Annotated in this window: 53 protein-coding genes (2 of these 53 running past the window's edge); 29 read left to right on the top strand and 24 right to left on the bottom strand. The window is 59.0% G+C overall.

Features of this window, described 5'->3' with window-relative positions:
- The 3 genes in view from LN244_RS00785 to tkt are tightly spaced (at most 54 nt apart) and all read right to left on the bottom strand, a layout consistent with a single transcriptional unit that may run on beyond the window.
- A protein-coding gene (locus tag LN244_RS00785; protein WP_239040962.1) for a phosphoglycerate kinase crosses the window boundary here: on the bottom strand, positions 1–968 show its 5' portion. 199 nt of this gene lie to the left of the window's left edge; only the first 968 of its 1,167 coding nucleotides appear in the window; it begins with the start codon at positions 966–968; the stop codon falls past the left edge of the window.
- Positions 969–1,003: 35 nt separating this feature from the next.
- Complete coding sequence (locus LN244_RS00780; RefSeq protein ID WP_239040961.1) at positions 1,004–2,023, bottom strand: type I glyceraldehyde-3-phosphate dehydrogenase; 1,020 nt, start codon at positions 2,021–2,023, stop codon at positions 1,004–1,006.
- Positions 2,024–2,077: 54 nt separating this feature from the next.
- Positions 2,078–4,072, bottom strand: coding sequence for a transketolase (gene tkt, locus LN244_RS00775; RefSeq protein WP_239040960.1), 1,995 nt, complete (start codon positions 4,070–4,072; stop codon positions 2,078–2,080).
- Between the two features lie 273 nt (positions 4,073–4,345).
- Here tkt and metK point away from each other — a divergent pair, with 273 nt between their 5' ends.
- The 9 genes from metK (at position 4,346) to LN244_RS00730 (ending at position 12,199) form a co-directional block, all read left to right on the top strand.
- The gene (gene metK / locus LN244_RS00770; RefSeq protein ID WP_239040959.1) at positions 4,346–5,536 is read left to right on the top strand and encodes a methionine adenosyltransferase; all 1,191 of its coding nucleotides are present in this window, start codon (positions 4,346–4,348) and stop codon (positions 5,534–5,536) included.
- Between the two features lie 124 nt (positions 5,537–5,660).
- Positions 5,661–6,389, top strand: coding sequence for a 16S rRNA (uracil(1498)-N(3))-methyltransferase (locus LN244_RS00765; RefSeq protein ID WP_239040958.1), 729 nt, complete (start codon positions 5,661–5,663; stop codon positions 6,387–6,389).
- A 30-nt stretch (positions 6,390–6,419) separates the two neighbouring features.
- Positions 6,420–7,373 carry a glutathione synthase gene (gene gshB, locus LN244_RS00760; RefSeq protein ID WP_239040957.1) on the top strand — a complete coding sequence of 318 codons (954 nt, stop codon included), beginning with the start codon at positions 6,420–6,422 and terminating at the stop codon, positions 7,371–7,373.
- Positions 7,370–8,317: an energy transducer TonB gene (locus LN244_RS00755; RefSeq protein ID WP_239040956.1), complete on the top strand. Its 948-nt coding sequence runs from the start codon at positions 7,370–7,372 to the stop codon at positions 8,315–8,317. The genes gshB and LN244_RS00755 overlap by 4 nt, the downstream gene beginning before the upstream one ends.
- A gap of 30 nt (positions 8,318–8,347) precedes the next feature.
- Entirely contained in the window at positions 8,348–8,920 is a 573-nt protein-coding gene (locus LN244_RS00750; protein ID WP_408904460.1) for a YqgE/AlgH family protein, read from the top strand.
- Between the two features lie 13 nt (positions 8,921–8,933).
- Positions 8,934–9,416: a Holliday junction resolvase RuvX gene (ruvX, locus tag LN244_RS00745; RefSeq protein ID WP_239040954.1), complete on the top strand. Its 483-nt coding sequence runs from the start codon at positions 8,934–8,936 to the stop codon at positions 9,414–9,416.
- Positions 9,391–9,900, top strand: a complete 510-nt coding sequence (gene pyrR, locus LN244_RS00740) for a bifunctional pyr operon transcriptional regulator/uracil phosphoribosyltransferase PyrR (RefSeq protein ID WP_239040953.1) — start codon at positions 9,391–9,393, stop codon at positions 9,898–9,900. The genes ruvX and pyrR overlap by 26 nt, the downstream gene beginning before the upstream one ends.
- A 20-nt stretch (positions 9,901–9,920) precedes the next feature.
- Entirely contained in the window at positions 9,921–10,928 is a 1,008-nt protein-coding gene (locus tag LN244_RS00735) for an aspartate carbamoyltransferase catalytic subunit (protein WP_239040952.1), read from the top strand.
- Entirely contained in the window at positions 10,925–12,199 is a 1,275-nt protein-coding gene (locus LN244_RS00730) for a dihydroorotase (protein ID WP_239040951.1), read from the top strand. Before LN244_RS00735 ends, LN244_RS00730 begins: the two co-directional genes overlap by 4 nt.
- A 119-nt stretch (positions 12,200–12,318) precedes the next feature.
- Here LN244_RS00730 and LN244_RS00725 read toward each other — a convergent pair whose 3' ends face one another.
- The 4 genes from LN244_RS00725 to trxA form a co-directional block, all read right to left on the bottom strand.
- Entirely contained in the window at positions 12,319–13,083 is a 765-nt protein-coding gene (locus LN244_RS00725) for an NAD(P)H-flavin reductase (protein WP_239040950.1), read from the bottom strand.
- Between the two features lie 46 nt (positions 13,084–13,129).
- Positions 13,130–14,605: a 4-hydroxy-3-polyprenylbenzoate decarboxylase gene (gene ubiD, locus LN244_RS00720; RefSeq protein WP_239040949.1), complete on the bottom strand. Its 1,476-nt coding sequence runs from the start codon at positions 14,603–14,605 to the stop codon at positions 13,130–13,132.
- A 148-nt stretch (positions 14,606–14,753) separates the two neighbouring features.
- Positions 14,754–16,013 carry a transcription termination factor Rho gene (rho, locus tag LN244_RS00715; RefSeq protein WP_239040948.1) on the bottom strand — a complete coding sequence of 420 codons (1,260 nt, stop codon included), beginning with the start codon at positions 16,011–16,013 and terminating at the stop codon, positions 14,754–14,756.
- Positions 16,014–16,216: 203 nt separating this feature from the next.
- Complete coding sequence (gene trxA / locus LN244_RS00710) at positions 16,217–16,543, bottom strand: thioredoxin TrxA (protein WP_106591462.1); 327 nt, start codon at positions 16,541–16,543, stop codon at positions 16,217–16,219.
- A gap of 183 nt (positions 16,544–16,726) precedes the next feature.
- Here trxA and ppx point away from each other — a divergent pair, with 183 nt between their 5' ends.
- Together ppx and LN244_RS00700 are read left to right on the top strand one after the other, a co-directional pair.
- A complete protein-coding gene (ppx, locus tag LN244_RS00705; RefSeq protein WP_239040947.1) occupies positions 16,727–18,247 on the top strand; it encodes an exopolyphosphatase in 1,521 nt (506 codons plus the stop codon).
- Positions 18,247–19,230: a nucleoside recognition domain-containing protein gene (locus LN244_RS00700; RefSeq protein WP_239040946.1), complete on the top strand. Its 984-nt coding sequence runs from the start codon at positions 18,247–18,249 to the stop codon at positions 19,228–19,230. The genes ppx and LN244_RS00700 overlap by 1 nt, the downstream gene beginning before the upstream one ends.
- A gap of 63 nt (positions 19,231–19,293) precedes the next feature.
- On the opposite strand, the gene LN244_RS00695 is transcribed toward LN244_RS00700, so the two are convergent.
- Together LN244_RS00695 and hslO are read right to left on the bottom strand one after the other, a co-directional pair.
- Positions 19,294–20,841 (bottom strand): phosphoenolpyruvate carboxykinase, encoded by a 1,548-nt coding sequence (locus LN244_RS00695; protein WP_239040945.1) that lies wholly within the window; start codon positions 20,839–20,841, stop codon positions 19,294–19,296.
- Positions 20,842–21,035: 194 nt separating this feature from the next.
- A complete protein-coding gene (gene hslO, locus LN244_RS00690) occupies positions 21,036–21,911 on the bottom strand; it encodes an Hsp33 family molecular chaperone HslO (RefSeq protein WP_239040944.1) in 876 nt (291 codons plus the stop codon).
- A 110-nt stretch (positions 21,912–22,021) separates the two neighbouring features.
- Between hslO and LN244_RS00685 the strand changes: the two genes are divergently transcribed.
- Positions 22,022–22,807, top strand: a complete 786-nt coding sequence (locus LN244_RS00685) for a phosphatase PAP2 family protein (RefSeq protein WP_239040943.1) — start codon at positions 22,022–22,024, stop codon at positions 22,805–22,807.
- Between the two features lie 12 nt (positions 22,808–22,819).
- Here LN244_RS00685 and hslR read toward each other — a convergent pair whose 3' ends face one another.
- Entirely contained in the window at positions 22,820–23,245 is a 426-nt protein-coding gene (gene hslR / locus LN244_RS00680) for a ribosome-associated heat shock protein Hsp15 (protein WP_239040942.1), read from the bottom strand.
- A complete protein-coding gene (gene yrfG, locus LN244_RS00675) occupies positions 23,242–23,898 on the bottom strand; it encodes a GMP/IMP nucleotidase (protein WP_239040941.1) in 657 nt (218 codons plus the stop codon). The genes hslR and yrfG overlap by 4 nt, the downstream gene beginning before the upstream one ends.
- 48 nt (positions 23,899–23,946) lie before the next feature.
- Here yrfG and nudE point away from each other — a divergent pair, with 48 nt between their 5' ends.
- The 3 genes from nudE to LN244_RS00660 all read left to right on the top strand — a co-directional run bounded on the left by nudE (position 23,947) and on the right by LN244_RS00660 (position 27,130).
- Complete coding sequence (gene nudE / locus LN244_RS00670; RefSeq protein WP_239040940.1) at positions 23,947–24,495, top strand: ADP compounds hydrolase NudE; 549 nt, start codon at positions 23,947–23,949, stop codon at positions 24,493–24,495.
- Positions 24,496–24,682: 187 nt separating this feature from the next.
- Positions 24,683–25,267, top strand: coding sequence for a superoxide dismutase (locus LN244_RS00665; RefSeq protein WP_239040939.1), 585 nt, complete (start codon positions 24,683–24,685; stop codon positions 25,265–25,267).
- Between the two features lie 84 nt (positions 25,268–25,351).
- Positions 25,352–27,130 (top strand): ATP-binding protein, encoded by a 1,779-nt coding sequence (locus LN244_RS00660; RefSeq protein ID WP_239040938.1) that lies wholly within the window; start codon positions 25,352–25,354, stop codon positions 27,128–27,130.
- Here LN244_RS00660 and LN244_RS00655 read toward each other — a convergent pair.
- Positions 27,015–27,632, bottom strand: coding sequence for an arylesterase (locus tag LN244_RS00655; protein ID WP_239040937.1), 618 nt, complete (start codon positions 27,630–27,632; stop codon positions 27,015–27,017). The genes LN244_RS00660 and LN244_RS00655 overlap by 116 nt on opposite strands.
- Between LN244_RS00655 and LN244_RS00650 the strand changes: the two genes are divergently transcribed.
- The 4 genes from LN244_RS00650 (at position 27,631) to LN244_RS00640 (ending at position 31,511) form a co-directional block, all read left to right on the top strand.
- Complete coding sequence (locus tag LN244_RS00650; RefSeq protein ID WP_239040936.1) at positions 27,631–28,326, top strand: ABC transporter ATP-binding protein; 696 nt, start codon at positions 27,631–27,633, stop codon at positions 28,324–28,326. The two genes, LN244_RS00655 and LN244_RS00650, sit on opposite strands and share 2 nt — an antisense overlap.
- Positions 28,323–30,785, top strand: coding sequence for an ABC transporter permease (locus tag LN244_RS00645; RefSeq protein ID WP_239040935.1), 2,463 nt, complete (start codon positions 28,323–28,325; stop codon positions 30,783–30,785). The genes LN244_RS00650 and LN244_RS00645 overlap by 4 nt, the downstream gene beginning before the upstream one ends.
- Positions 30,786–30,918: 133 nt before the next feature.
- Positions 30,919–31,044 (top strand): hypothetical protein, encoded by a 126-nt coding sequence (locus LN244_RS16400; protein ID WP_275424700.1) that lies wholly within the window; start codon positions 30,919–30,921, stop codon positions 31,042–31,044.
- Between the two features lie 23 nt (positions 31,045–31,067).
- Complete coding sequence (locus tag LN244_RS00640; protein ID WP_239040934.1) at positions 31,068–31,511, top strand: heavy metal-responsive transcriptional regulator; 444 nt, start codon at positions 31,068–31,070, stop codon at positions 31,509–31,511.
- A gap of 3 nt (positions 31,512–31,514) precedes the next feature.
- Here the strand turns inward: LN244_RS00640 and rpiA are convergent, their stop codons facing one another.
- Positions 31,515–32,189, bottom strand: coding sequence for a ribose-5-phosphate isomerase RpiA (gene rpiA / locus LN244_RS00635; RefSeq protein ID WP_239042344.1), 675 nt, complete (start codon positions 32,187–32,189; stop codon positions 31,515–31,517).
- Positions 32,190–32,348: 159 nt separating this feature from the next.
- Here rpiA and ilvA point away from each other — a divergent pair, with 159 nt between their 5' ends.
- Positions 32,349–33,866: a threonine ammonia-lyase, biosynthetic gene (gene ilvA, locus LN244_RS00630; protein ID WP_239040933.1), complete on the top strand. Its 1,518-nt coding sequence runs from the start codon at positions 32,349–32,351 to the stop codon at positions 33,864–33,866.
- A 42-nt stretch (positions 33,867–33,908) separates the two neighbouring features.
- Here ilvA and LN244_RS00625 read toward each other — a convergent pair whose 3' ends face one another.
- The 4 genes from LN244_RS00625 to LN244_RS00610 all read right to left on the bottom strand — a co-directional run bounded on the left by LN244_RS00625 (position 33,909) and on the right by LN244_RS00610 (position 37,583).
- Complete coding sequence (locus LN244_RS00625) at positions 33,909–34,421, bottom strand: hypothetical protein (protein ID WP_239040932.1); 513 nt, start codon at positions 34,419–34,421, stop codon at positions 33,909–33,911.
- Between the two features lie 137 nt (positions 34,422–34,558).
- Positions 34,559–35,956: a TRAP transporter large permease gene (locus tag LN244_RS00620; RefSeq protein WP_239040931.1), complete on the bottom strand. Its 1,398-nt coding sequence runs from the start codon at positions 35,954–35,956 to the stop codon at positions 34,559–34,561.
- Positions 35,953–36,507: a TRAP transporter small permease gene (locus LN244_RS00615; protein WP_239040930.1), complete on the bottom strand. Its 555-nt coding sequence runs from the start codon at positions 36,505–36,507 to the stop codon at positions 35,953–35,955. Before LN244_RS00615 ends, LN244_RS00620 begins: the two co-directional genes overlap by 4 nt.
- Positions 36,508–36,599: 92 nt before the next feature.
- Positions 36,600–37,583, bottom strand: coding sequence for a TRAP transporter substrate-binding protein (locus tag LN244_RS00610; protein ID WP_239040929.1), 984 nt, complete (start codon positions 37,581–37,583; stop codon positions 36,600–36,602).
- 382 nt (positions 37,584–37,965) lie between these two features.
- Between LN244_RS00610 and LN244_RS00605 the strand changes: the two genes are divergently transcribed.
- Positions 37,966–39,573, top strand: coding sequence for a methyl-accepting chemotaxis protein (locus LN244_RS00605; RefSeq protein WP_239040928.1), 1,608 nt, complete (start codon positions 37,966–37,968; stop codon positions 39,571–39,573).
- A gap of 59 nt (positions 39,574–39,632) precedes the next feature.
- Here LN244_RS00605 and LN244_RS00600 read toward each other — a convergent pair whose 3' ends face one another.
- On the bottom strand, positions 39,633–41,000 hold the full coding sequence (locus LN244_RS00600) for a sigma-54-dependent transcriptional regulator (protein WP_239040927.1): 1,368 nt from the start codon (positions 40,998–41,000) through the stop codon (positions 39,633–39,635).
- A complete protein-coding gene (locus tag LN244_RS00595) occupies positions 40,997–43,264 on the bottom strand; it encodes an ATP-binding protein (RefSeq protein ID WP_239040926.1) in 2,268 nt (755 codons plus the stop codon). The genes LN244_RS00600 and LN244_RS00595 overlap by 4 nt, the downstream gene beginning before the upstream one ends.
- Positions 43,265–43,384: 120 nt before the next feature.
- Here LN244_RS00595 and pyk point away from each other — a divergent pair, with 120 nt between their 5' ends.
- From pyk to gshA, 3 genes are all read left to right on the top strand, one after another.
- A complete protein-coding gene (pyk, locus tag LN244_RS00590) occupies positions 43,385–44,821 on the top strand; it encodes a pyruvate kinase (protein ID WP_239040925.1) in 1,437 nt (478 codons plus the stop codon).
- 18 nt (positions 44,822–44,839) lie between these two features.
- A complete protein-coding gene (locus LN244_RS00585; RefSeq protein WP_239040924.1) occupies positions 44,840–47,110 on the top strand; it encodes a Tex family protein in 2,271 nt (756 codons plus the stop codon).
- A gap of 78 nt (positions 47,111–47,188) precedes the next feature.
- Entirely contained in the window at positions 47,189–48,751 is a 1,563-nt protein-coding gene (gshA, locus tag LN244_RS00580; RefSeq protein WP_239040923.1) for a glutamate--cysteine ligase, read from the top strand.
- Between the two features lie 11 nt (positions 48,752–48,762).
- Here gshA and LN244_RS00575 read toward each other — a convergent pair whose 3' ends face one another.
- Entirely contained in the window at positions 48,763–49,161 is a 399-nt protein-coding gene (locus tag LN244_RS00575; protein WP_239040922.1) for a flagellar basal body-associated FliL family protein, read from the bottom strand.
- A gap of 135 nt (positions 49,162–49,296) precedes the next feature.
- On the opposite strand from LN244_RS00575, the gene rsd reads away from it, so the two are divergent.
- Positions 49,297–49,770, top strand: coding sequence for a sigma D regulator (gene rsd, locus LN244_RS00570; RefSeq protein WP_239040921.1), 474 nt, complete (start codon positions 49,297–49,299; stop codon positions 49,768–49,770).
- Positions 49,771–49,811: 41 nt separating this feature from the next.
- On the top strand, positions 49,812–50,753 hold the full coding sequence (locus LN244_RS00565; RefSeq protein WP_239040920.1) for a WD40 repeat domain-containing protein: 942 nt from the start codon (positions 49,812–49,814) through the stop codon (positions 50,751–50,753).
- A gap of 36 nt (positions 50,754–50,789) precedes the next feature.
- Here the strand turns inward: LN244_RS00565 and LN244_RS00560 are convergent, their stop codons facing one another.
- Both LN244_RS00560 and LN244_RS00555 read right to left on the bottom strand, forming a co-directional pair.
- On the bottom strand, positions 50,790–51,494 hold the full coding sequence (locus LN244_RS00560) for an FKBP-type peptidyl-prolyl cis-trans isomerase (protein ID WP_239040919.1): 705 nt from the start codon (positions 51,492–51,494) through the stop codon (positions 50,790–50,792).
- A 47-nt stretch (positions 51,495–51,541) separates the two neighbouring features.
- Complete coding sequence (locus LN244_RS00555) at positions 51,542–52,057, bottom strand: TIGR02444 family protein (protein ID WP_239040918.1); 516 nt, start codon at positions 52,055–52,057, stop codon at positions 51,542–51,544.
- 20 nt (positions 52,058–52,077) lie between these two features.
- Here LN244_RS00555 and LN244_RS00550 point away from each other — a divergent pair, with 20 nt between their 5' ends.
- On the top strand, positions 52,078–54,012 hold the full coding sequence (locus LN244_RS00550) for an ATP-binding cassette domain-containing protein (protein ID WP_239040917.1): 1,935 nt from the start codon (positions 52,078–52,080) through the stop codon (positions 54,010–54,012).
- On the opposite strand, the gene LN244_RS00545 is transcribed toward LN244_RS00550, so the two are convergent.
- Entirely contained in the window at positions 54,013–55,323 is a 1,311-nt protein-coding gene (locus LN244_RS00545) for an aminoacyl-tRNA deacylase and HDOD domain-containing protein (protein WP_239040916.1), read from the bottom strand.
- Positions 55,324–55,421: 98 nt separating this feature from the next.
- On the opposite strand from LN244_RS00545, the gene LN244_RS00540 reads away from it, so the two are divergent.
- Together LN244_RS00540 and ggt are read left to right on the top strand one after the other, a co-directional pair.
- The gene (locus LN244_RS00540; RefSeq protein WP_239040915.1) at positions 55,422–55,907 is read left to right on the top strand and encodes an asparaginase domain-containing protein; all 486 of its coding nucleotides are present in this window, start codon (positions 55,422–55,424) and stop codon (positions 55,905–55,907) included.
- Entirely contained in the window at positions 55,904–57,640 is a 1,737-nt protein-coding gene (ggt, locus tag LN244_RS00535) for a gamma-glutamyltransferase (protein WP_239040914.1), read from the top strand. Before LN244_RS00540 ends, ggt begins: the two co-directional genes overlap by 4 nt.
- Positions 57,641–57,659: 19 nt before the next feature.
- Here the strand turns inward: ggt and spoT are convergent, their stop codons facing one another.
- Positions 57,660–57,671, bottom strand: the 3' end of a protein-coding gene (gene spoT / locus LN244_RS00530) for a bifunctional GTP diphosphokinase/guanosine-3',5'-bis pyrophosphate 3'-pyrophosphohydrolase (protein WP_239040913.1). The gene runs 2,112 nt beyond the window's last position; only the last 12 of its 2,124 coding nucleotides appear in the window; the start codon falls outside the window, past its right edge — the gene reads right to left on this strand; its stop codon occupies positions 57,660–57,662.

Here is a 57,671-nt window from a genome sequence, read left to right as displayed (position 1 = left end):
GTGCCTTCACCAAACTGATCGAACTCGAATACGCCAACCGGACCATTCCAGATGATGGTACCGGCGCTGGTCAGCAGACCTGCCAGGTTCTTGGCAGATTCGGGACCGATATCCAGGATCATTTCATCTTCGGCCACATCATCGGCGGACTTGATCACGGCCTCGGCAGACTCGGCGAACTCCTTGGCCACGACCACATCCACCGGCAGCGGGATGTTGACCTTTTCCATCAGCGCCTTGGCCGCCGGAATCAGGTCATGCTCGCACAGGGACTTGCCCACCGGCTTGCCGGCGGCGGCCAGGAAGGTGTTGGCGATACCGCCACCCACGATCAGCTGGTCACACTTCTCGGACAGGGCGTTCAGCACTTCCAGTTTGGTTGACACCTTGGAACCGCCGACGATCGCCGCCATCGGACGTGCCGGGTTATCCAGCGCCTTGGCCAGTGCGTCCAGTTCGTTGGCCAGCAGCGGACCCGCGCAGGCGATCGGGGCGAATTTGGCCACGCCGTGAGTCGAAGCCTGAGCGCGGTGAGCCGTGCCGAAGGCATCCATCACGTAGACGTCGCACAGTGCAGCCATCTTTCTGGACAGCTCTTCGTTGTCCTTTTTCTCGCCCGGGTTGAAGCGGACGTTTTCCAGCAGGACCAGTTCGCCCTCTTCCACCTCGAAATCGCCATCCAGCCAGTCCTTGACCAACGGCACCGGACGCTGCAACAGCTTGCCGATGTATTCGGCAACCGGTGCCAGCGAGTATTTCTCTTCGTATTCGCCTTCAGTCGGACGTCCCAGGTGAGACATCACCATCACCTTGGCGCCGGCTTTCAGTGCCACTTCGATCGTCGGCAGGGAAGCACGGATACGGGCGTCGGAGGTCACCTGACCATCCTTGACCGGAACATTGAGATCTTCACGGATCAGCACGCGCTTGCCGGCCAGATCCAGATCAGTCATCTTCAAAACGCTCATCAGAGGGATTCCTGTTTCTTGTTTGATTCAGTCATTCAGTCCTTGAGCTGCAGCCAGTACCGGGAGATATCCAGCATCCGGTTGGCAAACGCCCATTCGTTATCGAACCAGCACAGCAACTTCAACAACCGCCCGCGGGATACCCGAGTCTGGGTTCCGTCCACCACGGCAGAGCGAGGATCGGTATTGAAGTCCATGGAGGCATGGGGTTCTTCGGTATAGCCCAACAGACCGGCCAGTTCATTGTCGGCAGCCGCACGCAGCATGGCATTGACCTCATGCGGGTCGGTATCCTGCTGCAGGTTGATCGACAGGTCCATTAGCGAAACGTTGATAGTCGGCACTCGCACATGCAGGCACTCGAATCGTCCCGCCAGGTGCGGCAAAAGGCGATCAAGGCCGCGATTCAGCCCGGTATCCACCGGAATGATCGACTGCATGGCACTGCGCGCCAGGCGCAGGTCACTGCGATGATAGCTGTCGATCACCGGCTGGTCGTTCATCGCCGAGTGAATCGTGGTGGTCACTCCGCTGTCGATGCCAAAATGTCGATCCAGCAGATGCAGTACCGGCACCACACAGTTGGTGGTACAGGAGGCCGCCGAGGCAATGCGGTGCTCAGCCTTCAAGGTGTGCTCGTTGTAGCCGAACACCAGCGTCGCATCAATATCAGGCTGTGCCGGGTGCGAGTACAGCAAGCGCTTGGCGCCACTGGCCAGATGCCGCTCAGCGTCGGCACGGGTCTTGAACGCACCGGAACACTCCAGTACCAGATCCACATCCATATCGCCCCAGGGGATCTGTTCTGGCTCGGCCTGACTGAACACACGGATTCGGTCACCGTTGATCAACAGCGCGTCACCGTCATTGCCCACCGGGCACGGAAAGCGACCATGGGTGGTATCGTAACGGGTCAGATAGGTGAGGGTGTCCAGGTCGGACAACTCATTGATCGCCACCACCTGCAGCGTTCGCTGCAGGCCGCGCTGGTAGATCGCCCTCAGGACACCCTGACCGATACGGCCATAACCGTTGATCGCGATTCTGTAACTCATGCCGACGCTCATGCAGAAAGCATAACCGGGCGCACAGGGCGCCCGGGCAACTGCTTAAAGCAGGCTTTCAACAGTGCTGACAACGTTGTCGACAGTGAAGCCAAAGTGCTTGAACAGCTCACCGGCCGGAGCCGATTCACCAAAGCTGCGCATGCCGATGATCGCACCGTTGAGGCCAACGTACTTGTACCAGAAGTCGGCATGAGCCGCTTCTACGGCAACACGAGCAGTAACGGCTGCCGGCAGAACCTGCTCCTTGTAGACAGCGTCCTGCTTGTCGAAACGTTCGGTACAGGGCATGGACACGACGCGGATCTGCTTGCCCTGTGCGGTCAACGCTTCGGCTGCATCCATTGCCAGTGACACTTCGGAGCCGGTGGCGATCAGGATCGCATCCGGAGTACCGGCGCAGTCACGCAGGATGTAGGCACCGCGCTCAATGGCCGCAATCTGGCCGGCATCACGGTTCTGATGCGGCAGATTCTGACGGGAGAAGATCAGTGAGCTCGGACCATCGTTGCGCTGTACGGCTGATTTCCAGGCGACACCGGATTCCACGGCATCGCAGGGACGCCAGGTTTCCATGTTCGGTGTCAGACGCAGGTTAGCGATCTGCTCGATCGGCTGGTGGGTCGGGCCGTCTTCGCCAAGACCGATGGAATCGTGGGTGTAGACGAACAGCGCGCGCTGCTTCATCAGTGCCGCCATACGCACCGCATTACGGGCGTATTCCATGAAGACCAGGAAGGTGGCGCCGTACGGAATGAAACCGCCATGCAGGGCGATACCGTTCATGATGGCGCTCATGCCGAACTCACGGACACCGTAGTGAATGTAGTTGCCGCTGGCGTCGTCGCGGGTCAGGCCCTTGGAGCCGGACCACAGAGTCAGGTTGGAACCGGCCAGGTCGGCAGAACCGCCCATGAATTCCGGCAACATCGGGCCAAAGGCTTCGATGGCGTTCTGGGAGGCCTTGCGAGAGGCGATGGTGTCGCCCTTCTCGGCCACCTGCGCGATCCAGGCATCGGCTTTCTCGACGAAGTCCGCCGGCAGATCACCGGACAGGCGACGCAGCAGCTCGTCGGCCAGTTCCGGGTACGCCGCCTTGTAGGCGTTCAGACGCTCGTTCCACTCGTTTTCGGCACGGGTACCGGCATCACGGGCGTCCCAGTCAGCGTACAGCTCTTCAGGAATTTCGAACTCCGGGTGAGGCCACTGCAGTGCATCACGGGCCAGCATGATCTCGTCATGCCCCAGGGGAGCACCGTGGCACTCTTCCTTGCCCTGCTTGTTCGGAGAGCCGAAACCGATGATGGTTTTGCAGCAGATCAGCGTCGGCCGTTCAGTGTTCTCGCGTGCCTGTTCGATGGCGGCACGGATCTGGTCGCTGTCGTGACCGTCGACGCCACGGATCACCTGCCAGCCGTACGCTTCGAAGCGAGCCGGGGTATCATCGGTGAACCAGCCTTCAACTTCACCGTCGATGGAAATGCCGTTGTCATCCCAGAACGCGATCAGCTTGCCCAGACCCAGGGTACCTGCCAGCGCACAGGCTTCGTGTGACACGCCTTCCATCAGGCAGCCGTCGCCCATGAAGGCATAGGTGTAGTGATCGATGATCTCGTGGCCGTCACGGTTGAACTGTGCAGCCAGCGCCTTCTCGGCAACCGCCATGCCCACCGCATTGGTGATGCCCTGACCCAAGGGGCCCGTGGTGGTTTCAACACCCGGACAGTAGCCGTATTCGGGATGACCCGCCGTCTTGCTGTGCAGCTGACGGAAGTTCTTCAGATCGTCAATGCTGACATCGTAGCCGGTCAGGTGCAGCAGTGAGTAGATCAGCATTGATCCATGGCCGTTGGACAGCACGAAGCGGTCACGGTCGTACCAGTGCGGATTGCCGGGATTGTGCTTCATGAAATCGTTCCACAGCACTTCGGCGATATCCGCCATGCCCATCGGGGCACCCGGGTGACCGGATTTGGCTTTCTGTACGGCGTCCATGCTCAATGCGCGGATGGCATTGGCAAGTTCTCGGCGAGAGGACATTCATCTACTCCTGGGGCTGGACCCAACCTGAGGTTTACGGATTCGGGAAATTAAAGGCGCAATTTTCACCCAGAAGGCGACCGGCTTCAAATCCAAATACGCAAATAGAGCGTTTTTCATGTGCAATGCGCAAAATTTTCAAGCAAAAACCGGTTCGAGGTTATGCAAGCACGCAAGGCTGACGTTAAAATAACCGGTTTTAGACAACACTATCTCAATTATCAGCCGGCCTCCTCTGGCCGAGACTGACCCTGTGTGAGGATTTTTCCCGGAATGAGCGAATACAGCCTGTTCACCTCCGAGTCCGTGTCCGAGGGACACCCGGACAAGATTGCCGACCAGATCTCCGATGCCGTGCTGGACGCGATCATCGCAGAAGACAAGTATGCCCGTGTTGCCTGTGAAACCATGGTCAAGACCGGCGTGGCGATCGTCTCCGGCGAAATCAGCACCTCGGCCTGGATCGACCTGGAAGAACTGGTTCGTGGCGTGATCTGCGACATCGGCTACACCTCTTCCGACGTGGGCTACGACGGCGAAACCTGTGGCGTCATCAACATCATCGGCAAACAGTCCGTGGACATCGCCCAGGGCGTTGACCGCAGCAAGCCGGAAGACCAGGGCGCGGGCGACCAGGGTCTGATGTTCGGCTACGCATCCAACGAAACCGACGTTCTGATGCCGGCACCGATCACCTTCTCTCACCGTCTGGTTGAACGCCAGGCTGAAGCACGCAAGTCCGGCCTGCTGCCCTGGCTGCGTCCGGATGCAAAGTCACAGGTGACCTGCCGCTATGAGAACGGCAAGCCGGTTGCGATCGACGCGGTCGTACTGTCTACCCAGCACAACCCGGACGTTTCCCAGGCTGACCTTCAGGAAGCGGTACAGGAGCTGATCATCAAGCACGTACTGCCGGCTGAACTGCTGCACAAGGGCACCCAGTACCACATCAACCCGACCGGCAAGTTCGTCATCGGCGGCCCGGTGGGTGACTGTGGCCTGACCGGCCGCAAGATCATCGTTGACACCTACGGCGGCATGGCCCGTCACGGTGGCGGCGCATTCTCCGGCAAGGACCCGTCCAAGGTTGACCGCTCGGCCGCTTACGCCGGTCGCTACGTGGCCAAGAACATCGTCGCTGCCGGCCTGGCCGACCGCGTCGAGATTCAGGTGTCCTACGCCATCGGCGTCGCCGAGCCGACATCCGTATCGATCAACACCTTCGGCACCGGCAAGATCAGCGACGACAAGATCATCGAACTGGTCCGCGAGCATTTCGATCTGCGTCCGTACGCGATCACGCGCATGCTCGACCTGCTGCACCCGATGTACCGCCAAACTGCCGCTTACGGCCACTTCGGACGCTCTCCGTTCGAGATGACCGTGGGTGACGACACCTTCATGGCGTTCCCCTGGGAGATGACCGACAAGGCTGACGCCCTGCGCGACGCTGCCGGCCTCTGATACCGACCAGCGACACTCCTGCACTGTCTGTTCTTCAAACGGGCAGACAGTGCCCTCTCCACTGGCATCACTCGCATTCGATGCGACATAATAGCGGCTTGTTTATCCAAACAGCAGGACGCTCATGCGCATACCCCGCGTCTATGAACCCCAGCCGCTCTCTGCCGGCAACCTGATCGAACTGTCTGACACCAGCGTGCAGCATCTGGTGCGTGCCTTGCGCCTGCGCGACGGTGATTCTATTCGCCTGTTCAACGGCGATGGCGCCGAATATGTCGCCACCCTGACCGGCGTTGACAAGCGCCGCGCCAGCGCGCAGATCACCGAGGCAACCCATCCCGCTGTCGAATCAGGCCTGCCCATCCATGTCGGCCAGACGCTGTCGCGTGGCGAGCGCATGGATTATGCCGTACAGAAAGCCACCGAAATGGGCGTTACCCAGATCACTCCCCTGACCAGCGAACGCTGCGAAGTCCGCCTCAAGGCCGACCGCGAAGACAAGCGCCTGCGTCACTGGCAGCAGGTCGCCATCAGCGCCTGTGAGCAGAGCCAGCGCACCCGGGTGCCCGAGATTCTGGAGGTCAGCTCACTGGAGGAGTGGATCAGGAACGTCGACGCTGAACTCAAGCTGGTGCTGCACCACCATACGGCGCAGCCGCTGCAATCGATGTCTGCACCCGCTTCGGTCGCCCTGTTGATCGGCCCCGAAGGCGGTCTGACCGAAGCCGAGGTCGACGCGGCCCTGGCCGCCGGCTTCCAGCCCGTTGCCTTTGGCCCGCGGGTGATGCGCACCGAAACCGCACCGATCACGGCCTGCGCCATCCTGCAATACCTCTGGGGCGACCTGGGGTAATCTCATCCATTTCAGCACAGGACACAGATGATGACAGTCAAAGTCGGCATCGTGATGGACCCCATCGAGGCCATCAGCTACAAGAAAGACAGCTCTCTGGCCATGCTCTGGGCCGCACAGCGCAAGGGCTGGGAACTGCACTACATGGAGCAGCAGCACCTGTTCCTGCGTGATGGCAAGGTCAAGGCACAGATGGCGCCGCTGAAAGTCGCCATGGATCCGGAAAACTGGTTCGAACGTGGCGACTATGCCATTCGCGATCTGGCTGACCTGGACGTGATCCTGATGCGCAAGGACCCGCCGTTCGACAACGAGTTCATCTACAGCACTCACCTGCTGGCCATGGCCGAAGCCGAAGGGACCCTGATCGTAAACCGTACCGGCAGCCTGCGCGATTTCAACGAGAAACTGTTCGCCACGCACTTTCCGCAATGCTGTCCGCCGGTACTGGTCACCCGTCGTGAAGACCTGCTGCGCCAGTTTCATGCCGAGCACAAGAACGTCATTTTCAAGCCGCTGGACGGCATGGGCGGCTCTTCGATTTTCCACATCCGCGAAGATGGCACCAATCTGGGCGTGATCATTGAGACACTGACCGCGCACGGCACCCAGACCATCATGGCGCAGAAGTACATCCCCGAGATCAAGGATGGCGACAAGCGCATTCTGATGATCGATGGCGAGCCCGTGCCCTATGCTCTGGCACGCATCCCCATGGCGGGCGAGACACGCGGCAACCTGGCGGCCGGAGGGCGCGGTGAAGGCCGCCCGCTGAGCGATCGGGATCGCTGGATCGCCGAGCAGGTGGGACCAACACTGAAAGAGAAGGGGCTGCTGTTCGTCGGCCTGGATGTGATCGGCGATTACCTGACCGAAATCAACGTCACCAGCCCGACCTGTATCCGTGAGCTGGACAGCCAGTTTAATCTCGATATCGGCATGCAACTGATGGACTGCATAGAAGGGAAGCTGGCAGCACGATGAGCACCATGGACGACCATTTGCCACTCTGGCATCACCTGAACAGAGACAGCTTCGGCTTCATGCTGTTCATGGCCACGCTGGCACATGGCGTCCTTCTGCTTGCCCTCAGCTTCACGCTGCCGGAGGTCGAGCCGCCGCAACAAACACTGGATGTCACCCTGGCGCAGTATCCACAAAAGGAAGAACCCGAAAAGGCGGACTTCATCGCCCAGCACAATCAGCGCGGCAGTGGCAGCGCCGATCAGGCAGCCACGCCCTCGACCACCGAGATCGCCCCTCTGGCGAGCACCGAATCAAGGCTGCAGGCAGCCCAACAGCCACCCGCCCCGGAACCGGCCAAGCCCACCCCTGTCACTGAGCCCAGCGCAGGCCAGGAGTCGGAACGGCAAGGCCAGGACAGCCGTGCGCAGCGCCCCCAGATCAGCCGTCAGACAGAGGACGCCACGCAGAACACCCAAGCCAAACCTGACAAACAGGCTGCAGTTCCCGCTGCCCAACCCAGCAGCTCAACATCGCTGATGGCGCGCAGTCTCGAGATGGCCAGTCTGCAGGCCAAACTCGATCTGATCCGCGAGGAGCGCGCGAAAAAGCCCCGGGTGCTGCGACTGACTTCGGCGGCAACACGCGCCCACAAGTACGCTGCCTACCTGGACAACTGGCGCCGCCGCGTCGAGACCGTGGGCAACCTGAACTACCCCGAACAGGCCCGCCGCCAGGGGCTTCAAGGCACCCTGCGACTGCTGGTTGCGCTGAACCCCGACGGACAGGTGGTCAATATCGAGATCCTTTCTTCATCCGGCTATCGAATTCTGGATGATGCCGCCATCCGCATCGTGCAGCAGGCGTCCCCCTTCCAGAGTTTCCCGGTGGAAATGCGCAAGCACGTGGATCGTCTTGAAATCATTCGCACCTGGAAATTTGAGAAACAGGCCCGGGTGTACTAAGCCTAAACTAACATTACCGGCGAAGAGATCCTGACCATGCCTTTCACCTCGCTTCGTGACCACTTCCTGATCTCAATGCCGCACCTGCTCGATGACACCTTCGCTCAAACCGTGATTTACATCTGTGATCATAATGAGTATGGCGCCATGGGTATCGTCGTCAATCGTCCCAGCGGTATTCGCATGTGTGACCTGCTCAATCATCTGGAGCTGGAAAACCAGACCGGCCTTGAATCCGAGCGCCCCATTTTCAACGGCGGCCCGGTACGTGATGATCGCGGCTTCGTGCTGCACACTCGCGCACCGCATCAGGAATGGCTCTCCACCCATGCCATCAATGACGATATCTGCCTGACGACTTCGCTGGATATTCTCGAAGCCATCGCCCGTGGAGAAGGCCCCGACACCTTTCTGGTGGCACTGGGTTACGCCGGCTGGGGTCCCGAGCAGCTGGAACAGGAACTGCGTGAAAACCTCTGGTTAAGCTGTCCGGCAAATTCAGATATACTTTTCCACCTGCCACTGGAGGACCGGCTGCACGCCGCCGCCGCCACCCTGGGCATCAATCTGAACCTGCTGACGGCCCACGCCGGACACGCCTGACTGAAGCGACTGGATGAGCAGCGACACCCAACTGGTGCTGGGATTCGATTTCGGCACGACACGCATCGGCCTGGCGATCGGCCAGAGCCTGACCGCCAGCGCCAGCCCGATCGATCCGATCCGGGCCCGTGACGGCATTCCGGACTGGGATGCTCTGGATACTCTTGTCAAACAATGGCAACCCGACACTCTGGTCGTGGGCATTCCGCTCAATATGGACGGCACCATCTCGGAGATGGCCCGCCGCGCACGCAAGTTTGCCAACCGCATTCAGGACCGCTATCAACTCCCCTGCTTCCTCTGTGACGAACGCCTGACAACGGCGGAAGCCAAGCGCATTCATCTGGACGCGGGTGGCGGTACCAACTTCAAACAGGAGTCGGTGGACGGCATTGCCGCGCAACTGATTCTGGAGGACTGGTTCAACAGTCCCGAACGTATCCCTAGCCACACCCGACTGGAGGACATTTATGGTCTCGGGAACCCTGAGCGTTGATGCACTGCTCGATAAGATGACCGGTGAAACCCGCGCCCTGATCGCCCAGCGCCACCTCAATGATCCGCTGATGATCGGTATTCGCACTGGCGGCGTCTGGCTCGCGGAACGCCTGCACCAGCAGCTGGAGCTGACCAGCCCGCTGGGCATTCTGGATATCAGCTTCTACCGTGATGACTTCTCCCAGGTGGGCATGAACCCCAAGGTTCAGCCGACCCAGCTGCCCTGTGCCACCGAAGGCCGCGACATTCTGCTGGTCGACGATGTCATCATGAGCGGTCGCACCATTCGAGCTGCCATGAATGAGCTGTTCGACTACGGCCGCCCCGCCTCGATCAGCCTGATCACCCTGCTGGACCTGCAGCGCCGAGAGTTGCCGATCCAGGCCGACGTCATCGGCGGTACTCTGGCGTTGGGTCCCGACCAGCTGGTCAAACTCAATGGCCCCGATCCCTTGACGCTGACCATCCGTCAGCGTGACTGAAACGACAAGAGCACACCACCATGTTTGAGGCTAACGACCCGAACGCGATACAGCTGACCGCAGACGGCCAGCTGCGCCACTTTCTGACTACCGAAGGTTTGCCGCGCGAGCTGCTGACCGAGATCCTCGATACCGCCGATTCCTTCGTCGACATGAGCCAGCAGCAGGTCAAGAAGATCCCCTTGCTGCGCGGCAAGACCGTGGCCAACCTGTTCTTCGAGAACAGCACCCGCACCCTGTCCACGTTCGAGCTGGCGGCCAAGCGCCTGTCCGCGGATGTGTTGAACCTGAATATCAACACCTCTTCGACCAAAAAGGGCGAGACCCTGAAGGACACGCTGATGACCCTGGAAGCGATGCACTCCGACATGTTCGTGGTGCGCCATTCTGACAGCGGCGCGGCCCACTTCATCGCCCAGCACGTCACACCCAATGTCGCCGTGATCAACGCCGGTGATGGCCGCCATGCCCACCCGACGCAGGCGATGCTGGACATGCTGACCATCCGCCGCCACAAGGGTGACTTTGCGCCGCTGAAAGTAGCCATCGTGGGTGACATTCTGCACTCCCGCGTGGCCCGCTCCCAGATCCACGCCCTGCGCACTCTCGGCGTCGACGAGATCCGCGTCATCGCCCCCAAGACCCTGCTGCCGCGCCATATCGAAGCACTGGGCGTGAAGGTTTTCACCGAGATGGCCCCCGGTTTGCGCGACGTGGATGTCATCATGATGCTGCGTCTGCAGAAGGAGCGCATGCAGAGCGCGCTGCTGCCGAGCGAGTCCGAGTTCTACAAGCTCTATGGCCTCAACCGCGACAAACTGGCATATGCCAAGCCGGATGCCGTGGTGATGCACCCGGGCCCCATCAACCGTGGTGTCGAAATCGAGTCGGAAGTGGCTGATGGCCCACGCTCCCTGATTCTGGATCAGGTGACCAACGGTATCGCCGTGCGTATGGCGGTGATGTCCAAGGCGATGAGCGGACAGCTGTCACAGCGAGGTGAAACGGGCCAGGAGGAGCAGGCATGAACATTTTGATCCAGGGCGGCCGCGTGATCGATCCGACCCAGCAGTGGGATGAAGTGGCCGACCTCTACATCCAGAACGGCGCCATCACCGCACTTGGGCAGGCACCCGACGGCTTTGCGGCCGACGAGGTGATCGACGCCGTCGGCCAGGTGGTTTGCCCAGGCCTGATCGACCTGTGTACCAACCTGCGCGAGCCCGGCTATACCCAGAAGGGCACCATCGCCAGCGAAACCGCAGCAGCTGCCGCAGGGGGCATCACGACACTGGTGGTCACCCCCGATACCCAGCCGATTGTGGAAACCGCGGCCGTGGCCGAGCTCATTCAGGATAGGGCGGCAGACCTGGGCTTTGCCCGCGTACTGCCGATGGGCGCGCTGACCCGGGGCCTTGAAGGCGAACAACTGGCTCCCCTGCACGGGCTGGCCAGCTCAGGCTGTATCGCCTTCACCAACATGCGTAACGCCATTGCCAGTAGCCAGACGCTGATGCGCTGTCTGGAATACGCCGCGACTCACGACTTGCTGGTGGTGTTTCAGGCACAGGACAACGCCCTGGCCGCCAACGGCTGCATGCATGATGACACCACCTCCACCCGACTGGGTCTTAATGGCATTCCCGAAGCGGCAGAAACCATCGAAGTGTCCCGCTGCCTGTTGCTGGTGGAACAGACTGGTGTGCGCGCCCACTTCGGCCAGCTTTCCTGCGAACGTTCGGTACGCATGATCGAGGCCGCTCGTGAACGCGGCCTGGATGTCACAGCTGATGTCGCCATCCAGCATCTGCTGCTGACCGACGAGAGTGTCAACGGCTTCAACGCCGCCTACCATCTCCAGCCACCGTTGCGCAGCCAGCTGGACCGTGCCGGCCTGCGCCAGGGTCTGGTCACCGGCACCATCGCTGCCATCTGTTCGGACCACCAGCCACACGACCCGATCGCCAAGCAGGCGCCGTTTGCTGCAACCGAACCGGGCATGACCGGACTGGAAACCCTGCTGCCGCTGAGCCTGTCACTGGTGGAGCAGCAACTGCTGGAGCTGCCACAGCTGATCGAAACCCTGACTGCAGCACCCGCTCGCATCCTGGGGATAGACGCCGGTACCCTGGCCATCGGCTCCCAGGCCGACATCTGCATCTTCGACCCTCAGGCCGAATGGGTTGTCAGCGAGGAGAGTCTGAGATCAGCAGGCAAGAATACGCCGTTCCTTGGTCAGACACTCAAGGGCCGCGTCAATGCGACACTGATGGACGGCCGGATCGTATTCCGACGCTGAGCCACAGCGTTGGCACCCAAAAAAGGGGCGACTCCTGCAGGAGCCGCCCCTTTTCTGTTTTGTTCCTGAGCTGGACCCAGATGCCAGCCTATTTCAGGACCGGGCACTCGCCGTGCACATCAGGCCAGTGCGGTCTTCTCCGGACGCGGAGCCCAGGCAAACACATCCGAATGGATCTGCTCTTCAGCAACCCCTTTAGCCTCCAGACGGTCGACCAGTGCGTGCACCATGCCGGGAGAGCCACAGGCATAAACTGCCAGATCGGCATCGACAGCCGTCAGATCATCCGCGAGGGCATCCGGCATCAAACCGGTACGTCCCTGCCAACCCGGGCTGTTTTCCGGCTCGCTGACCACCGGGATGAAGCTCACGTTCGCATGCTCGGCCGCCCACTGTTGCGGCAGCTTTTCAAGATACATATCCGCTTCAACGCGCGCACCCCAGTAGATCTCAATCGGGTTGCCCGCCTGATTGGCCAGCAGATGCTCCACCATGCTCTTGATCTGGGCAAACCCGGTGCTGGCAGCCGCAAAAATGAAACGGGTTTCAGGCTTCACCTCTGACTGACTCAGGTAAACCGTGCCTTTGGGCAGTTCGACATCAATCTCGCTCTGGGTACGCAGCGTCTCCAGAATCATCGCGTTAAACTCGCTGCCCGGCACCTGACGGATATGCAGCTCAAGATCACGCCCCTGATCCGGCGCTGAAGCGATGGAGAACGAAGCTTTCTTGCCTTCAGGCAGGCAAAGATCCAGATACTGGCCGGCATGGTAATGCATGTTCTCCGGATCCTGAGTTTCGAGGCGCAGGCGCACCCGGAACACATCATGATTGAGCGCTTCAAAGCCGGTGATGTTGCAATGTTTTTTCTCTACGGGAAACACGTGTTCACTCCCTGGCCGGACAGGCTAACCATCCGGTCGGTTCGGTTTAACAAATATCCAGTTGGTCCCAGATCTCATCGACCCGAGCCTTGGTCGCCGAATCCATCTGGATCGGTTCCCCCCACTCACGGTCGGTCTCGCCATGCCACTTGTTGGTGGCATCAAGCCCCATTTTCGAGCCCAGTCCCGATACCGGTGAGGCGAAGTCGAGGTAGTCGATAGGCGTATTATCGATCATCAGCGTATCGCGCTGAGGATCCATCCGGGTCGTAATCGCCCATATAACATCCTGCCAATCGCGGGCATTTACATCGTCATCACAGACGATGACGAACTTGGTGTACATGAACTGCCGCAGGAAAGACCAGACACCGAGCATAATCCGCTTGGCATGGCCGGGGTACTGCTTCTTGATGGTCACGACGGCCATGCGATAGGAGCACCCTTCCGGCGGCAGATAGAAGTCGACGATTTCGGGGAACTGCTTCTGCAGGATCGGCACAAAGACTTCGTTCAGAGCCACACCGAGCACCGCCGGCTCATCAGGCGGACGACCGGTATAGGTGCTGTGGTAGATGGCATCCTTGCGTCGAGTGATCCGCTCCACGGTGAACACCGGAAAACGATCCACTTCGTTGTAGTAGCCGGTATGGTCACCAAAGGGACCTTCATCGGCCATCTCGTCAGGATCGATGTAGCCTTCAAGGATGATCTCGGCACTGGCCGGCACCTGAAGGTCACTCCCCAGACATTTGACCACCTCGGTCTTGCCACCCCGCAGCAGACCGGCAAAGGCATACTCGGACAGGGTATCGGGGACCGGGGTCACGGCACCGAGAATCGTGGCGGGATCAGCCCCCAGAGCCACAGCAACCGGAAACCGTTCGCCCGGATGGGCCTGCTTCCATTCACGAAAATCCAGCGCGCCGCCACGATGCGCCAGCCAGCGCATGATCAGCTTGTTCCGACCGATCAACTGCTGACGATAGATCCCCAGGTTCTGTCGCGGCTTTTCAGGACCACGCGTCACCACCAGCGGCCAGGTCACCAGCGGGCCGGCATCACCGGGCCAGCAGGTCTGGATCGGTATCCGGTAGAGATCGACGGCATCGCCCTCCAATACGACTTCCTGGCAGGGCGCCTTGCGCACCTGCTTGGGTCCCATATTGAGGACCTGCTTGTACAACGGCAGTTTTTCCCAGGCATCCTTCATGCCGCGGGGCGGCTCCGGCTCCTTCAGTTGTGCCAGCAGCTTGCCCACCTCCCGCAGCGCGGTCACCGATTCTTCGCCCATACCCAAAGCGACCCGCTCCGGAGTCCCGAACAGGTTGCCCAGCACCGGCATGTCATAGCCTTTGGGATTCTCGAACAGCAGCGCTGGGCCACCGGCTCTGAGTGTGCGGTCACAGATTTCGGTCATTTCCAGCACCGGGTCCACCGGCATGCTGATACGCTTGAGCTCACCACGCGCTTCCAGCATCTTGATGAAGTCGCGCAGATCCTTGTATTTGGGTGTAGACATGAGATCGCCTGTGCAAAGAGTACGACTGAGTATAATGCCGCTCCTGCGCCTCACTGCACCTGCGGCATGACGTACGTCCTGTACATAAAAAAAGGGTAAGTTGTTACGCTTACCCTGTCTTTACCGGTTCACCGGTCATTACTGTCGCTTACTTGCGTTTCATCGACAGGAAGAACTCGTCATTGGTCTTGAAGTCCTTCAGCTTGTCGATAACAAACTCGGTAGCCGCCGCATCTTCCATCGGGTCCAGCAGTTTGCGCAGGATCCACATCCGCTGCAGCTCTTCCTCGGACGTCAGCAGGTCTTCACGGCGGGTACCGGAACGACGGATGTTGATCGCCGGGAACACGCGCTTTTCGGCTACTTTGCGGTCCAGGTGTACTTCGGAGTTACCGGTACCCTTGAACTCTTCGAAGATCACTTCATCCATCTTGGAGCCGGTGTCGACCAGCGCCGTGGCGATGATAGTCAGGCTGCCGCCTTCCTCGATGTTACGGGCCGCACCGAAGAAGCGCTTCGGACGCTCCAGCGCGTGAGCATCCACACCACCGGTCAGTACCTTGCCGGAAGACGGAATGACGGTGTTGTAGGCACGGGCCAGACGGGTGATGGAGTCGAGCAGAATTACCACATCCTTCTTGTGCTCGGTCAGACGCTTGGCTTTTTCCAGCACCATCTCGGCAACCTGAACGTGACGTGCCGGAGGTTCATCGAAGGTAGAGGCAACCACTTCGCCGCGCACGGTGCGCTGCATCTCGGTCACTTCCTCTGGGCGTTCGTCGATCAGCAGTACGATCAGGTAGCACTCAGGGTTGTTACGGGTGATGCTGTTGGCAATATTCTGCAGCATTAGCGTCTTACCCGCCTTCGGCGGTGACACGATCAATGCACGCTGCCCCTTGCCCATCGGACAAACCAGGTCGATCACACGCGCCGTCAGATCTTCGGTACTGCCGTTACCGATCTCCATGCGCAGACGTTCCTGCGCAAACAGCGGTGTCAGGTTCTCGAACAGGATCTTGTTCTTCGCGTTTTCCGGACGGTCATAGTTGATCTCGTTGACCTTCAGCAGTGCGAAGTAGCGTTCGCCGTCCTTCGGCGGGCGAATCTTACCTGCAATGGTATCACCGGTACGCAGGTTGAAGCGGCGGATCTGACTGGGCGATACATAGATGTCATCAGGGCCGGCCAGGTAGGAAGAGTCGGCAGAGCGCAGAAAGCCGAAGCCATCCTGGAGAATCTCCAGTACACCGTTGCCATAGATATCTTCACCGCTTTTGGCGTGTCGCTTCAGAATTGCGAAGATGACATCCTGCTTGCGGGAGCGGGCCATGTTTTCGAGGCCCATTTCGGTAGCAATTTCCAGAAGTTCCGGAACGCTTTTAAGTTTGAGTTCGGTAAGATTCATAGTTTTCAGGAAGCAGCCGCTATCGACTGGTTACGGATGGAAACCGGAAGGTTAGTCAGAAGAACAAGGTTAAGATACAGCTATTGAAGCCCACGCAATGGATCGCCGGGCCGATAAGTCAAACTACTATAAAAGGTAACCTGGACAGTGTCCAGCCGGGATCAAGAAAAACGCAGCCACGGAGGCTGCGTTTTTCAAACATCTTACAGGTTGGCGTCGATGAAGGCCGCCAGCTGCGATTTGGACAGGGCGCCGACCTTGGTCGCTTCAACATTGCCACCCTTGAACAGCATCAGGGTCGGAATTCCGCGAATACCAAACTTGGGCGGAGTTTCGTTGTTCTCGTCGATGTTCAGCTTGCAGACCTTCAGCTTGCCCGCATACTCCTTGGCAATCTCTTCCAGAACCGGGGCGATCATTTTGCAAGGTCCGCACCATTCAGCCCAGTAGTCTACCAGTACAGCGCCGTCCGCCTTGAGGACATCTTCTTCGAAGGAGGCGTCAGTTACATTGACGATATTTTCACTCATGGATGGATTCTCCAGTGCACCTGGTGCGTTAGAAACATTGGTTTTGATGATAACACCTGCCACCGATTCCCGCCAGATTCCCCCTCTGTGCTGACGGGTGTCATCAAATTAGGGTAGCGCGTCAGGCCGCATAACCGGTATTTTTGAAGGCTTGTACGCGCTTGATACAGAGGACAACGCTCAATGCACACTCAGGATCCATCGCAGGCCCCTGCCTCCGACAGCTCGCTGCTGGCCGCTATCGATCTCGGTTCGAACAGCTTTCACATCATCGTATCTCAGCTGTTCGCCGGCGAATTGAAGACGCTGGACGTGCTGTCGGAAAAGGTTCAACTGGCCGCCGGTCTGGATACCGATGACTGCCTGACCGAAGAAGCCATGGCCCGAGGACTGGAGTGCCTGAGCCGATTTGCGCAGCGCGTCAGCGACCTGCAGCGCCAGTCGATTCGGGTGGTCGGCACCAATGCCTTGCGTCAGGCGCGCAATAGTGAGGCTTTTATTGAACGCGCACAGGCCCTGCTGGGCACCCCGGTGGAAGTCATTGCCGGCCGTGAAGAAGCCCGCCTGATCTATCTTGGCGTTGCCCATACGCTGGCCGATGATACCGGCCGCCGACTGGTCGTGGATATCGGTGGCGGCAGCACAGAGTTCATCATTGGCGAGCGCTTTGAGCCGCGCGTCTGCGAAAGCCTGCACATGGGGTGTGTCAGCTATACCGACCTGTTTTTTGCCGATGGCCGGATCACGGCACAGGCCATGCAGGCCGCCCGCACCGCTGCCATGCAGGAGCTGCTGTCGATCCGGCGCGATTATCGGCGTCTGGGCTGGAACAGCAGTGTCGGAGCCTCAGGCACCGTCAAGGCGGCTCATCAGGCATGCCTGTCACTGGGTTTCAGTACTGAACAGATCACACGTGAAGCACTGAGTCGGCTTTGCCAGTATCTGATTGATCAGGGCAATGTGGACAACCTCGACATTGATGGCATCAAGCCGGAACGCCGCGCTGTTTTGCCCGCCGGTGTCGCTATCCTGAGCGCCGTCTTCGAGTCCCTCGACGTCCAGCAGATGAGCTTTTCCGAAGGTGCTCTGCGGGAGGGGGTCCTCTATGACATGGCAGGGCGCCTGCGCCACGAAGACGTGCGCGAGCGAACCATCAACGCACTGGGCCGCCGTTACCATGTAGACCGGAAACAGGCGGCACGTGTCGAGGCCACCGCCCTGATTGCACTGGCACAGGTCAAGGAAAGCTGGAGCCTGGAAGCCGGCAAGTATCACGAAATGCTGAGCTGGGCCGCCCGCAGCCACGAGATTGGTCTGGCGGTCGCCCATAGCCAGTTTCACAAGCACAGTGCCTACCTGCTGCAACACTCCGATCTCCCCGGTTTCACTCGTCTGGAGCAGCAGCTGCTGGCATTTCTGGTTCGCGGCCACCGGCGTAAATTTCCCAAGGAGGAGTACCGCCAGCTGCCTGACAAACTGCGACAGCCATACCGTTACCTCTGCCTGCTGCTTCGCTTGTCGGTCATCATGCATCGCAGCCGCAGCAAGGCCCGACTGCCAGCCTTTATGCTGAAAGTCGACGACCAGAAGATCGAGCTGAACTTTCCCCCCGGTTGGCTTAATCACCACCCTCTGACCCGAGCCGACCTGGAACAGGAAGCAGGATACCTGCGCAACATTGATTTCAAACTGAAAGTCAGCTGATGCTCAAACGCCTCCTGCAAGGCTGTCGTGAAGTTGTCAGCGACAGTCTTAAAGTCATTACCACACTGTTCAAGATCATGATCCCGGCCATTCTGGTGGTAAAGCTGCTGACCGAGCTCGGCGCCACCGAATGGCTGGGTCAGTTGCTCACTCCGATCATGGGGTGGATGGGCTTGCCCCCGGAAGCCGGCCTAATCTGGGCAACCAGCCTGCTGACCAACATCTACACCGGGGTCGTGATCTTCTTTTCCACACAGGGCACCGCTGACTGGACCCTGGCTCAAGTTACGGTACTGGGCGTACTGTTGCTCAGCGCCCATAACCTGCCCGTGGAGATACGGGTTGCCCAGAAAGCCGGCTGCCGCGTTTTGCCACAATTGCTGTTGCGAATCGGCGGCGGCATCCTGCTCGGCACTATTCTGCACCATGGCTACCGTCTCAGTGACAGCCTGCAGACAACTCAGGAACTGCCATGGCAGCCGCAGCCTGCCGGGGGCGGCTGGCTGGAATGGGGGCTGAGCCAGCTGCAGACATTGTTCTGGACCGCACTGATGATCCTGCTGCTGATGACATCGCTGCGCCTGCTGAGACTGCTGGGGATCGAGCGACTGATTGAGTGGGCACTTCGGCCGTTGTTGAAACTGATCGGCATTGCTCCGAACGCCCTGTCGATCACCCTGATCGGCATGACGCTGGGATTGGCCTATGGTGGAGGCCTGTTGATCAGAGAAGCAGAAAAGGGTGACATCGAGCCTGCCGATGTTTTCTGCGCCATCAGCCTGCTCGGTCTCTGTCACAGCTTGATTGAGGACACTCTGCTGGTACTGGTGATGGGTGCCGACCTCTCGGGCATTTTATGGGCACGACTGGCCTTTGCCCTCATTACGATCGCCATCATCAGCCGCCTGCTGCCCCGGCTGCCTCAACAGCACTGGCTGTATCGCTCGGTCCACTCCCCCCGAACTGAGCCCGCCAGCCACTGAAGCGCGCAAACAAAAACGCCCTGCAGAAGCAGGGCGTTTATCCGGTTTGCTTTCAGGTCAGGCTCAGGCCTTGGGACCTGCAGCGATGATCTCTTCGGATACACCGGCAAACTTGGTGAAGTTGTTGACGAACTGCTGTGCCAGATCGGCAGCGGCAGCGTCGTAGGCCGACTTGTCAGCCCAGGTGTCACGCGGGTTCAGCAGGTTGGTGTCAACACCCGGAACCGCGGTCGGTACTGCCAGGTTGATGCCGTCCAGCTGCACGGTTTCACAATCTTTCAGCGCACCACTCTGGATGGCACTGATGATGGCACGCGTTGTCGGAATGCTGAAACGCTCACCCACACCGTAGGAACCGCCGGTCCAGCCGGTGTTCACCAGGTAGACGCGAGAGCCGTATTCTTCGATGCGCTTCATCAACAGCTCGGCGTACACGTGAGCCGGGCGCGGGAAGAAAGGCGCACCAAAGCAGGTAGAGAAAGTGGACTTGATGCCGCCACCTGAACCCATTTCGGTAGAACCGACCAGTGCGGTGTAACCGGACAGGAAGTGGTATGCAGCCGCTTCTTTGGTCAGCACGGAAACCGGCGGCAGTACGCCCGTCAGGTCGCAGGTCAGGAAGACGATGGAATCCGGCTCGTCACCCATGTTGGTGGCAGAACGCTTGTCCACGTGATCCAGCGGGTAGGCACAACGGCCGTTTTCGGTCAGGCTGGTATCGTTGTAGTCAGCCTTGCGGTTGTCATCCAGCTTGACGTTCTCAACGATGGCGCCGAAACGGATGGCATCCCAGATGATCGGCTCGTTCTTCTTGCTCAGGTTGATGGTCTTGGCGTAGCAGCCACCTTCCAGGTTGAAGACCACACCCTTGCCCCAGCCGTGCTCGTCGTCACCAATCAGGTAACGTTCCGGGTCTGCAGACAGGGTGGTCTTGCCGGTACCGGACAGACCGAAGAACAGAGTCGTAGAACCGTCTTCACCGATGTTGGCGGAGCAGTGCATCGGCAGTACGTCTTTCTCCGGCAGCAGGAAGTTCTGTACGGAGAACATCGCCTTCTTCATTTCACCGGCGTAACGCATACCAGCGATCAGTACCTTGCGCTTGGCGAAGTTCAGGATGACGCAGCCGTCAGAGTTGGTGCCGTCACGCTCAGGCTCGCACTGGAAGCCGGCAACGTTCAGGATCTGCCACTCTTCCTTGTCCTTGGGGTTGTACTCGTGCGGACGGATGAACAGGTTCAGACCAAAGAGGTTCTGCCACGCGGTTTCGGTGGTCATTTTCACCGGCAGGTAGTGGTTGTGATCAGCACCCACGTGTACATTGGCAACATAATGTTCCTTGTCCGCCAGATACTCTTCAACCCGCGCCCAAAGCGCATCGAACTTGTCGGCATCGAACGGGCGATTGATGTTGCCCCACTCGATGGCATCAGCAGTGCTGGGCTCTTCAACGATGAAACGATCCATCGGCGAACGGCCAGTACGCTGTCCGGTGGTGACAACCAGTGCTCCGGTGTCAGCCAGGACACCTTCATTACGCTGAATCGCACACTCCACCAGCTCAGCTGGTGTCAGATTCACGTGTACGCTATTGACGGTTTCTTTGGTCATTACTGGATTCCCTTGGCACTTCGCCAAACTATTACCTGAAAGCAAAAAGGCTGCTGCGTTCCGGTCAACGCAGTTCGAATCGTTATTTTTGGGGCGCTATTATTGCACAAAATGTACGCTGATGGGACTGCATTGAATCATTCTCATTTGGCATCCCATCAGGCGTGTACAGATCCCGGCTAAGCCACTGATTCTCAGTGCATCCGGCCATCCTGATCGAGGTAGCCCGGCTCACTGAACAGTGCCCGAATGTCGGTTTCGTCGAAGTGATATTGCTGGTTGCAGAACTGACAGCCCACATCGATGCTGCCATTCTGTTCAGCCAGAATGTCCAGCAACTCGTCCTCTGTCATGAACTTCAGCGCTTCAGCACTGCGTTCACGGGAGCAGTCACACTGAAAACGCAGTGACTGGGGTTCGTAAAGGCGGCAGGTTTCTTCGTGGAACAGGCGGAAAAGCAGCTCTTCATTATCCAGCTGCAACAGCTCATCGTCTTTTAACGTAGATGCCAGCATGCTGACCCTAGACCAGTCCTCGTCTCCTGTTCCTTCGGCCGGCAACACCTGCAACATCAAACCTGCCGCACGCTGACCATCAGCGGCCAGATGGATGGAGGTGCCTAGCTGCTCGGACTGCTCGAAGTAGGCCTGCAAACACTGGGCAAGCGTCGAATGCTCCAGAGGTACCACGCCCTGGTAGCGCTGGCCTTTTTCCGGCTCAATCGTCAGGGCAATACGACCCTTGACCAGCAGTTCATTGAACGCCAGATCATCAGCCACTTCGCCCTCATAACGGGCAATGGCCCTCAAATCCTGATGGTGGTTGCATTCAGCCATCAGCAGCCTGACGGCACCCTCACCCTGTGCCTGCAGCAACAAACGTCCTTCGAATTTCAAGGTCGAACTGAGCATGCTCACCGCCGCGAGCATTTCGCCCAGCAGACGCTGCAGCACCAGGGGATAGTCGTGACGGGACAGCACTTCCTGATAGCTGTTTTCAAGGCCTGCGACTACTCCGCGGACATCGATCTGGTCAAAAAGAATACGCTGAATCTGATCAGGATTGCTCATCAAGTGGTTCCCGGGGTCTTCTGGTCTGAGTTTTCTCGACTGACAGGGTGAGTCAGCCAAAGGGTGTTGCTAAAATGCGTAAACCGTAATTCTAGCCGAATGAGTTCAAAATGATCACCCCAGACCCCGTGTTTTCCACCCGCTGGCGCCCTGCCTTGCTGATCGGCATGCATCTGGCCGCGGCCGCCCTGCTGTTCAGCTTCGTTAACGAAAGCGGTCGAGCCCTGTGGCGCAGCCTTGATGCCCAGATATTTTTTGCCCTGAACGGCTCGCTCTTTGCCAGCGAAACCTGGGCCAGCTTCTGGGCCTGGATGAATACCCGCGAGGTCGATGCGATATCGGCACTGGTGATGCTGGTGTTTCTGGTGTTTCCCGGGCTGGGCCTCAAGCGCAATCAGCTGCAGGCCGGCTTTACCGGTTTCCTGTTGCTGATGATCCTGATGCTGCCCATGCGCGAGGCGCTGTCCGAGTATTCGGTTTCCAGCGGCCTCAGCGGGCACAGCCCCTCGCTGCAACTGGAACCGGCGTACCGCTTCAGTACCGAACTGCCTGACATCCCGGCCAAGGACAGCGCCACGACCAGCTTCCCGGGAGACCATGCCAGTGTCCTGATGGTCTGGCTCGGCTTTCTGCTGTTCAACGCCCGCAACCTCGGCACATTGGCCGCCACCGCTCTGGCACTTTTCCTGATGTCACCACGCCTGTTCGGTGGTGCGCACTGGTTCACGGATGCGGCAGTCGGCGGCTTGAGCCTGGCACTGGTGACCCTGGCCTGGGCCTGCGCATCGCCAGTACCTCATTGGATGAATCAGGGGCTGATGCGTCTGCTGGGGCCGCTCTACCGTCTGGCCGGCCGCCTTCCTCTGCTCGGGCGCCTGCCTTTTTTCAGCGGCTGACGCTTTCGGGGGTCAGTCCCAGCTGCCCTTGATTCGCAGCAGTTCGCGTCGGCTCTTCTTGTTGGGACGCTGGTCCGGCGCGCTGCCTTCAGTCTTGCGGGCCAGTGCCCGCTCTTCCCGCGCCTTGATGCTGTCTTCGGTTTCCCGATAGAGCTTTTGCGCCTCAGCAGCACCTCGGCGTTGATCGGAGAGCGCCAGCACCTCAACCGTCTTTTCCTCGTAGCCCTGACGCAGCTGGATCAGCGCACCAACCTCCACGGCCTTGCTGCATTTTGCCCTCTGGCCATCGTAGTGAACCTTGCCCCCCTCGATCATCTGCTTGGCCAGCGCACGGGTCTTGTAAAAACGCGCAGCCCAGAGCCACTTGTCCAGACGCACGGCTCTGTGGCTCTGCTGCTCTTTCTCGCGCGCCTGCTGCTCCTTGTAATGGTGGCTCATAACGCGTGAATTACCTCACTGAAATCATTGGTGGCTTCGTATTCATCGATACGACGCTCAGGTTGAGTCGAGTCCGGCTGAGTAATCGACAGCAGATGGGCGATCCCGTAGCGTTTGGCCGAGGCCAATACCGCCAGGCTGTCATCCACCAGCAGTGTTCTCTGTGGGTCGAAGGGCTCCACTTCCTGCAAGGCATGCCAGAACGCCTGTTCCTCTTTTGGATAGCCAAAATCGTGCGAACAGATCACTACATCGACCAGAGTGTCGATCGCCGTCACTTCAATCTTCAGCGACAGACTGTCGCGGTGAGCATTGGTCGCGATGACTGTGCGCCGACCGCTGGCCCGCAAAGCCTGCAGAAATGCCCGGGCTCCCGGGCGAAAGCCGATGCGGTTCATGATTTCACGCTTCAATGGCACGATCGGCAGGTTCAACTGTTCGGTCCAGTAGTCCAGACAGTACCAGCTCAACGCTCCCTGCTCACGACGGATGCGCTCATGCAACCAGTTACGCGCCTGTTCAAGTTCCAGTCCATGGTGCTGGGCATAACGTTCTGGCAGGAGTTCCAGCCAGAAATGGGAATCGAAATGAAGATCCAGGAGGGTACCGTCCATGTCGAGCAGAACGGTATCTATGGCTTGCCAATCAAGCATAATCAGGGAACACTCTGACAGCTAACAACAGTTTTCGGATAATTCAGTATGACTGCCAAACCCGAGATTTTGAAGTTGACCAAAGTGGCCAGCAGCCGGTTGTTTCATATCGAGGCCATGGATCTGCGCTTCAGCAACGGCACCGAACGCCGTTATGAGCGGCTCAGAACCGGCGGTCACGGCGCCGTGATGATCGTTGCCATCAACGAGCACGATGAAGTGCTGCTGATCCGTGAATATGCGGCTGGCCTTGAAGATTATGTACTGACCCTGCCCAAGGGCTTGATCGACCCGGGTGAGGACATGATGACCGCTGCCAACCGTGAGCTGCAGGAAGAGGTCGGCTTCGCGGCACGTGAACTGTCCCATGTCCGCCAGTTGACCGCGGCACCGAACTATATGGGGCACCGTCTGGAAGTTATTCTGGCCCGTGACCTTTATCCCAGCAGTCTGGAAGGTGACGAGCCCGAGCCCCTCGAAGTGGTTCCCTGGCCCATGTCCCGCCTGGCCGAACTCTTCATTCATGACGAATTTTCCGAAGGACGTGCCATTGCCGCGCTCTGTCTGGTCCAGCAACGGCACTCGCCTGCCGACTGAGACCTTGTATTCCTGTCACCCGCCTCCATGTAAGGAGGCAGGTGGGAAACTGACCTTCTCGAATACCCCACAAACTGTGTCATGATAAGCCGCCCTGTTGGTGCTATCATCAGGGCACACGAGAGGCCAGTCCTCATTAGAAAAACAGTTTTATGCTGAACCTGTCTGACAAATCAAGGTGAATATTATGAGCTTCGAACTGCCTGCACTGCCGTACGCAAAAGATGCACTGGAACCGCACATCTCTGCCGAAACCCTGGAATTCCACCACGGCAAGCACCACAACACCTACGTGGTCAAGCTGAACGGTCTGGTACCGGGCACCGAATACGAAGGCAAGTCTCTGGAAGAGATCATCAAGACAGCTCCGGCTGGCGGCATCTTCAACAACGCGGCTCAGGTATGGAACCACACCTTCTACTGGCACTGCCTGTCTCCGAACGGTGGCGGCGCACCGACTGGCGCCATCGCTGATGCCATCGCTGTAAAGTGGGGCTCTTTCGAGAAGTTCCAGGAAGAGTTCAATGACAAGGCCGTTAACAACTTCGGTTCCAGCTGGACCTGGCTGGTGAAGAACGCTGACGGTACTCTGGACATCGTCAACACCAGCAACGCCGGTACTCCGATGACCGAAGGCCAGACTGCGCTGCTGACTGTCGACCTGTGGGAACACGCCTACTACATCGATTACCGCAACGTACGTCCGGATTACCTGAAAGGCTTCTGGGCGCTGGTGAACTGGGACTTCGTCAACGAAAACTACGCTGGCTAATTCCCGCCCCCGATAAAGGCGCCTTAGGGCGCCTTTATTGTTTATACTGGCAACGAGACTAAGAGGTATGGATACCCGTAAGCGATGCCAAGCTCTCCCACACTGATTGCCGGTGCTTTCTGGCTGCTGATCAATCTGTGCACATTTACCCTGGTGATCAGGCAGGACCTGGTGGCTCTTGAGCGCCATCAGCAGACACTGCTGAGCACCCTTGCCGATCAAGTCATCGAGCGCATGCAGCAGAGCCGCGAGCTGTTACTGCAGACGGCACGACTCACCGATGTCGAACAGGATGTGCTGTTCAGTCAAAGCCTTCGTCACGAACTGGAGAGCATTCACCGACTGGCACCCGCCGTTAAGCGCATACAGGTGCAGCAACTGGTACGCAACGACGCCGTCGACGCATTCGAACAGTCTATGCGCCAGCGCTATCCCGATTTCCTGCTGCATGGCCTGAGCGCCATGACGCCACCGGCTACCGAGCGCACGGGCACCCCCGTGTTTCATCCTCTGGTGGCCGTGATACCCGACACTCCAGAGGTGCAACCGCCATTACTGGGCACCGATCTGGGATTGATTCCCGAGCTTAAGGAAGCGCTTCAGGCCACCCGCAGCAGCCACGACATCAGCTACTCCAGGGTGTACAACCAGGGCCGAGGCCAACCACTGCTGAACCTCTTCCTGATGCCTCCAACTGAGCGCCAACACATTCTCTCCGTAGTGGTCTCACTGCCTCGGTTGCTGGATAGTCGCACTCTGCCCCCCGGCAGCCGTATCACCATGACACAGGACAACTTAGAGCATGAAGTACTGCTGGTGACCACTGCGGGCAACAGGCCGCTGTTCATGCACCCCATGTCACAGCCGTTTCCCCAGGACAGGCTCCCGGTAAAACTGACACTGGAGTATCCCGTTTACTGGCATGACTTCAGCCTCTGGACACTGTTACTGATGCTGTCTCTGGGTAGCCTTGGTTGCTGGCTGCTGCATGCCTGGCTCCGTCAGCGCCAGGCAACCAACAGCTGCTACCTGGAAAGCGCTGAAGTCCACAGTCTGCAGGAGCATCTGCGACAACATTCAGAACAGCTGCAGCAGCAGTTACAGGAAAACCAGCGCCTGACCCACAAGATTCTCGATATTCAGGAACGAGAGCGTCGCCATTTGGCTCAGGAGCTGCACGATGAACTGGGGCAATGCCTGACCGCCATCCGCACCGACGCGCGCATGTTGCTGCAGGAATATCCGGACAGTCGCGACACGGTCAACCAGCATGCGGAAAGCATTGATGCCATCGCAGGCCATATCTATGACGTGACCTATGATTTGATGCATGCCCTGCGTCCCACACTGCTGGATGACCTGGGGCTGGTCGATGCGGTTCGCGAACTGATCCGCGGACAACATCTGGAACGTCAGGGAATCGGTATGGAGCTGCGCCTCAAGGGCGCGCTCAACGACATGGAAGAGCGTTACAACATCAACCTCTACCGCATGATTCAGGAAGCGCTTACCAATCTGCAGCGTCATGCAAGGTGTACAAAGGCCAGTATCCGGCTGCAACGTCTCGATGCGGATTCCGACAGCGACCGACTGGAACTTGATATTCGAGACAACGGCTGCGGCTTCGACCCCGAGCGCATCGGCCAGAAGGGGCGTTTCGGCGTACTGGGGATGCAGACCCGTGCCAAGGCGCTGGGCGGCTCGCTGCAGCTGTGCAGTGAGCCCGGTCAGGGAACGCGCCTGCTGATCAGGATTCCTCTGGCACCAGCATTGGATACAGATGTGGCCATACGGTCTGTAGCAGAATCGGCTGCGCCGCAGCCGTTGGATGCAAGCCATCCGCCTGCATCAGTTGGGGTTTGAGCGCCACCCGTTCAAGCAGGAAGGGCACCAGCGGCAACTGATATTCCTGAGCCAGGCCCGGGTAAATCGAATAGAACCTTTGCGTATATTGCGGTCCATAATTGGGTGGGATCCGTATCCCGATCAGGAGCACCTCGGCGCCGGAGTTTCGACTGAGCTCGACCATCCGGCGCAGGTTCTGCTCCATTACCTGCAGCGGCGTGCCACGCAGCCCATCGTTGGCACCCAGCTCCAGCAGCACCAGATCGGGACGGTAATCGCTCAGCAGGCGAGGCAGTCGCTGCAGGCCACCACTGCTGGTCTCGCCGCTGATACTGGCATTGATCACCCGCTCAGCGAGCCGGCGCTGTTTCAGTTCCTGCTCCAGCAGGCTGACCCAGCCTTGATCTGCCGGCAAACCATAGGCCGCAGACAGACTGTCACCCAGTACCAGCAACGTTTTTGCCTGCAGCGGGGACGCCCAGACAACCAACACCAACAGAATCGAAATCAGGGGTCGCATGCCACACCTCAACCGTGAAGAACCCATTATTGAGGCTCAAGATGTCGCAAAAAGTTTCCGGACACAAGCGGGAACCGTCGAACTTTTTCGTCACCTCAGCCTGCGAATCCTGCCGGGCGAAAGCCTGGCCATCATTGGCCGCTCCGGTGCCGGCAAGTCGACATTACTGAGTTTGCTGGCCGGGCTGGATACCCCCTCCGAAGGACAAATCCTGTTTGCGGGCAAGCCGCTGGCCCAACTGGATGATGCCGCCCGTGCAGCCCTGAGGCTGGAGCAGATCAGTTTTATATTCCAGTCATTTCACCTGCTGCCGGAGCTGGATGCCCTGGATAACGTTCGCCTGCCGCTGGAGATTCAGGGTCGCCGGGATGCCGATGCTCAGGCCCGTCGCTGGCTTGAACAGGTGGGGCTGGGGGAACGCCTCGACCATTATCCCGCCCAGCTGTCGGGCGGCGAACAACAGCGTGTTGCCATCGCTCGAGCCTTTGCTACCGAGCCCAGGGTCCTGTTTGCCGATGAACCCACAGGAAACCTTGATGATGACACCGGCCATCAGATCATCGAGCAACTCTTCAGCCTCAATGCCAACACCGGGACCACACTGATTCTGATTACCCACGACATCGACCTGGCCAGTCGCTGTCAGCGCCGACTGCACCTGCATAACGGACGTCTGGAGGAGGTCACCCCATGAGTCTGCTCAGCCGTCTGGCCGCTCGCCAGCTGCTGACCCAGCTGCGCACGACCGAGTGGCGCGCTCTGCTGCTGGCCAGCTGGATCGCCATTGCCCTGACCACACTGCTGGCTGTATTGGGTGACCGGCTTGAACGCGGCCTGCTGCGTGAGAGCGCCGCTCTGCTGGGCGCCGACCTGGTTCTGAGCAGCAGCCGCCCCTTCGTTGACGATCGACTGGCAGGACTGCCACTCAACGGGATTGAAAGCACTTCCGTGATTCAGTTCCCGAGCATGGTAGGACAGGGAGACAACCTGATGCTGGTCTCGGTACGCGTCCTCCAGCCCCCCTATCCACTGCGAGGCGCATTGACCACCGAGCCGCCGGGTGAAGGCATTCCCGCCCCCGGTGAAGTCTGGATCGAGCCCCGCGTAATGACCCAACTGCAACTGCGGTCGGGTGACATGCTGGAATTTGGCTATCAGCCGCTCAAGGTGACGCGAGAACTGCTTGGCTCCCCTGACCGCGGTACGGGCTTCCGCAGTTTCAGCCCCCACATTCTGGTCAACGCCGCCGATCTGGACGCCAGCGGCGTTTTGGCACCGGGCAGCCGAGCCAATTACCGTACTCTTTTTGCCGGGCCGCCCGAAGCGGTCCGCACACTGGAGCAAGCGTTGCGGCCCACACTGGCCAGCCACGAACGCCTGCACGCGCTGAGTACCGATCAACCACTGACCGGCAACGCACTGGGTAACGCGCTCGGCTATCTCAAGCTCAGTGCACTGATCGCCCTACTGTTGTCGGCCATGACCATCGTACTGGCGCTACGCCGCTTCAGCCTGGGACAGCATACTCGGAGCGCCCTGCTGCTCAATCTGGGCCTGCGGCCAAACCAGTTGGTGCGGGTCTACCTGTACCAGCTGTTGTTGGCCTGGCTGCTGACCGCGGCGGCCGGCACACTGACCGGCTACCTGCTGGAACTGGCCGTCTACCAGTGGTTGTCAGACCTTTTGCCCCAGGCGCTGCCCCAGGCCCACTGGCTGCGCTGGCTCAGCGGTGCCGCACTGGGACTGGCATTACTGGTGTTGCTGGGGTTGCCGCCGATTCTGCAGCTGGCACGCATTCCGGTCGCGCACCTGCTGCGCGGCGATACCCCGCCGCGTGACCGGACGGCTCTGCTGCTGCAAGGCATCTCGCTGCTGTTGCTGGCCGCCACCCTGCTGGCCTTTCTTGAGGCGCCGCTGGCCGCACTGGGCCTGCTGCTGTTCCTGCTGCTGGGCGGTGCCCTGTTCGGCTGGATGGCCCAGTCCGGCCTGCAGCTGCTCGCCCGACCTCTGGCGCAACGCCTGCTGCTGGGACGACTGCTTACTATGCGCCTGCGCCAGCAACGCCGCTGGCATCGCCTGCAAGCAGCTGTCGTCGTTATGCTGCTGACTCTGCTCAGCGTGGTCTGGGTCAGCCGCTCAGATCTGATCGAACAGTGGCAGGCTCAGTTCCCCAGCGACACCCCCAACTACTTCCTGATCAACATCCAGCCGTGGCAGAAGACCGATGTGGATAACTTCTTTGCCGAACGTCAGCTGGAGACCGAACTCTACCCGATGATTCGTGGCCGTCTGACCCAACTGAACGGCGAGCCGATCAAGCCTCAGCTGACAACGGAGCAGCAGGACCACAATACTCTGCGACGTGAGCTCAATCTGAGCTGGCATGCTGACCAGCCGGCTCATAACCCGCTGGTCGCTGGTGAGTGGTGGCAACCCGGTGATACCGGTGCCATCTCGATTGAACAGGAGATGGCCAAAGAACTGGGGCTGTCCTTGGGTGATCGGCTGGGCTTCGATGTAGGCGGTATCCTCGTTGAAGGCGAAATCCGTAATATCCGTGAAGTGGTCTGGACCTCTTTTCGCCCCAACTTCTATATCATTTTCAATCCGGAAGCCTTGCAGAACGCCCCCTCAACCTGGATCACCAGTTTCTTCCTGACGGCTGAACAGCGCGCACTGACGCGAGAACTGCTGCACCAGTTCCCTTCACTGACCCTGATCGATATCGACCAGATACTCAACCAGCTTTCCGGCTGGTTACAGCGCCTGGGCGACAGCTCCGCTCTGATTCTGGCTCTCAGCCTTGGCTGCGGACTGATGCTGCTGGGCGTGACACTGCTGCAGGCGCTGGAGCAGCGCCGGTTCGAGAGCGCCCTGCTGCAGACCCTGGGGGTTACCGCTGAACAGGCTCGACGCCTGGACCTGCTTGAGTTTCTGCTGTTGGGGCTGGTGTGCGGCCTGCTGGCCAGTGCGGGTGCCGAAGGGGTTTTGGCCATGCTGCACCAATGGCTACTCAGGATTCCGCCGCGCCTGCATCTGGAACTCTGGCTCAGCCTGCCCATACTGGCGGGACTGATATTCGTGTTGATTGGTGGCCTGATCCGACGCCCCTTGCAGCTTGAACACTGCTATCGCCTGCTGCGCACAGGCTGAAAATAATGGCAACCTGTTCTTTAACCTTACAAAAACAATGCCAATGTCTGGCTATAAAAGCCTGAATGTATTGGCTATAATCGCCGACCTTGATACTGATCAACAAATAAACAGCTCTATGTGAGGTTAGACGATGGCACATCATGACGAAAACTTCCGTGATCCCGCCGGTTTCGGTTGGCTGTTCATCAACATTCTGGCACTGCTGTGGATCACCATGCCGGTGAGCATCGCTCTGACCAAGGTGGTGCAGTGGTAAGCCACTGACCTCAGGCGGCCATCATGACCTTTCTTAAGATTGGTGAACTGGCCCGCCGCTCGGGCCTCAGCGTCGAGACTCTTCGTTATTACGAGCGCAGAGGCCTGATCCCTCCCCCTGACCGACTGCCCTCCGGCTACCGCGTCTACCCCGACAACACCCTGAAGCGGTTATCCTTCATCAAACGCTGCAAGAACCTCGGTTTTACCCTTGATGAAACCCTGGAACTGCTGCAGCTGCAGCATCATCCCGAGCAGGAGTCAGCAGTGGTGAAGCAGCGGGTGGATGAGCGAGTCGAGGAGATCGACCGCAAGATTGCCGACCTGCAGCGAATCCAGCAGGCTTTGAAAGGACTTTCAAGGCTGTGTGACGGCAAGGGGCCAGCAGCAGACTGCCCGATTCTGGCTTTCCTGGAGCAGTCGGAGCCTACCGGCACTGGCGCGGCAGGCTCCGAAGACGAGACCTGAGCCTCAGGCGTGACGGAGGGTCTGTACGCCGTCCGGCGTACCCATCAGGATAATGTCGGCACCGCGACGCGCAAAAAGGCCGTTGGTGACAACACCGACGATATTGTTCAGCTGAGCTTCCAGCGCCTTGGGATCAAGGATCTCCAGATCCTGCAGGTCCAGAATCACGTTACCGTTGTCAGTCACGAAACCTTCGCGGTAGACCGGCTGACCACCCAGCGCCGCCAGCTGACGGCCGACATGGGATCGCGCCATCGGAATCACTTCAACCGGCAGCGGGAACGCACCCAGCAGGTCAACCTGCTTGCTCTGGTCGACGATGCAAACAAATTCCTTGGCCACCGCCGCAACGATTTTTTCACGGGTCAGTGCACCGCCACCGCCCTTGATCAGGTTCAGGTGCGGATCGAACTCATCGGCACCATCAATGTAGAACTCCATCTCGCTGACCGAATTCAGGTCGAACACTTCAATGCCATGACCGCGCAAGCGCTCGGCAGTCGCTTCAGAGCTGGCAACGGCACCGGCAAAACTGTTTTTGATCGCCGCAAGCGCGTCGATAAAACAGTTGGCGGTGGAACCTGTACCAACGCCGATAATGCTGTCGCTCTCGAGGCGGCCCTTGATGTGGTCGACGGCTGCCTGTGCGACCGCCTGCTTCATCTCGTCTTGTGTCATGGTTGTTGTGCCCGTTGCTGATTCAAACTGAGTCGCAATTATACGCAACCCGCCGTTGCCCTTGTAGACGCTGAACAGTGTAGTCGATACCATTTGGCCATACTTTGGTCACCAAGGCCCTGACAACTGCGGCCCTACCGAGAAACAGATACCTGCCCTATGCCACATCGATATATCAAGAAGATCCTCGAAGCGCGGGTCTACGACGCCGCTATCGAAACACCGCTGGATGAAGCCCGCGGCCTGACCGAACGTCTGGGCAACCGAGTGCTGCTCAAACGTGAAGACGAACAGCCGGTCTATTCGTTCAAGCTGCGTGGTGCCTACAACAAGATGGCCCGGCTGACCGACGAAGAAAAGGCACGCGGGGTGATTACCGCTTCCGCAGGCAACCACGCACAAGGCGTTGCCATGGCCGCCCGTCTGCTGGGCGTCAAGGCCACCATCGTGATGCCCAAGACCACCCCGGACGTTAAGGTCAACAACGTGCGCCGTCTTGGCGGCAAGGCGGTTCTGATCGGTGATGCCTTCGATGATGCCCGCAGGCACTCGGAAAAACTGATGACCGAGAAGGGACTGGTCTACATCCATCCATACGACGACCCGGATGTTATCGCCGGCCAGGGCACCATCGCCATGGAGATTCTGCGTCAGGAAAGCGGCCCCATCGATGCCATCTTCGTACCGGTGGGCGGTGGCGGTCTGATTGCCGGTGTCGCGGCCTACGTCAAATATCTGCGTCCGGAAACCAAAGTCATCGCTGTTGAATCTGCCGAATCCGCATGTCTGGCCCTGGCGATGGAGAAGGGTTACCGTGCAGTGCTGGATCAGGTCGGCATTTTCGCTGACGGCGTAGCCGTGGCGCAGATTGGTGAAAACACCTGGGAGATCTGCAAGGACCACGTAGACGAGGTGATCACCGTCTCCACCGACGAGATCTGTGCCGCCATCAAGGATATCTTCGACGACACACGCTCCGTAACCGAACCGGCCGGTGCCTTGGCGGTAGCCGGATTGAAGAAATACGTGGCCCGCGAAGGCGTGACCGAGCAGACGTTGATCGCCATCGACTCCGGTGCCAACGTCAATTTCGACCGCCTGCGCCATATCGCCGAACGGTCTGAGCTGGGCGAGCAGCGCGAGGCGATTATCGCCGCCAAGATTCCGGAGAAACCCGGCAGCTTCAAGGCATTCTGCAAGGTCCTGGGCAAACGTAACATCACCGAGTTCAACTACCGCTACAGCAATGATCAGGAAGCGATCGTATTTGCGGGTGTACAGATCCGCCCCAACAACGATGGCCGAGAAGAGCTGCTGGCGGAACTGCACGCACATCTGGACGAAGTGGTCGACCTGACCGATGACGAGACCGCCAAGCTGCACGTGCGTTATATGGTCGGTGGCCATGCTCCGGCCAGCGTCGACAACGAGGTGGTCTACCGCTTTGAGTTTCCCGAACGACCGGGTGCGCTGATGAAGTTCCTCAACAAGCTCGGTGGACGCTGGAACATCTCCATGTTCCATTACCGTAACCATGGTGCAGCCTATGGCCGCGTCCTGGTCGGCATGCAGGTGCCAGCCGATGAACGAGGGCAGGTGGTGCAGTTCCTGGAAGAGATCGGTTACACCTTCTACGACGAAACCGACAACCAGGCCTACAAGCTCTTCCTGGGGTAACGCCGAGTCCCGCTCCGTCAGCAGGCGGAGCGGTTCATGCGTTCAGCGCGGCTGATCCGGTGTTTCGGGAGAGTAGTTGAAGTCACGACGGGTGAACGCCTGCACCGTGAACAGCGCCAGCGAAATAATGCCCCAGGTCAGGCCCAGCACAACACCGGCATCGATGATGCCGCGCCAGGGCTGATCCAGCAGTCGCACAAGCAACACCAGCACAATGATCCCGCCAGTCAGGCAAAAGGTCACGATCTGGCGTCGACGCTGGGCGTGAAAGAAGCCCATGCAGAATACCGGTGCCAACAGAGCACGTAACGGCGTGACGTTCTGTTGCAGATAGCGGATACGCGCCGCCACCCGTGGCGAAAAGTTCTGTTGAAATCCCCTGTAGCCCTCGGCAAAGCCCATGAACACCAGGCACGCCACCAGCGCCAGCCAGTGATACCAGGCGAAAGCGTCCAACGGCATTTCCAGCGCCATGGCCCCCAGGCGATAGATGGCACTGGAAAACAGCAGACAGATACCGGTAAAGCCCCAGAGTGCAGCGATTACTCCGAGCATATTCATTCTCTGACAGTTAAAGAAAGGGCGCACATTATAGCGCCATTATGCCCACATAAAAAAACCGCCACCCGAAGGCGGCGGTGACAAACCCATGTCATCATCCTGATGATATAGGCTGGATCTCCCGTTTTGGATCAGTACCCTTTCAGCTGATCGATATACTCCGGCAGGAACAGGGATATCTGCGGTACATAGGTGATCAGTATCAGGAAGAAGAGCAGCAGGCCCAGCCAAGGCAGACACGCTTTGATCACCCAGACCATATTGCGCCCGGTGATGCCCGCCGTAACGAAGAGGTTCAGCCCCACCGGCGGCGTCAGCATGCCGATCTCCATGTTCACCACCATGATGATACCCAGGTGAATCGGATCGATGCCCAGCTGCACGGCGATCGGGAACAGGATCGGTGCCATGATCAGCAGGATCGCCGACGGCTCCATGAAGTTGCCCGCGATCAGCAGCAGAATATTCACCACGATCAGGAAGCCCCAGGCCGGCAGCCCCCACTCGATGATCACTTCGGCAATTTCATGCGGAATGCGTTCGGTGGTCAGCACGTGTGCAAACAGCATGGCGTTGGCGATGATGAACAGCAGCATCATTGATACCTTGGAGGCATCGACGAACACCTTGCGCACTTCCGGATGGGTTACGGAACGTGGCAGCGCCAACAGCATATGCAGGATGTTGCGCACAATGGCTGCCAGCATGGACTCGCCTTCGTTACGCCAGGCCACGCCTTTCATCGGACCGATATCACGGTAGCCCATCACTGCAATCAGGTAGGCATACACGGCTGCCACGGCAGCGGCCTCTGTCGGCGATGCGATGCCACCATAGATGGAGCCCAGCACAATCACGATCAGCATCAGCCCGCCCATGGCAATGGCGCCGGAGCGGAACAGCTGACCGAAGCCCGGGAACGGCTGGGACGGCAGCTTCTTGATCCGTGCCGCGATGTAGATGGCGATCATCAGCAACAGACCCATCATCAGGCCCGGGATGAAACCGGCCATGAACATGCGCGATGCCGACACCTCTGTAGCCGCGGCATAGACCAGCATCACGATGGAAGGCGGAATCAGAATGCCGAGTGTACCGGCGTTGGCAATCACACCGGCGGCAAAGGACTCCGGATAACCGGAGCGCACCATGCCGGCAATGACGATGGTACCGATCGCGGCTACGGTGGCCGGCGAAGATCCGGAGACCGCCGCGAACAGCATGCACGCCATCACCGACGCCATCGCCAGACCACCACGCACATGACCAATGGCGTCAATGGCAAAGTTGATCAGACGCTTGGCCACGCCACCGGTGGACAGGAACGCCGATGACAGAATGAAGAACGGAATCGCCAGCAGGGTGTAGTGCTCGGAGGTCGCCTCGAACAGCTTCAGCGCTACCGACGCCAGAGAATCGTTGGAAAACAGCAGGATCGTGGTCACGCTGGACAGGCCCAGGGCAATCGCGATCGGCATCCCCATCAGCATGCAGCCAAAGAGGATGATAAACAGCATGGCGGTGGTCATTTGCGCGCCTCCTCATCGGACTCTTTCAGCTCACGGGCAATTTCCATGCTTTCTTTCGCCTCATCGGCAAAGTGGAAGCCGTCGGCTTCACCCTTCAGCACTTTCCAGCCCAGCTGCAGGAATCGAATAATCAGCAACACAAAACCAATCACCAGAATGGTCATGACCGTCCACTTGGGAATGGGCAGATCTTCCAGTTCGATGCCAATCATCTTCATTTTCGCCAGATAAACCCAGGAGCCGTAAAGGAAGAGGCCGCAATAGAACAGGCAGAGCGCAACGGCGATCAGCGTAACGCCTCGATGCATACCGGCTGGCAGCTTTTTCACGAACACATCGACACCGATGTGGGCACCGACCTTGACCCCGTAGGAGGCACCGAACAGCACGAACCAGGCAGACAGCAGCAGCGTCACTTCCTGAGCCCAGTGGATACCGGCATTGAAACCGAAACGGGCGATCACTTCTGCAAAGACCAGAAGCGTCATTGCCAGCAACAGCAACGACAGGATCGCCTCTTCTATATGAGTGACCAGATTACGTACAGACATAGTATTTCCCCGGTGTCCGGCCGGACTCCCCTCCCGGGAGCCGGCCTGAAGGGGAGCAGCTGGCTCCCCGGTGGATCTCGATCAGAGCAGGATCAGTTGTTGGCCTGCAGGGCGGCTTCGATCAGCTCAGCACCGATTTCGTCCTCGAACTGTTTCCAGACCGGCTTCATCGCATCCACCCACTGCTGACGCTCTTCGGCAGAGATTTCGATCACTTCGGAACGACCGGAATCGATGATCGCCTGGCGATCAGCAGCCGCCTGCTTATCGGAAATCTCGTTACCATAGGCGATGGCCTCATCCAGAGCCTTTTTCAGCTCGGCTCGAACATCGTCATCCAGACCGTTCCAGAACTCGGCAGAGGTCACGACCAGGTAGTCCAGTACGCCATGGTTGGTTTCGGTGATGTAGGGCTGTACTTCGTGGAATTTCTTCGAGTAGATGTTGGACCAGGGGTTTTCGGCACCATCAATGGCCTTGGTCTGCAGCAGGGTAAATACCTCGGAGAACGGCTTCTTCAACGGCACGGCGTCCAGCGCCTCGAACTGGGCCTGAAGTACGTCGGAGGTCATGATGCGGAACTTTTTGCCCGATGCATCGGCCGGGACACGCAGAGGATCATTGGCGGACAGCTGTTTCATGCCATTGTGCAGGTAGCCCAGCCCCACCAGACCACGCTTGCGCAGGGAGTTCAGCAGCTCCTGCCCCTGAGCACTCTGCTGGAAACGGTCAACTGCCGTCATATCTTCGAACAGGAACGGCAGGTCGAATACCTGCAGCGACTTGGTGTACTTCTGAAACTTGGACAGTGAGGGCGCCGCCATCTGAACATCACCCAGCAGCATCGCTTCCAGCACCTTGTTATCACCGAACAGCTGAGAGTTCGGGAAGACCTTCACTTCCACCCTGTCGCCGAGACGTTCGGCCACCAGGTCACGGAATTTCAGAGCCATCTGCCCCTTCGGGGTGTTTTCGGCCACCACGTGGGAAAACTTCAGTTCGATGGGGGCAGCGCTGGCCATCTGGGCGCCCAGCGCCAGTGCGATGGAAGTTACGGCAGCAGTCAGTAAACGCATTGAGTATCTCCTGGTGTTGCTGTTGTTGTTTGATCAATTGTTCTGCCGCTCTTCTTGGGGATGGGAGCGGTCAGGCATACACACAGGAGTTGTAAGCAAAGGCAGTGCCATACTTTTAAAATCCGATACACGAATTGAAATATCACTTAAATATCAGTGTGTTAAAAGGCACTCGTAGAACTGCATTCTCATTTCATCAGCCTTCAAAACTGGCGGCGTACGACCCAAACCGCCAGTACCAATGGGTGGAAATCCACACATTTGGCCAATTTACGACTCTTTGTGGCAGATCAGCGTTTTTTCTCTTAGGATCTGTATACTGCTAGCGTCAGTTTTTGTCCGGCTCATCCATTAAAACCAGTTAAATGCGGGATGGAATACAGTGCGAAAAGGGCTCTCGATTCAAAACAAGGTCAACCTCTCACTGGTTGCTGTATTTTTGGTCATCCTGATCAGTTCATTAACCACGATCTACCGTAGCGAGACTTCGCTCGTTGACGAGGTTGTCACCCGCAGCACCCTGGATACTGCCGACTCCTACTTTGATAGCATCAACATGCTGATGCTCAGCGGTGCCATGGCGAACCGGGCAACGCTGCAACAGAAGATTCTCTCCAACGAAGCAATCACTGAAGCCCGCATTATCCGTGGTCAGCAAATTACGGATGTCTATGGTCCCGGTACCGATGATTCCCGTCCGGTGGATGAGTTTGACCGCCGCGCCATGCAGGGTGAGCATATTGTTGCCGAGCTGGATGATGAGCAGGGACACCGCCTGACCGTGGTCACACCGATGAAAGCCCTGTCCGACTACAAGGGCACCAACTGTCTGCTCTGTCATCAGGTCAAGGAAGGTGAGGTTATCGGTGCCGTTCGTGTCACCTATTCGTTCGAAGCGCTGGACAAGCAGGTCAATCACAACCTCATCAGCGTTGCCCTGATCGAGCTGGGCCTGTTCGTGGCCGGTATCATCCTGATCAGCCTCCTGCTGCGCCGCATCGTGGTGGCGCCCGTCAACCGCATGGCTGATACCATTCATGCCATCGAACGCGAAAACAACCTGAACTTGCGCATCGATGTGACCTCCAGTGACGAAATCGGCCAGATGTCGTCAGCATTCAACTCCATGCTCGTCAACATCCATGACAGCATGAAGCAGGTCAACCAGACCGTTGCCCGTCTCGCCGACTCCGGCAACCGCATCAGCCAGGTCGCAACTGAATCAACCAAGGCCGTGCATCACCAGCAGATGCAGACCAGCTCCGTGGCATCCGCGATGGAACAGATGGAAGCCGCGACCCGCAGCGTAGCGGCCAGTGCCGAAAATACGGTTTCCGCCTCCGACATGGCACTGCAGGAAAGTACTGATGGTGCCGGTATTGCTCAGCAGGCAATTACCGCCATCGAAAAGCTGCAGCGCAATATTGAGCAGGCCACCACCGTGATCGAGAAGCTGGACAGCCAGAGCCAGAACGTCGGTACGGTTCTGGAAGTGATTCAGAAGATCGCCGAACAAACCAACCTGCTGGCCCTGAATGCCGCCATCGAGGCTGCCCGAGCCGGGGAGCAGGGTCGTGGTTTCGCCGTCGTGGCAGATGAGGTACGCACCCTCGCCAGCCGGACCCATAATTCGACTGAAGAGATCAACACGATCATCACGGCACTTCAGGCCGATGCCAAACATGCAGTAACCGTGATGAACGAAGCCTTGGGCGCAGCCGGCGCCGGGGTCGAGCAGGTCCAGCGCTGTAATACGGCCCTGACCAACATCAACGAGGAGGTGCGGGTGATCAACGACCTGAACCATCAGGTTGCCAGCGCGGTGCGTGAACAGAGCGAGATGGCCGGCAGCGTTGAACACAGCGTGACCGAGATCAGCCGCAGTGCCGACGAAACCGCCGAACGCTCCGAGCACCTGAACCGGGTATCCGATGAGCTGGCCCAGCTGGCTCAGCAGCTGGAACGCATGGTAAACCGCTTCCAGCTCTGATCCCCAAAGGGATGATCACATCGCCCGGCCTTGGCCGGGCGATGTCGTTTCTGCACCGGCTATTGCTTGTAGTCGTTCTTGTCCAGGCCGTACTTTTTCATCTTGTCGTACAGCGTCTTGCGAGGTAGCCCCAAACAGGCCAGAGTATCCTTGATCGAGCCGCCATGCCGCCCCAGCTCGGTATGGATTAGCATCTTCTCAAAGCGCTCCACCTGCTCCGGCAACGTCATCCCGTCAACGCTTTCCGAGGCGGTAATCGGCCGGTTGTCGAAATCGAAGGTGCAACTTTCTCCCAGCAGGACATAACGTTCTGCCAGATTGCGCAATTCCCGCACGTTACCGGGCCAGTCATGCACCATCAGACTGTGCATGCGTTCGGCTGACAATTGCGGAATTTCGCGGCCATATTGTGAGGAGGCAATCAGGGCAAAGTGTTGGAACAACAGCGGAATATCTTCTCGACGCTCGCGCAGCGGCGGGATATCCAGCCGCACCACATTGAGCCGATAGTACAGGTCCTCGCGGAAGCGCCCTGCTGCAGCCTCCTGCTTCAAATCCACCTTGGTCGCGGCAATCACGCGCAGGTCCAGCGGAATGACCTCATTGGAGCCCAGCCGCTCGATCGCACGTTCCTCCAGCACCCGCAACAACTTGATCTGCAGCGCCATCGGCATGCTCTCGATTTCGTCCAGAAAAAGGGTGCCGCCGTTGGCATGCTCGAACTTGCCAATCCGCTGCGCCTTGGCATCGGTGAATGCCCCGGCCTCATGGCCAAAGAGTTCGCTCTCGATCAGGTTTTCAGGTACTGCACCGCAGTTGATCGCGACAAAGTTATGCTCCCGTCGCTTGCCGTGCTCGTGCAGGTAGCGCGCCAGCAGATCCTTGCCGCAACCGGTTTCCGCCTGAATCAGAATATCGGCGGGCATGTCCGCGACCGAACGGCTGAGCTGACGCAGCGCAATGATCGCCGGAGTATTGCCGATGATACGGGGACCGGGCGCATTCTGGGCTTCCAGTTCATCACGCAGGCGGCGGTTTTCCAGTGTCAGACTGCGCTTGTCCAGTGCCCGCCGTACCACATCCAGCAACAGCTCGGAGGCAAAGGGCTTCTCGATGAAGTCATAGGCGCCCTCGCGGATCGCACTGACCGCCATGGAAATGTCGCCATGCCCGGTAATCAGGATGACCGGCAGGTCCGGATCGATCGCACGCACCCGGCGCATCAGCTCCAGCCCATCGATGCCGGGCAGGTTGATATCAGTCACCACCACTCCGGGCCATCCCGTGCCGACCTGCTCCAGCGCCGGTTCGGCCTGCTCCAGCGTCGTCACCTGGTAACCGGCAAGCTCCAGCGTTTGCCCCGCAGCCATGCGGATATGATGCTCGTCATCAATCAGAATCACGGGTAAAGCTGCGCTATCGCTCATGCGATGTCCTCTTTCGGCGGCAGGGGCTGTTGTGGCTCAGGTCGGGTGGCAACCGGCAGTTCCAGTGTGAACACGGCACCACCCTCGGGGTGGTTGGCGGCGCTGAGTCGTCCGCCCAGATTCTCCATGATTCGATGTGAAATCGACAGCCCCAGGCCCAGGCCCTGCCCTTGCGCCTTGGTGGTGTAGAAGGGCTCGAAGACCCGCTGCGGATCATCCGATTCGATACCCGGCCCCGAATCATGCAGGGACAGTTTCACCCGATCCAAAGTCCGTTCCAGTGTCACCTCAATGCGTTTCACCTCAGCCTGTTCCATTGCCTGCAGTGCATTGGCCAGCAGATTGACCAACACCTGCTCAAGACGCAGGGTGTCTCCCAGTACAAACACCTGGTCCAGATCTGGTGGCCAGATCAGCTCCACCCCCTTCTGGTCGAGGCGTCCATACATGATCGACATGGCTCCGTCACGCACGGCCTTGAGAGAGGTCGGACGGGGCTGGCCACTGCTTTGGCGCGAGAATTCCTTGAGCGGATGAATAATCTTGGCCATGCGCTCGGTCAGACCGGCAATTTCCTGCAAGTTGGTGGCCACTCGATCCGGCTTGCCCAGTTGCAGGAAAGCGGAGGCATTGTCGGCATAGCTGCGGATCGCGGCCAGCGGCTGATTAAGCTCATGGTTGATCCCTGCCGCCAGCTGCCCCAACACGGCCAGCTTGGCGGTCTGGATCAGTTCGTTCTGGGTGCTGCGGTGCTGGGCCATTTCATCCAGCAGGCGTGCGTTGGCCCGACTCAGGTCGGCGGTACGTTCAGCCACCCGGGTTTCCAGCGCGTCTCTGGCGTCCTGCAGCTGCTTTTCATACTGCTTGCGCTCGGTCATGTCATGCACGGTAACAATGAAGTGATGCTCGCTGCCCAGCGCCATGCGTCCAAGCGTCAGCTCCAGGGGAAAGCGACTTCCATCTCCCCGAATGCCGGTTGCCTCCAGCGTCAGATCGGTCGCCGCCCGAGCTTCGGGAGACAGATGGCGGCGATAGTGCTCGTGCGCATCTTCAGACAGCAGCTGAGTAAATGCCTGACCTCGGATCTGGTCGGCACGGCAGGCGAACAGTTTTTCTGCCGTCGGATTGAAGGATTCAATGTGCCCCTGCTCATCCAGAGTGATCAGGCCGGCACGGGTATTATTGATGATCGCCCGCACCTCACGCTCCCGTTCAGCCAGCGCACTCAGTTCTCGCAGCTGGAACCGCCGCCGCTCACGTACGATGCGCCAGCGCGCCTGTAGAAAGAGCACCAACAGCATCAGCACAAGATAGACACACCCGGCCAGAATGACCGCCTGAAGTACGGCTTCATGCACCGGCTGCAAACGAGCCATTACCGATACCTTGAGCCCGGTTTCAGGAACAGGACGCTGCAGCAAGAGATATTCGCGGGTGGTGACGCCGTCCAGTGCCCCGTTACTGATCCGCTCACCCTCAAGCAGCGTGATCAGCTGCGCGTTGTCATTAAGCGCTTCACGACGCACCACCTGCAGCGCCGACAGGGGGTGATCCAGGTAGCGCAGGCTAGCCAGAATGCGTTGCAGATCGGCCTGAGGCAGAGATCGAAGGGCATGGAACTTCCACTCAGGACGCGTCGAGATTACGATGATGCCGTCCTCATCGGTCACGGCAATATCCTGCAGCGGGTCGTTCCAGTCCTGTTCGATTTCATGCAGGTCAATCTTGACTACGACCACCCCGATGACCTGCTCACCTTCATAAACCGGCCAGGAAAAGTAGTAGCCTCGCTTGCGCGAGGTTGTCCCCAGTGCGAAATAGCGGCCTGCTCGTCCTGCCAGTGCATCCTGAAAGTAGGGCCGGAAGCTGAAATCAAGGCCAACGAAACTGTTTGTCTTGTACCAGTTGCTTGACGCTACGGTGATACCTGCAGCATTCATCAGGTAGCTGTCGGATGCACCGATGATGGTATTGACCTGTTGCAGATACTCATTGGTACGCTGAATCTGTCCGGCATCAGTCGCCTGCAGTGCCTGGCGCAAACTGGAATGGGTGGCCAGCAGTCGCGGAATATCCTTGTATCGGTCCAGTTTCTGCTGCACGGTCAAAGCATAACGTGCCAGGTCTGCTTCAGCCCTGTGCTGCAATTCCGACAGCGCCTGCTGGCGGCTCAGATAAGCGGTCTGCATCAGCACCAGCAGAAACGCCACCGCCACCAGTAACAGCGTCAAAGGACGGTAGCGGTGTCCCCGATCAGCTTTCATTTCAATACCTGACAGTGATCACCTCGGATGCGGCTCACGCCGACCCGAGCTTGAAAAAATACGTGTGCAGCCATACTTTAGTCGTAACCACGACCCTCCAACGACACGAGATCCGAATTGATGCTTAAGCGTACCAAAATTGTAGCTACCCTGGGTCCTTCCACCGACGCGCCGGGCATTCTGGATGCCCTCATCCGAGCAGGCGTCAATACTGTGCGTCTGAACTTCTCCCACGGCAGCTCTGCCGACCATCGCAAGCGTGTGGAAGCGGTACGCGAAGCCTGCCGTCGGACCGGCGAGGCGGTCGCCCTGCTGGGTGACCTTCAGGGTCCGAAGATTCGCATCTCGCGTTTCAAGGACGGGCCGATCAAGCTGGCCGTGGGCGATCAGTTCACGCTCGATGCGGCCATGGACGAAACCGCGGGCGATCAGCATGCGGTCAGTGTGGACTACAAGACCCTGCCCCAGGATTGTACACCTGGCGACATCCTGTTGCTGGACGATGGTCGTGTCCAGTTGAAAGTACTGAAGATCGACGGCAGCCGCATCGAAACCGAAGTCACCGTTGGCGGCCCGCTGTCCAACAACAAGGGGATCAACCGCCAGGGGGGTGGTCTCAGTGCTGCAGCCCTGACCGACAAGGACAAGCATGACATCAAGGTCGCGGCCGAACTGGAGCTGGATTATGTCGCCGTTTCCTTCCCGCGCACGGCCGATGACCTGAATACCGCCCGTGCGCTGCTGGAAGCCGCCGGCAGCCGTGCCGAGATCATCGCCAAGGTGGAGCGTGCCGAAACCGTCGCGACCCCGGAAGCTCTCGACGAGATCATCAATGCCTGCGACGGCGTCATGGTCGCCCGAGGCGACCTGGGTGTGGAGATCGGTGATGCCGAACTGATCGGCGTCCAGAAACACATCATCAAGCGCGCCCGCCAGCTCAATCGTCTGGTGATCACCGCAACCCAGATGATGGAAACCATGATCCTCAACCCGATGCCGACCCGTGCCGAGGTATTCGACGTGGCCAACGCCATTCTGGATGGCACTGATGCGGTCATGCTGTCGGCCGAAACGGCTGCCGGACACTATCCGGTGGAGGTGGTCGAGGCGATGACCCGCATCTGTCAGGGTGCGGAAAAGCACCAGCTGTCGCGCCCGGCACCGGTGGCGCCGGATCACCTGTGCACCCGCACCGATGAGGCGATTGCCCGTGCCGCCATGTATACCGCGAATGGCGTCGAAAATATCAAGGCGATCATCTGCCTGACCGAGTCCGGATCCACCCCGTTGTGGATGTCCCGCATCCGCTCTGGCATCCCCATCTTCGCACTGACCCGCAACCACCGCACCATGCGCCGCATGGCACTCTATCGTGGCGTCATGCCGATGTTTTTCGATGCCACGGCGGTAAAGGAAGCGAGGCTCAACGACGAGATCCTGGCCGGCCTTCAGGCGCGAGAGCTGCTGAGCAGCGGTGATCGCGTTATCTTGACCCGTGGGGCCAGCATCGGCGAGCATGGCGGAACCAACTCCCTGCAGATTCTGCAGGTGCCCTGAGTCCTGAACCGAGTCGCCATGTCCATTGAACAACAACTGGCAACCGAGCTGAGCATCAAGCCGGCTCAGGTTGCCGCCACTCTCGCCCTGCTGGATCAGGGCGCCACCCTCCCGTTTATCGCTCGCTACCGCAAGGAGCAGACTGGTGCGCTGGACGACACCCAGCTGCGCCAGCTGTACGAGCGCCTGGGTCAGCTGCGCGAACTTGAAACCCGTCGCGAATCCATTCTCGGCCGGTTGCAAGAACAGAACCAGCTGTCCCCTGAACTGGAACAGGCCATTCGTGCTGCCGACAGCCGCGCCCGACTGGAAGACCTCTATCTTCCCTTCCGACCAAAGCGCCGTAACAAGGCACAGGAAGCACGGGAAGCAGGTCTTGAGCCGCTGGCACAGGACAGCCTGCGCAACGGTAGCCTGCCCCAGGGCAAGCTCGGGGAATTCCTTAACCCGGACACCGGCTTTGTGGATCAGGATTCAGTCGCAGAAGGCGTCCGTCAGATTCTGCTGGAAATACTCAGCGAGGATGCCGAACTGATCGGTACTCTGCGCCAGCGCCTCTGGCAACAGGGCGAGCTGCAGGTACGTGCAGCTCGCGGCAAGGCCGATCCGGACAGCAAGTTCCGCGATTACTTCGAATATGCCGAACCCATTGCGCGTATCCCCTCCCACCGGGCGCTGGCCGTGCTTCGCGGAGTCAGTGAGGGCGTACTCAAGGCCAGTCTGCAACTGCCGGACAACCTTGATGGCTGGCCAGAGGAGCAGATGGCCAGACGTCATCAATTACGTCCGGCTCAGCTTGACAGCTGGATGCAGCAAACACTGCAGCAGGCCTGGCAGAAGAAGCTGCGCCCGTCTCTGGAAACCGAACTGATCAAGCACCTGCGCGAACAGGCGGATACCGCCGCCATCGAGGTCTTCGCCCGCAACCTCAGTGATCTGCTGCTGGCGGCGCCAGCCGGGGCTAAAACGACCATTGGTCTGGACCCGGGCCTGCGCACCGGGGTCAAAGTGGCGGTCATCGATGCCACTGGCAAGCTGGTCGATTACACCACCATTTACCCGCACGCACCGAAAAAACAATGGGATCAATCCCTGCATACGTTGACGACACTGGCCAAAAAGCATGGTGCAGAACTGATCGCTGTCGGTAACGGCACGGCGTCTCGTGAGACCGAGCAATTGGCACAGGCCGTCTGTAAAGCCGTCGCGCACAACCTTCAGGCAGTACTGGTCAATGAAGCCGGAGCCTCGATCTATTCGGCATCGGAATTGGCCGCAGCGGAATTTCCAGATCTGGACGTCACCATTCGCGGGGCCGTTTCTATCGCTCGCCGACTCCAGGACCCGCTGGCAGAATTGGTCAAGATCGATCCCAAGTCGATCGGTGTCGGCCAGTACCAGCATGATGTGGATCAGAGCCGGCTTGAAGACGCCCTCAATGGCGTCATCGAACACTGCGTCAACCACGTTGGCGTGGACGTCAACACCGCCTCAGCGGCCCTGCTCAGCCATGTGGCGGGTCTGAACCGAACAACGGCTGACAACCTGGTCGCCTGGCGCGATGAACACGGTGCTCTGCGCAATCGGCGCCAGTTACTCAAGGTTCCGCGCCTGGGCCCCAAGGCGTTTGAGCAGTGCGCCGGTTTCCTGCGCATCCGTGATGGCGAGGAACCGCTGGACAACTCCGCGGTCCACCCGGAGAGTTACCCGCTGGCACAGGCGATCGCTGACAACTGTGGCCTGTCACTGGAAGCGCTGTTGCAACAGCCGGAAAAACTGAAACAGGTCGATCCGGCAAGGCTTGAGGCTCAGGGCTTTGGCGCTTATACCGTTCGTGATGTGCTCGGAGAGCTGGAAAAGCCCGGCCGTGATCCTCGCCCCGAATTCCGTTCCGTGCGCTATGCCGAGGGCGTCGAAACCCTGAAAGACCTGCAACCCGGCATGGAACTGGAAGGTGTTGTCACCAACGTGACCCACTTCGGCGCTTTCGTCGACATCGGCGTGCATCAGGACGGCCTGGTGCATATCTCCCAGCTGGCTGACCGTTTCGTCAGCGACCCGCACACCATTGTCAGCAGTGGCCAGATCGTCAAGGTTCGCGTGCTGGAGGTGGATGAGGCGCGCAAGCGAATCGCACTGAGTATGAAGGCCGAAAACAGGGACGTAACGACAGACAATGGCCGCCAGGCGGCCCAGAAACCGACCCACAGACCTGAAAGCAGAGTACCGTTGGAAGGTTCGCTGGCGGACAAACTGAAAGCGGCCGGTCTGGGCCGGAAAAATCGCTGACCCTGTCCGATATGACATCGGGCTGCAAAAGCGCTGTATAATGCGCGCCCTACAGGCTTAACCACAGGAATGACGACGGTGTTGGCAACTCTGGAAAACCAACTCGAACGACTGGCCCACGGAGGCCATGCCGCTCTGCTCACTCAGACCCGTCAGGGGATTGAGAAGGAAGGCCTGCGTGTCAGTCCCGATGCCCATATTGCCCAAACACCGCACCCACGCGGCCTGGGCTCGGCGCTGACTCACGATTTCATCACCACAGACTACTCGGAAGCACTGCTGGAATTCATCACGCCGGTCCATGACACTCCGGCAGAGGCTCTGGCGTTTCTGAACCAGCTGCATGCATTTACCTACCGCCAGCTGGGCGACGAGCAGCTCTGGTGTGCCAGCATGCCCTGCGAGATTCCTTCCGAGGAAGCGATTCCAATCGCCGAATATGGCAGCTCCAATGTGGGTCGTCTCAAGCATGTTTACCGACAGGGCCTGAAGTACCGGTACGGCAAGATGATGCAGACCATTGCCGGTATCCACTACAACTTCTCGCTGCCCGATGCATTCTGGCCGGTGTGGCAGCAACTCGAAGGCAACAGCGACAGCCTGCAGGCGTTCCGCTCCGCAGGGTACTTCCGGCTGATTCGCAACTTCCGCCGTTATGGCTGGCTGCTGCTTTACCTGTTCGGCGCGTCGCCGGCACTGTCGGCCTCGTTCATGGCCGGACGCAGTCACAGCCTGGAGCAGCTTGATCCCGACACCCTGTATCTGCCCCATGCCACCTCGCTGCGCATGAGCGATCTGGGGTATTCCAACAAGGCACAGGCCGATCTGCAGATCTGCTTCAACCATCTGGATACCTACGCGGAATCTCTGCACCGGGCGATCCACACCTCGCACCCTGCCTACGAGCAGATCGGAATAAAAGTGGATGGCCACTACCGTCAGCTCAACACCAACGTGTTGCAGATCGAGAACGAGTATTACAGTGATGTCCGACCCAAGCGCGTCACTCAGTCCGGCGAGAAGCCTGTACATGCGCTGATGCACCGAGGCGTCGAGTATGTCGAAGTCCGAAATACCGATATCAACCCGCTGCTGCCGCTGGGGATCGACAACGCCCAGGCTGATTTCCTCAACGCTTTTCTGATTAGCTGCCTGCTGGGTCAGGCTGATGATCTGGACGAGCGGGAATGTGGTCTGGTGGCAGAGAATCATGCCCGTATTGTCAATCGTGGCCGTGAACCGGGTTTGCTGCTGCACAGCCGTAACGGTGAGCGGCCCCGTGAAGAGCTGGCCGAACAGATTCTGGATAAGGTCCTGCGTACAGCTGAGCTGCTGGACGATATCAAGGGTGGTGATGCTCACCAACGTGCCGTTCAAGCCCAGCGCGACAAGGTAGCCAATCCTGAGCTGACCCCTTCCGCCCAGGTTCTGAATGCCCTGCGCGAAAGCGGCCTGAGCCATAGCGAATGGGTTTTGGAAATGAGTCGTCAGCACCGAAGCAGTATTGAACCGCAACTGACGGCAGACACGGCCGATAGGCTGCAACAGGCAGCGGTTGAATCACTCGACCAGCAGGCAGAGTTGGAAGCGGCTCCGGCTCCCGACTTTGCCGACTACCTGGCCGACTACATCGCCGGTTGAAGCTTCAACCGCTATTGGGTCACGAAACTGGTGAAGAAGAGATCGGACACATGCGTCTGACCGGTCTCTTCCTTCAGCAACTGCTGTACCGCACTCAATGCCTTTTCGGCCAGGACCTGCTGCGCCGCCACACTGCCTACCTGATCCTCTTCTACAGCCGAAAACAGGAAAACGAGATCATTACGAATATGGGCCATGTGTGCGTTGACCGCATGATGAGCCGCCGGGTCCTCGACCTGAATGGTCACCTCAGCCTTGAGAAAGCGCACCTTGCCGGGACCACCAAAATTGGTCACGAAAGGCTTGAGCTCAATATAGTTGATGTAGTCTTCTGCCGTTTTCTCGGCCTGCGCCGGCAGGCTTAGCATTGCCGTCAGCAGGGCCAGGCACAGCCCCAGATTTCGCCACATGGGATCCTCTCCGTTTGTCCGTAGATTTCCAGTATACCTCTGCCCAAGGGCTGATCTCCATGCCTCCGGCGAGTGTATTGCACCCTCTCGGGGGTGGCAGTAGTATGGAGTCAACCAAAGTCGGAGGGACCGATCATGCTCGAGAAATGTCGCAACGCCAAAGAACGCTGGGGCGGTGTCAGTACGATCATCGATCACTGGCTGGAGGAGCGGCAGCAGCTGATCTCCACCTTCGTCTCCCTGCCCTCTCAGGAAGTCGGAGCTCCCCTGAACAGTTCAGTGGGGGAGTTCTGCGATCTGTTGATGGACTACCTGTCCTCGGGCCATTTCGAGGTCTATGAGCAGCTGCTGCGAGAAGGCAGCGAGTTTGCTGACGGCAGTCTGGAACAGGCACAGCATATTTTCCCGCAGATCCAGCCCTCTACCGACAAGGCCCTGGACTTCAATGATGCCTATGGCACGCTCAACACCCCTACACTACAGCAGTTGTGCCAGCTTTCACGGGACCTGTCTGATCTGGGCGAGACGCTGGAAGAACGCTTTGCACTGGAAGACCAGCTGATCGAGATTCTGCATAACGCGCATAAGGACCTGGTAGACGCAACGTGATCCCCCTGCGCTCTGTTTCTCTACTGTGTGCCGGACTGTTGTTGTCTGGTTGCTTCAGCAGTGCCGACTCCGCTTCGGAATCGCTGGCTCTAACCGAGCAGAGTGGCGCTTACAGCGCCGATCTCTCCCCGGATGGGCAACATGCCCTGATTGGCGCTGTCAGTCATGGCGGCAGCCTCTGGGATCTGTCACAAAAGGCCCGACGTTTTGACTGGAACCACCAGTCCAAAGCCTTCAGCGTGCTGTCCGCCGTCGACTTCTCGCCCGAAGGGCGCTATGCCCTGACCGCCAGCCCTCAGGATCTTGTCCTGTGGAATGTCGCAACCGGCACCTCAGAGGGTTTCTGGAGTTCACCGGGTGAAATTCTTGATGCCGAGCTGTCATCCGGGGGCAACTACGCCCTGTTGGGGCTGGGCAACTTTGAAGCGGTCTATTTTGATATTCGCCGCGGCGGTATACGCACCAGCCTTCGCCATCCGGCACGCGTACGCAGCGTTGCCCTTAGCAGCGATGAGCGTTTCGCGCTCACCGGGGCCGATGACCGTGTCGCCCGTTTCTGGGACCTGGAAAACGCCAGTGAACTTAAACAGATCGAGCTGGGCAACACCGTCGATACGGTCGCACTATCCCCTAACGGTCGTCTCGCCTTCAGTGCGGGCAGTCTGGACCAGGCGCTGGTGTGGAAAACCGATACCGGGGAAACTCTGTTCAGCCTCAGCGGGGATGAAAATCTGTTTCCACGCCGCCTGAGCTACCTGAGCGCCCGTTTCTCCACCAACAGCGATCAATTGCTGACCGGACGTGCCGATGGCACGGTGGAGCTTTGGGATCTGAATCGGGAGCAGGTACTGCGACGCTGGAAGCTTGACAAGCAGGCCAGCTACGGGCCCACCAGTACCGGTGTCATTGCGGTAGAGTTTGGCCCTGACGGCAACAGCTGGCTGGCCGTGGGTTCCAACGGCATGATCAACTGGCTACGCTAGGGAGACGCCTGCCACTCACAGCGGCAGGCGGAACAATTACTGCTTGTCTTCGGACGGGTTGACTTCGAGCAGCTCGACCTCAAACACCAGAGTCTCGTTCGGACCAATGGCGTTACCCATACCGCCCGGACCGTATGCCAGTTCAGCCGGGATAACCAGACGGCTCTTGCCACCTTCTTTCATCAGCTGCAGGCCTTCAGTCCAGCCTGGAATCACTCCGTTAAGCGGGAAGGAAACCGGCTCGTTACGGGCATAGGAGCTGTCAAACTCGGTACCGTCGATCAGTTCACCGCGGTAATGTACCTTGACCGTATCCTCGGCGCTGGGGCTTTTGCCCTTGCCGGCGGTCAACTCTTCATACTGCAGACCGGAGTCGGTGGTTTTCACACCATCCTTCTTGCCGTTTTCCGCCATGTAAGCCTGGCCCTTGTCCAGGTTGTCCTGCGCCAGCTTGGCCATCGCCTGACGCTGTTCTTCCATCTTGCGGCTCTGGAACGCCTGCATCACCTCGGCTACCTGCTGCTGATCCAGCAGTGGCGTTTCGTCCTTGTAGATCGCCTCTACACCGCGCGTGAAGGCTTCAATATCCAGCTCCTCCACATCCGCCTGAATCCGCTCACCCAGGATCAGACCAAGGCTGTAGCTCAATTTCTGCTGTTCCGTTTCCAGAGCTTCGGCCTGAGCACCCGCGCTGACTACCAGAGCGCCACTCAGAGCGATGGCAAGCATGCTTTTTTTCATATCTTCATATCCTTTGTTCGCGTTATTCAGCGTACACCGTGTGTGTATTAGTATCCCGGCCCGGAGGAAAGTTCAGACTCTTCCACAGGGAGTTCAGCGGCAGCGAGTGCCAGTTGACGCAGACAGCTCTGTTCCAATGGTTGTCCGCTCGAATGACGATAGCTGATCAGGTTATCCAGCATCAATGCCTTTCCGACAACTTCCGGCTGCGCCAGCCAGTCACGAGCCTGTCGCCAAAGCCGTAACAACTCTATCTGCTCGGCTGCCAGTTCAGCCTGTCTCAGCGCCTGATAGCAGGCCTCGACTTCAGGCTCGAACGTGCGCCGCTCACGCACCCGGTAGCGAATCTGGCGCAGCGGCTCGGTAATAGCTTGCCGCCATTCGGTATCCAGCAACTGCCAGCGGTCATGGTCAACCGCGACCCCCATTCGGCCAAGCCAACAGGCCAGTAGCAGTCGATTAATCGCCGCTCCTTGCTCCTGCAGTTGCAGACAGCATTGTTCTACCCCGGGCTGAGCATAAAGTGCCAGCGCATAGCGCCAAAGAGGATTGTCCAAGGCCATGCTGTGGTAATATCCCCGCCATGATTCAGATACAGAACCTTAGCTTACATCGTGGCCCCCAGCAGTTGCTAGCCGAGGCCAACCTGACCCTGCATGCCGGCTGGAAAGTGGGTATTGTTGGCGCCAACGGCGTCGGCAAGTCTTCACTGTTCAAATTGCTGCTGGGCGAACTGCACCCGGATGCGGGGGAGCTTCAGCTTCCCGGCCAGTTGCGCATCGCCCATATGGCACAGGAGGTCAGCGCCAGCACACGCAGTGCCCTCGATTACGTGATTGATGGCGACCATCGTCTGCGTAGCATTCAGGCTGACCTGGCCGTTGCCGAGGAGCAACATCAGGATGGCCGTATCGGCGAGCTGCATGCCGCGCTGGAAGCGATGGATGGCTACCGAGCCGAGTCACGGGCACACCAGCTGTTGGCCGGACTGGGGTTCGCTCCGGGTGACGCCGAACGCCCGGTCAGCAGTTTCTCCGGCGGCTGGCGAATCCGCCTGAATCTGGCGCAGGCATTGATGTGTCCGTCTGACCTGCTGTTGCTGGACGAACCGACCAACCACCTGGATCTGGATGCCACCATCTGGCTGGAGCAATGGCTGCGCCAGTACCCGGGCACGCTGCTGCTGATCTCCCATGACCGCGACTTTCTCGACAACGTGGTCAGCCATATCGTGCATCAGGCACGGCAAGAGCTGACGCTGTACAAGGGCAACTACACCGCCTTTGAGCGCCTGAGAGCCGAAAAGCTGTCTCAGCAACAAGCCGCGTTCGAGAAGCAACAGGCTCGCATCGAGCAGATCGAGAGCTTCGTACGTCGATTCCGTGCCAAGGCGACCAAGGCCAAACAGGCACAGAGCCGTTTGAAAGAGCTTGAGCGCATGGAGCAGATCGCGCCAGCGCATGTGGATTCACCGTTTACCTTCCGTTTTGATGCCAGTGACAAGTTGTCGTCACCGCTGTTGACTCTGGGTGATGCTGATCTGGGCTATGCGGACCGTACCATTTTGCGCAAACAATCCCTGACCCTGATACCCGGTGCTCGCATTGGTCTTCTGGGCGCCAACGGTGCCGGCAAGTCCACGCTAATTAAAACCCTGGTGGGTGACCTGCCACTGCTGGCCGGCGAACGCCACGAGGGCGAACATCTGCGTATCGGCTATTTTGCCCAGCATCAGCTAGAAGCGTTGGACATGCAGGCCTCCCCATTGCTGCATCTGCAACGTATCAGCCCGAATGCTACCGATCAGGAGTTGCGCAACTTTCTCGGCAGTTTCGGCTTCATCGGCGACGATGCACTGGACCCGGTTGGCCGTTTCTCGGGGGGTGAAAAGGCACGCGTTGCTCTGGCCCTCATTGCCTGGCAGAAACCCAACCTGCTGCTGCTCGACGAACCGACCAACCATCTGGATCTTGAGGTGCGCCTTGCACTGACGCTGGCCCTGCAGGGATTCGAGGGAGCGCTGATTCTGGTTTCCCATGATCGCCACCTGCTGCGTAATACCGTTGACCAGTTTCTGTTGGTTCACGATGGCGAAATCAGCGAGTTCAATGGCGATCTGGACGATTACCACCAGTGGCTGGCTCAACAGCGTCGAGAAGAGCAGAAACGTAATGAAGGTGATCTCGAGACGGCTGTGGACGCCCCTCGATCTCTGAGTGCTGCAGAACGCAAGGAGCAGAAGCGCCTGCAGGCGGAACAACGCGCCAAGCTGCGCCCGCTCAAGCAGGCTGTCAGCAAGCTTGAACAACAGATGGATTCACTGGCTGCCGGCCTGGACGAGATCGAATCGGCTCTGGCCGATACCGGTCTGTACACTGACGAACGCAAAGAGGAATTGAAGCAACTGCTGCAGCGTCAGGCCGAGCATAAGCGTCAGCTGGACGATACCGAGGCAGAGTGGCTGGAACAGCAGGAAGCGCTTGAGGCTCTGGAACAGAGCCTCGAAAGCATCGACTGATCAGGTTCGGGAGTCGAAGAGTCTGGAGATTTGCGCCAGGCTCTCTGCCTGCGCCTTGACTTCCTCAACCGCTTGACGCACCTGCTCTGGATCCAGCTCAAGCTGTTGAAGCAAATTCTCCGGCACGGGCACACGAGGACCATCACTTAACCCCTCTGCCCGCAACAGCCGACTGGCCAAGTACAGCAGCTTAGCATAGGCACTGTATTCACCTGCCTCATCCGGCACCTGCTGATAACGCACAGCCATGGCAACCTCATCCGGCAGTTTCCAGTTCTCCAGCAACCAGCCGCCAATCTGTTCACGTGTCACATGCAGGACTTCCTGTTCGACCTGCTGCTGCTCCAGATGTGGATTTGCCTCAATATACCGCGACAGTCGAGAAAAATAGGGCGGGAACAGGTATCCCAGCACCAGATAACCGAAGTTATGCAGCAAACCGGCGAGATAGGCCAGGCCCGGTCGCGGACGCTCTTCCAGCTGCGCCTTGATCGCCAGTTTTTCGCATAGGGTTGCCGTGTAGATCGCCTGATCCCAGTGGTAAATCGATCCTCTGGGGATATCCTCGGGCAGCTGAAGCACCTTGCCCATGGCCACGCCTAAGGCCAGATTGATGACCAGATCAAAGCCCAACACCCTGATGACCGCATCTTCGATGGAGCGAACCTTGCCCGGTGCCGCATAGTAGGGCGATGAGGCCCAGCCCATCACCTGAGCCGACAGACTGGGATCACGTTTGACCACCGGCACCAGATCATCGACACCAGCATCGGGGTTGGAGCGCAATCGCACGATATTGTGCATGCTCTCTGAAAGGCCCGGCAGCCCCAGCAAATCATCCAGGCGCTGCTGTACTCTCAGACCGGTAAAGCGCTCGACAGCGCGGCTGATCATCGCCGTATCGCTGATGCCAACCGACTGCTGCGGGGCCTGAGCGGGCAAAGCAAACGCGCCAACCTGTACCCGATCATGCTCAGGGCGCCGCTCCAGCGTGAAGTGCCAGCCAGAATGCGGCTCGAGACAGTGCCATGCAGACGCCGGACAATGAGTATCCACCAGCATCGGCAGCGACAATAACTGATTCTGCCCAGCTTCGGTCCGCAGCGCCGGCTGCCCGAAGAAGCGCAAGGCATCTTCTGCTTTCACCGGCTGCAACTCACGTCCGGCAAGCTGGCACAGGCTATTCAGATCCAGTAGACCCGCCGCCGGCAACACCGCCAGCACCTTGCCCTCACGATCATGCAACAGCACCAGGCGAACGTGCGCCGCACTGCTTGCGGTAAACTGCTCAACAGGAACTCCGACAGGCAAGGCTTTCTCTCCCATTATGCGATAGGGTTAAGCTGTAATGACATTGCGCTTGGCATTACTCTATCCAAGCCTATCCCAAACAGGAAGTTCACACAGCTATGCAGATCAAAATTTTGACCGCAGGCGGCACAATCGACAAGATTTACTATGATACCCTGAGTGAGTACAGCATCGGTGACCCCATGGCCCTTGAGTTGATGCAGACAGCCGGCGTCAGTTGCGAATACCAGGTCCGCAGCATCCTGCGCAAGGACAGTCTGGATATGGATGATACTGATCGGGAAGCGTTGCGTGCCGCGATCGCCGAGGACGACTGCCGTCATATTGTCATTACACACGGCACCGATACTCTGATTCAAACCGCCATGGCGCTGCAGGCTTTCACGGACAGAACAATCGTGCTGACAGGCGCCATGCAGCCGGCCCGCTTTCGTGACAGTGATGCGGCCTTCAATCTGGGTGGCGCCGTTGCGCTGGCCCAGGCCATGCCTCATGGCGTCTACATCTACATGAATGGACGCGTGTTCCACCCGGAGCGCGCGGTGAAAAACCGAGCCGCGGGCACCTTCGAGGAGCACCCATGATTCGATTCTGGACACTGTTGTCCCTGCTACTGATTCTGCACCCTGTATATGCGATCAATGAATCTCTTGCACCGGAAAGCGCTACAGGCTGGCAGCGTCAGGAAACTGTTGTCGCCGAAAGTACGCTGGTGGTAAGCGCTCACCCACTGGCAACCCATGCGGGCATGGCAATGCTGGACCAGAACGGCAGTGCCATCGACGCGGCGATCGCCGTTCAGGCAATGCTGACCCTGGTCGAACCCCAGTCTTCGGGCATTGGAGGTGGAGCCTTTCTGCTCTACTGGGATGCCAAGCAACAACAGCTGTTTGCCTATGACGGCCGAGAAACTGCCCCTGCCAGCGTCACTCCCGATTTATTCCTCAACCAGGATGGCAGCCCCATGCCCTGGCAGCAGGCTCTGGTAGGCGGCCGTTCAGTCGGGACACCCGGTGTGCTGCGCATGCTGGAACTGGCCCATCAACGCCACGGGAAACTGCCCTGGCAACACACCTTTGAACCGGCAATTCGACAGGCTCGTGAAGGGTTCAGCGTAACACCTCGGCTGCACAAGCTGATTGCAGACGGCATCAATCCGGGCCTGGGGCGCTACACCGAAGCCCGCGAGTACTTCTTTACCACTGCCGGCGAACCTCTGCCGGTCGGCACCCTACGGCAGAACCCGGAGCTGGCCGATTCGCTGACACTGATCGCTTTACAGGGCGCCGATGCTTTTTATCAGGGTCCCCTTGCCAGCAAGATCGTAGCAGCCGTGAAGGCAGCCGGTGACAATCCCGGACGTCTGCAGCCTGAGGACCTGGCCAACTACCAGGCCCGTGAACGTTCACCGCTATGCCGCCTCTATCGCGAATACCGGATCTGCGGCTTCCCGCCGCCAACCTCAGGCGGCATCACCCTACTGCAGATTCTCGGCCTGATGGCGACCCAGGAACTGATCGTCGACGCGTTGCCTGACCTTGAGTTCAGCCACCGCCTGACCCAGGCCAGCCGTCTGGCCTATGCCGACCGTGGCCGCTACCTGGCTGACGGCGATTTCGTCGACGTGCCGATCGATGCGCTGCTGGCACCTGACTACCTGCAGCAACGAGCAAAACTGATCGATCCCACCCGCGATATGGGCCAAGCCGCGCCGGGAGAGCCGCTCCCGTTGCAGCGCAGTGATGACCGATCGCCTGAGCGTCCGTCAACCAGTCACTTCGTTATCCGAGACGCCAAGGGGAACCTGGTGTCCATGACCACCAGTATCGAAATGGCGTTCGGCTCCACACTGATGGCGGGGGGATTCCTGCTCAACAACCAGCTGACCGACTTTTCCTTCGTCCCTGAGCTGGATGGCCGCCCCGTCGCCAACCGCATCGCTCCCGGCAAGCGCCCTCGCAGCTCCATGGCCCCGGTGATCGTATTCGATAAGAACAACCAGCCCGTTGCCGCACTCGGCTCACCCGGGGGCAGCCGTATCATCAACTATGTCGCCCAGACGCTCCTGCTGATGCTGCATACTGATCTGTCACTGCAGGAAATCCTGCATCAGGGACATATCAGCAACCGTAATGGCGTTACCGAGCTGGAGCAGGACACAGCAGCCGAGCAATTGTTGTTCGAACTGCAGGATCGGGGACATGCGGTGAAAATACGGGAACTGAACAGCGGTATACATGCATTGCGCAAGCGCGATGATGGCCGCTGGGAATCCGGCGTGGATCCTCGCCGGGAAGGATTGGCACTGGGGCGCTGAGTAGCGCGCCCCACAGCCACTACTGACGATT

Source organism: Marinobacterium sediminicola (assembly GCF_022343685.1).
GTDB lineage: Bacteria > Pseudomonadota > Gammaproteobacteria > Pseudomonadales > Balneatricaceae > Marinobacterium > Marinobacterium sediminicola.
The sequence above is the reverse complement of the archived record's forward strand: the minus strand, read 5'-3'. Positions and strand labels throughout refer to the sequence as shown.

Bases quoted from the DNA above. Each gene is read 5' to 3' on its own strand.
- LN244_RS00730 (WP_239040951.1), top strand. From the start codon at position 10,925: ATGAACATTTTGATCCAGGGCGGCCGCGTGATCGATCCGACCCAGCAG.
- LN244_RS16400 (WP_275424700.1), top strand. From the start codon at position 30,919: ATGGCACATCATGACGAAAACTTCCGTGATCCCGCCGGTTTCGGTTGG.
- LN244_RS00610 (WP_239040929.1), bottom strand. From the start codon at position 37,583: ATGCGTTTACTGACTGCTGCCGTAACTTCCATCGCACTGGCGCTGGGC.
- LN244_RS00695 (WP_239040945.1), bottom strand. From the start codon at position 20,841: ATGACCAAAGAAACCGTCAATAGCGTACACGTGAATCTGACACCAGCT.
- LN244_RS00650 (WP_239040936.1), top strand. From the start codon at position 27,631: ATGCCACACCTCAACCGTGAAGAACCCATTATTGAGGCTCAAGATGTC.
- hslR (WP_239040942.1), bottom strand. From the start codon at position 23,245: ATGAGCCACCATTACAAGGAGCAGCAGGCGCGCGAGAAAGAGCAGCAG.
- LN244_RS00755 (WP_239040956.1), top strand. From the start codon at position 7,370: ATGAGCACCATGGACGACCATTTGCCACTCTGGCATCACCTGAACAGA.
- LN244_RS00655 (WP_239040937.1), bottom strand. From the start codon at position 27,632: ATGCGACCCCTGATTTCGATTCTGTTGGTGTTGGTTGTCTGGGCGTCC.
- LN244_RS00660 (WP_239040938.1), top strand. From the start codon at position 25,352: ATGCCAAGCTCTCCCACACTGATTGCCGGTGCTTTCTGGCTGCTGATC.
- trxA (WP_106591462.1), bottom strand. From the start codon at position 16,543: ATGAGTGAAAATATCGTCAATGTAACTGACGCCTCCTTCGAAGAAGAT.
- metK (WP_239040959.1), top strand. From the start codon at position 4,346: ATGAGCGAATACAGCCTGTTCACCTCCGAGTCCGTGTCCGAGGGACAC.
- pyk (WP_239040925.1), top strand. From the start codon at position 43,385: ATGCTTAAGCGTACCAAAATTGTAGCTACCCTGGGTCCTTCCACCGAC.
- LN244_RS00555 (WP_239040918.1), bottom strand. From the start codon at position 52,057: ATGGCCTTGGACAATCCTCTTTGGCGCTATGCGCTGGCACTTTATGCT.
- LN244_RS00780 (WP_239040961.1), bottom strand. From the start codon at position 2,023: ATGAGTTACAGAATCGCGATCAACGGTTATGGCCGTATCGGTCAGGGT.
- LN244_RS00765 (WP_239040958.1), top strand. From the start codon at position 5,661: ATGCGCATACCCCGCGTCTATGAACCCCAGCCGCTCTCTGCCGGCAAC.
- LN244_RS00575 (WP_239040922.1), bottom strand. From the start codon at position 49,161: ATGTGGCGAAATCTGGGGCTGTGCCTGGCCCTGCTGACGGCAATGCTA.
- ubiD (WP_239040949.1), bottom strand. From the start codon at position 14,605: ATGTCTACACCCAAATACAAGGATCTGCGCGACTTCATCAAGATGCTG.
- LN244_RS00550 (WP_239040917.1), top strand. From the start codon at position 52,078: ATGATTCAGATACAGAACCTTAGCTTACATCGTGGCCCCCAGCAGTTG.
- rsd (WP_239040921.1), top strand. From the start codon at position 49,297: ATGCTCGAGAAATGTCGCAACGCCAAAGAACGCTGGGGCGGTGTCAGT.
- LN244_RS00620 (WP_239040931.1), bottom strand. From the start codon at position 35,956: ATGACCACCGCCATGCTGTTTATCATCCTCTTTGGCTGCATGCTGATG.
- LN244_RS00645 (WP_239040935.1), top strand. From the start codon at position 28,323: ATGAGTCTGCTCAGCCGTCTGGCCGCTCGCCAGCTGCTGACCCAGCTG.
- ruvX (WP_239040954.1), top strand. From the start codon at position 8,934: ATGAGCAGCGACACCCAACTGGTGCTGGGATTCGATTTCGGCACGACA.
- pyrR (WP_239040953.1), top strand. From the start codon at position 9,391: ATGGTCTCGGGAACCCTGAGCGTTGATGCACTGCTCGATAAGATGACC.
- LN244_RS00615 (WP_239040930.1), bottom strand. From the start codon at position 36,507: ATGTCTGTACGTAATCTGGTCACTCATATAGAAGAGGCGATCCTGTCG.
- LN244_RS00665 (WP_239040939.1), top strand. From the start codon at position 24,683: ATGAGCTTCGAACTGCCTGCACTGCCGTACGCAAAAGATGCACTGGAA.
- rho (WP_239040948.1), bottom strand. From the start codon at position 16,013: ATGAATCTTACCGAACTCAAACTTAAAAGCGTTCCGGAACTTCTGGAA.
- LN244_RS00700 (WP_239040946.1), top strand. From the start codon at position 18,247: ATGCTCAAACGCCTCCTGCAAGGCTGTCGTGAAGTTGTCAGCGACAGT.
- ggt (WP_239040914.1), top strand. From the start codon at position 55,904: ATGATTCGATTCTGGACACTGTTGTCCCTGCTACTGATTCTGCACCCT.
- LN244_RS00540 (WP_239040915.1), top strand. From the start codon at position 55,422: ATGCAGATCAAAATTTTGACCGCAGGCGGCACAATCGACAAGATTTAC.
- LN244_RS00735 (WP_239040952.1), top strand. From the start codon at position 9,921: ATGTTTGAGGCTAACGACCCGAACGCGATACAGCTGACCGCAGACGGC.
- nudE (WP_239040940.1), top strand. From the start codon at position 23,947: ATGACTGCCAAACCCGAGATTTTGAAGTTGACCAAAGTGGCCAGCAGC.
- LN244_RS00640 (WP_239040934.1), top strand. From the start codon at position 31,068: ATGACCTTTCTTAAGATTGGTGAACTGGCCCGCCGCTCGGGCCTCAGC.
- gshB (WP_239040957.1), top strand. From the start codon at position 6,420: ATGACAGTCAAAGTCGGCATCGTGATGGACCCCATCGAGGCCATCAGC.
- tkt (WP_239040960.1), bottom strand. From the start codon at position 4,072: ATGTCCTCTCGCCGAGAACTTGCCAATGCCATCCGCGCATTGAGCATG.
- LN244_RS00600 (WP_239040927.1), bottom strand. From the start codon at position 41,000: ATGAGCGATAGCGCAGCTTTACCCGTGATTCTGATTGATGACGAGCAT.
- yrfG (WP_239040941.1), bottom strand. From the start codon at position 23,898: ATGCTTGATTGGCAAGCCATAGATACCGTTCTGCTCGACATGGACGGT.
- LN244_RS00685 (WP_239040943.1), top strand. From the start codon at position 22,022: ATGATCACCCCAGACCCCGTGTTTTCCACCCGCTGGCGCCCTGCCTTG.
- hslO (WP_239040944.1), bottom strand. From the start codon at position 21,911: ATGAGCAATCCTGATCAGATTCAGCGTATTCTTTTTGACCAGATCGAT.
- LN244_RS00560 (WP_239040919.1), bottom strand. From the start codon at position 51,494: ATGAAAAAAAGCATGCTTGCCATCGCTCTGAGTGGCGCTCTGGTAGTC.
- LN244_RS00595 (WP_239040926.1), bottom strand. From the start codon at position 43,264: ATGAAAGCTGATCGGGGACACCGCTACCGTCCTTTGACGCTGTTACTG.
- ppx (WP_239040947.1), top strand. From the start codon at position 16,727: ATGCACACTCAGGATCCATCGCAGGCCCCTGCCTCCGACAGCTCGCTG.
- LN244_RS00585 (WP_239040924.1), top strand. From the start codon at position 44,840: ATGTCCATTGAACAACAACTGGCAACCGAGCTGAGCATCAAGCCGGCT.
- LN244_RS00625 (WP_239040932.1), bottom strand. From the start codon at position 34,421: ATGCTCGGAGTAATCGCTGCACTCTGGGGCTTTACCGGTATCTGTCTG.
- ilvA (WP_239040933.1), top strand. From the start codon at position 32,349: ATGCCACATCGATATATCAAGAAGATCCTCGAAGCGCGGGTCTACGAC.
- rpiA (WP_239042344.1), bottom strand. From the start codon at position 32,189: ATGACACAAGACGAGATGAAGCAGGCGGTCGCACAGGCAGCCGTCGAC.